General features: G+C 68.2%; 42 protein-coding genes and 1 tRNA gene (1 of these 43 running past the window's edge). 20 read left to right on the plus strand and 23 right to left on the minus strand.

Annotated elements, in window-relative coordinates:
* Positions 1–87 precede the first annotated feature (87 nt).
* The 6 genes from Q0654_RS22005 to Q0654_RS22030 all read left to right on the plus strand — a co-directional run bounded on the left by Q0654_RS22005 (position 88) and on the right by Q0654_RS22030 (position 10694).
* A complete protein-coding gene (locus tag Q0654_RS22005; protein WP_298857474.1) occupies positions 88–3300 on the plus strand; it encodes a type I restriction endonuclease subunit R in 3213 nt (1070 codons plus the stop codon).
* 97 nt (positions 3301–3397) lie between these two features.
* Positions 3398–3940, plus strand: a complete 543-nt coding sequence (locus Q0654_RS22010; protein WP_298857476.1) for a hypothetical protein — start codon at positions 3398–3400, stop codon at positions 3938–3940.
* 8 nt (positions 3941–3948) lie between these two features.
* Positions 3949–5430, plus strand: coding sequence for a DUF3375 domain-containing protein (locus Q0654_RS22015; RefSeq protein WP_298857478.1), 1482 nt, complete (start codon positions 3949–3951; stop codon positions 5428–5430).
* Positions 5431–5450: 20 nt separating this feature from the next.
* Entirely contained in the window at positions 5451–6128 is a 678-nt protein-coding gene (locus Q0654_RS22020) for a DUF4194 domain-containing protein (RefSeq protein ID WP_298857480.1), read from the plus strand.
* Positions 6121–9510 carry an ATP-binding protein gene (locus Q0654_RS22025; protein ID WP_298857482.1) on the plus strand — a complete coding sequence of 1130 codons (3390 nt, stop codon included), beginning with the start codon at positions 6121–6123 and terminating at the stop codon, positions 9508–9510. Before Q0654_RS22020 ends, Q0654_RS22025 begins: the two co-directional genes overlap by 8 nt.
* Positions 9507–10694 carry a Wadjet anti-phage system protein JetD domain-containing protein gene (locus Q0654_RS22030; protein ID WP_298857484.1) on the plus strand — a complete coding sequence of 396 codons (1188 nt, stop codon included), beginning with the start codon at positions 9507–9509 and terminating at the stop codon, positions 10692–10694. The genes Q0654_RS22025 and Q0654_RS22030 overlap by 4 nt, the downstream gene beginning before the upstream one ends.
* A 247-nt stretch (positions 10695–10941) precedes the next feature.
* Here the strand turns inward: Q0654_RS22030 and hutG are convergent, their stop codons facing one another.
* The 5 genes from hutG to mutL all read right to left on the minus strand — a co-directional run bounded on the left by hutG (position 10942) and on the right by mutL (position 17439).
* The gene (gene hutG, locus Q0654_RS22035; RefSeq protein ID WP_298857486.1) at positions 10942–11733 is read right to left on the minus strand and encodes an N-formylglutamate deformylase; all 792 of its coding nucleotides are present in this window, start codon (positions 11731–11733) and stop codon (positions 10942–10944) included.
* A gap of 176 nt (positions 11734–11909) precedes the next feature.
* On the minus strand, positions 11910–13169 hold the full coding sequence (locus Q0654_RS22040; RefSeq protein WP_298857488.1) for an FAD-dependent oxidoreductase: 1260 nt from the start codon (positions 13167–13169) through the stop codon (positions 11910–11912).
* Positions 13170–13490: 321 nt separating this feature from the next.
* Positions 13491–14375, minus strand: a complete 885-nt coding sequence (locus Q0654_RS22045; protein WP_298857490.1) for a TraB/GumN family protein — start codon at positions 14373–14375, stop codon at positions 13491–13493.
* A gap of 28 nt (positions 14376–14403) precedes the next feature.
* Positions 14404–15336, minus strand: coding sequence for a DUF1684 domain-containing protein (locus Q0654_RS22050; RefSeq protein ID WP_298857492.1), 933 nt, complete (start codon positions 15334–15336; stop codon positions 14404–14406).
* A gap of 240 nt (positions 15337–15576) precedes the next feature.
* Entirely contained in the window at positions 15577–17439 is a 1863-nt protein-coding gene (mutL, locus tag Q0654_RS22055) for a DNA mismatch repair endonuclease MutL (RefSeq protein ID WP_298857493.1), read from the minus strand.
* Between the two features lie 152 nt (positions 17440–17591).
* Between mutL and Q0654_RS22060 the strand changes: the two genes are divergently transcribed.
* The gene (locus Q0654_RS22060) at positions 17592–18566 is read left to right on the plus strand and encodes a glucokinase (RefSeq protein ID WP_298857494.1); all 975 of its coding nucleotides are present in this window, start codon (positions 17592–17594) and stop codon (positions 18564–18566) included.
* Positions 18567–18896: 330 nt separating this feature from the next.
* Here the strand turns inward: Q0654_RS22060 and Q0654_RS22065 are convergent, their stop codons facing one another.
* The 8 genes from Q0654_RS22065 to pilG form a co-directional block, all read right to left on the minus strand.
* Entirely contained in the window at positions 18897–19364 is a 468-nt protein-coding gene (locus Q0654_RS22065) for a chemotaxis protein CheW (protein ID WP_298857495.1), read from the minus strand.
* 20 nt (positions 19365–19384) lie between these two features.
* Positions 19385–22030, minus strand: a complete 2646-nt coding sequence (locus tag Q0654_RS22070) for a chemotaxis protein CheB (RefSeq protein ID WP_298857497.1) — start codon at positions 22028–22030, stop codon at positions 19385–19387.
* Positions 22014–29246 (minus strand): Hpt domain-containing protein, encoded by a 7233-nt coding sequence (locus Q0654_RS22075; RefSeq protein WP_298857500.1) that lies wholly within the window; start codon positions 29244–29246, stop codon positions 22014–22016. The genes Q0654_RS22070 and Q0654_RS22075 overlap by 17 nt, the downstream gene beginning before the upstream one ends.
* A 12-nt stretch (positions 29247–29258) precedes the next feature.
* Positions 29259–30080 carry a CheR family methyltransferase gene (locus Q0654_RS22080; RefSeq protein ID WP_298857503.1) on the minus strand — a complete coding sequence of 274 codons (822 nt, stop codon included), beginning with the start codon at positions 30078–30080 and terminating at the stop codon, positions 29259–29261.
* A 72-nt stretch (positions 30081–30152) separates the two neighbouring features.
* Entirely contained in the window at positions 30153–32198 is a 2046-nt protein-coding gene (locus Q0654_RS22085; RefSeq protein WP_298857505.1) for a methyl-accepting chemotaxis protein, read from the minus strand.
* 163 nt (positions 32199–32361) lie between these two features.
* Positions 32362–32913, minus strand: coding sequence for a chemotaxis protein CheW (locus tag Q0654_RS22090; RefSeq protein WP_298857507.1), 552 nt, complete (start codon positions 32911–32913; stop codon positions 32362–32364).
* Positions 32910–33293: a response regulator gene (locus Q0654_RS22095; protein WP_298857509.1), complete on the minus strand. Its 384-nt coding sequence runs from the start codon at positions 33291–33293 to the stop codon at positions 32910–32912. The genes Q0654_RS22090 and Q0654_RS22095 overlap by 4 nt, the downstream gene beginning before the upstream one ends.
* 40 nt (positions 33294–33333) lie before the next feature.
* Positions 33334–33735: a twitching motility response regulator PilG gene (pilG, locus tag Q0654_RS22100; RefSeq protein WP_298857511.1), complete on the minus strand. Its 402-nt coding sequence runs from the start codon at positions 33733–33735 to the stop codon at positions 33334–33336.
* A gap of 447 nt (positions 33736–34182) precedes the next feature.
* Here pilG and gshB point away from each other — a divergent pair, with 447 nt between their 5' ends.
* From gshB to Q0654_RS22135, 7 genes are all read left to right on the plus strand, one after another.
* A complete protein-coding gene (gene gshB, locus Q0654_RS22105; protein ID WP_298857513.1) occupies positions 34183–35124 on the plus strand; it encodes a glutathione synthase in 942 nt (313 codons plus the stop codon).
* Positions 35121–35999, plus strand: a complete 879-nt coding sequence (locus tag Q0654_RS22110; protein WP_298857515.1) for an energy transducer TonB — start codon at positions 35121–35123, stop codon at positions 35997–35999. Before gshB ends, Q0654_RS22110 begins: the two co-directional genes overlap by 4 nt.
* 54 nt (positions 36000–36053) lie before the next feature.
* Positions 36054–36623, plus strand: a complete 570-nt coding sequence (locus Q0654_RS22115; protein ID WP_298857517.1) for a YqgE/AlgH family protein — start codon at positions 36054–36056, stop codon at positions 36621–36623.
* On the plus strand, positions 36620–37066 hold the full coding sequence (gene ruvX, locus Q0654_RS22120) for a Holliday junction resolvase RuvX (protein WP_298857519.1): 447 nt from the start codon (positions 36620–36622) through the stop codon (positions 37064–37066). The genes Q0654_RS22115 and ruvX overlap by 4 nt, the downstream gene beginning before the upstream one ends.
* Before the next feature lie 28 nt (positions 37067–37094).
* Complete coding sequence (locus Q0654_RS22125; RefSeq protein ID WP_298857521.1) at positions 37095–38045, plus strand: aspartate carbamoyltransferase catalytic subunit; 951 nt, start codon at positions 37095–37097, stop codon at positions 38043–38045.
* Between the two features lie 90 nt (positions 38046–38135).
* Positions 38136–40025 carry a DNA topoisomerase IV subunit B gene (gene parE / locus Q0654_RS22130; RefSeq protein WP_298857524.1) on the plus strand — a complete coding sequence of 630 codons (1890 nt, stop codon included), beginning with the start codon at positions 38136–38138 and terminating at the stop codon, positions 40023–40025.
* 251 nt (positions 40026–40276) lie between these two features.
* Entirely contained in the window at positions 40277–40642 is a 366-nt protein-coding gene (locus tag Q0654_RS22135; protein WP_298857526.1) for a VOC family protein, read from the plus strand.
* A 317-nt stretch (positions 40643–40959) separates the two neighbouring features.
* On the opposite strand, the gene Q0654_RS22140 is transcribed toward Q0654_RS22135, so the two are convergent.
* Positions 40960–41583, minus strand: a complete 624-nt coding sequence (locus Q0654_RS22140) for a hypothetical protein (protein WP_298857528.1) — start codon at positions 41581–41583, stop codon at positions 40960–40962.
* A gap of 108 nt (positions 41584–41691) precedes the next feature.
* Positions 41692–42276: a hypothetical protein gene (locus tag Q0654_RS22145; protein ID WP_298857530.1), complete on the minus strand. Its 585-nt coding sequence runs from the start codon at positions 42274–42276 to the stop codon at positions 41692–41694.
* A 160-nt stretch (positions 42277–42436) separates the two neighbouring features.
* Between Q0654_RS22145 and Q0654_RS22150 the strand changes: the two genes are divergently transcribed.
* On the plus strand, positions 42437–43372 hold the full coding sequence (locus tag Q0654_RS22150; RefSeq protein ID WP_298857532.1) for a DMT family transporter: 936 nt from the start codon (positions 42437–42439) through the stop codon (positions 43370–43372).
* Positions 43373–43411: 39 nt separating this feature from the next.
* On the opposite strand, the gene Q0654_RS22155 is transcribed toward Q0654_RS22150, so the two are convergent.
* The 3 genes from Q0654_RS22155 to Q0654_RS22165 all read right to left on the minus strand — a co-directional run bounded on the left by Q0654_RS22155 (position 43412) and on the right by Q0654_RS22165 (position 47428).
* A complete protein-coding gene (locus Q0654_RS22155) occupies positions 43412–44053 on the minus strand; it encodes a response regulator transcription factor (protein ID WP_298857534.1) in 642 nt (213 codons plus the stop codon).
* Positions 44050–45198, minus strand: a complete 1149-nt coding sequence (locus Q0654_RS22160; RefSeq protein ID WP_298857535.1) for a sensor histidine kinase — start codon at positions 45196–45198, stop codon at positions 44050–44052. The genes Q0654_RS22155 and Q0654_RS22160 overlap by 4 nt, the downstream gene beginning before the upstream one ends.
* A gap of 235 nt (positions 45199–45433) precedes the next feature.
* Positions 45434–47428, minus strand: a complete 1995-nt coding sequence (locus Q0654_RS22165) for a M13 family metallopeptidase (protein WP_298857537.1) — start codon at positions 47426–47428, stop codon at positions 45434–45436.
* Between the two features lie 99 nt (positions 47429–47527).
* Here Q0654_RS22165 and Q0654_RS22170 point away from each other — a divergent pair, with 99 nt between their 5' ends.
* From Q0654_RS22170 to Q0654_RS22180, 3 genes are all read left to right on the plus strand, one after another.
* Entirely contained in the window at positions 47528–48919 is a 1392-nt protein-coding gene (locus tag Q0654_RS22170; RefSeq protein ID WP_298857539.1) for an MBL fold metallo-hydrolase, read from the plus strand.
* A 266-nt stretch (positions 48920–49185) separates the two neighbouring features.
* On the plus strand, positions 49186–49995 hold the full coding sequence (locus Q0654_RS22175) for an ion transporter (RefSeq protein WP_298857541.1): 810 nt from the start codon (positions 49186–49188) through the stop codon (positions 49993–49995).
* The gene (locus Q0654_RS22180) at positions 49992–51230 is read left to right on the plus strand and encodes a TIGR03862 family flavoprotein (RefSeq protein WP_298857543.1); all 1239 of its coding nucleotides are present in this window, start codon (positions 49992–49994) and stop codon (positions 51228–51230) included. The genes Q0654_RS22175 and Q0654_RS22180 overlap by 4 nt, the downstream gene beginning before the upstream one ends.
* On the opposite strand, the gene Q0654_RS22185 is transcribed toward Q0654_RS22180, so the two are convergent.
* From Q0654_RS22185 to Q0654_RS22205, 5 genes are all read right to left on the minus strand, one after another.
* Positions 51152–52075: an arginine deiminase-related protein gene (locus Q0654_RS22185; RefSeq protein WP_298857545.1), complete on the minus strand. Its 924-nt coding sequence runs from the start codon at positions 52073–52075 to the stop codon at positions 51152–51154. The two genes, Q0654_RS22180 and Q0654_RS22185, sit on opposite strands and share 79 nt — an antisense overlap.
* A 99-nt stretch (positions 52076–52174) precedes the next feature.
* Positions 52175–53071, minus strand: a complete 897-nt coding sequence (locus Q0654_RS22190; RefSeq protein WP_298857547.1) for an adenylate/guanylate cyclase domain-containing protein — start codon at positions 53069–53071, stop codon at positions 52175–52177.
* A 67-nt stretch (positions 53072–53138) separates the two neighbouring features.
* Entirely contained in the window at positions 53139–54767 is a 1629-nt protein-coding gene (locus Q0654_RS22195; RefSeq protein ID WP_298857551.1) for an FMN-binding glutamate synthase family protein, read from the minus strand.
* A gap of 51 nt (positions 54768–54818) precedes the next feature.
* Positions 54819–55043, minus strand: a complete 225-nt coding sequence (locus Q0654_RS22200; RefSeq protein ID WP_298857553.1) for a hypothetical protein — start codon at positions 55041–55043, stop codon at positions 54819–54821.
* A 310-nt stretch (positions 55044–55353) separates the two neighbouring features.
* Positions 55354–55440, minus strand: a tRNA-Leu gene (locus Q0654_RS22205).
* Positions 55441–55567: 127 nt separating this feature from the next.
* Between Q0654_RS22205 and cysD the strand changes: the two genes are divergently transcribed.
* Both cysD and cysC read left to right on the plus strand, forming a co-directional pair.
* Positions 55568–56467, plus strand: a complete 900-nt coding sequence (gene cysD / locus Q0654_RS22210; protein WP_298857555.1) for a sulfate adenylyltransferase subunit CysD — start codon at positions 55568–55570, stop codon at positions 56465–56467.
* Positions 56467–57671: the 5' portion of an adenylyl-sulfate kinase gene (gene cysC / locus Q0654_RS22215; protein WP_298857557.1), read on the plus strand. Its footprint extends 730 nt past the window's final position; 1205 of the gene's 1935 nt are visible here — the first part of the coding sequence; its start codon is at positions 56467–56469; its stop codon lies off the right edge, out of view. The genes cysD and cysC overlap by 1 nt, the downstream gene beginning before the upstream one ends.

Here is a 57671-nt window from a genome sequence, read left to right on the forward strand (position 1 = left end):
TCACCTGGCCCACTACGCTCCGTTGGGGTGTTGCGTTTCAGAGTTGAGACCGCCCTGCTCAACGAGCACGGCCAATAGGACACAGGCATGGCCTTTCTCTCCGAAGCCCAACTCGAAGCCGCGCTGCTACAGCAGCTCAGCGCACTGGGCTACGCCGTCGCTTCGGATGAGCTCATCGGTCCCGACGGCAAGCAGCCGGAGCGCGAGGCCTACGACGAAGTGCTGCTGAGCGCGCGCCTGCGTGCGGCGGTGGCGCGCTTGAACCCCAGCTTGCCGCCCGAGGCTCTTGCCGATGCCGTCCGGCAGCTGACGCAGTCGGAGTTCCCTGCCCTGCTGGAGGAAAACCGCCGCATCCATCGTCTGCTGACTGAAGGCGCAGACGTGGAGTACTACGCCGAGGACGGCACCTTGAGCGCCGGCAAGGTGCGGCTGATCGACTTCGAGCGCCCGGACAACAACGACTGGCTGGCGGTGCAGCAGCTGACCGTCGTGGCCGGGCCCAACAAGCGCCGGCCGGATGTGGTGGTGTTCGTCAACGGTCTGCCGCTGGCGGTGCTGGAGCTGAAGGCCCCTGGCGGCGAGAGCGCGACGCTTCTTGGCGCGTTCAACCAGCTGCAGACCTACAAGCAGCAAGTTCCTGCGCTGTTCCGCAGCAATGCGCTGCTGGTGACCTCCGACGGGCTGTCGGCGCGGGTGGGCTCGCTGTCGGCGGATTTCGAGCGCTTCATGCCCTGGCGCGCCACCGATGGCGCGCGCATCGAACCCAAGGGCAGCCCCGAGATGGCCACGCTGGTCGAGGGCGTGTTCGAGCGGGGGCGCTTTCTGGACCTGCTGCGCCACTTCACCGTGTTCGGCGAAGCCAGCAGCGGGCTGATCAAGATCATCGCCGGCTACCACCAGTTCCATGCGGTCAAGCGCGCGGTGGCCTCGACGCTGCGGGCCAGCCGGGCGAAATGGCAGGCCGAAGACCCGGCCCTGTACGGCCTGCCGAGCGTCAAGGACCAGCCCGCAGGCGACCGCAAGGCGGGCGTGATCTGGCACACCCAGGGCTCCGGCAAGAGCCTGCTGATGGCGTTCTATGCGGGGCTGCTGGTGCTGGAACCGCGCATGGAAAACCCCACCCTGGTGGTCTTGACCGACCGCAACGATCTCGACGACCAGCTCTTCGCCACCTTCGCGATGTGCCGCGATCTGCTGCGGCAGACGCCGGTGCAAGCGCAGGATCGCGAGCATCTGCGCAGCCTGCTTTCGCGTGCGTCGGGCGGGGTGATCTTTACCACGCTGCAGAAGTTCTCGCCGGCGGCGGATGAGGCGGACTTCCCGATGCTCACCAACCGCGCCAACGTCGTGGTGATCGCCGACGAGGCGCACCGCAGCCAGTACGGATTCAAGGCGAAGGTGGCCGGCAAGACCGGTGAGATCGCCTACGGCTTTGCCAAGTACCTGCGCGATGCCCTGCCCCAGGCTTCGTTCATCGGCTTCACCGGCACGCCGATCGAGGCCAGCGACGTCAACACGCCGGCGGTGTTCGGCCACTACATCGACATCTACGACATCAGCCGCGCAGTGGAAGACGGCGCCACCGTGCCGATCTACTACGAGTCGAGGCTGGCCCGCATCGAACTGGACGCCGACCAACGGCCGCACATCGATGCCGAGATCGAAGCCCTGCTGGAAGACGAGGACGAACCCAGGGCCGAGCGCGTCAAGCAGAAATGGAGCACGGTCGAAGCCCTAGTCGGCAGCGAGAAGCGACTGGCGCTGGTGGCTGCCGATCTGGTGCAGCACTTCGAGGATCGCGTAGCCGCGCTGCAGGGCAAGGCCATGGTGGTGTGCATGAGCCGACGCATCTGCGTGGCCCTGTACGAGGAGATCATCAAGCTGCGCCCCGACTGGCACAGCGATGACGACAAGGCCGGCAGCCTCAAGGTCGTGATGACGGGTGCGGCGTCCGACCCGGTTGAATGGCAGCAGCACATCGGCAACAAGGCGCGGCGCGATCTGTTGGCCAAGCGTGCGCGCGAGCCAAAGGACGCGCTCAAGCTGGTGATCGTGCGCGACATGTGGCTGACCGGCTTCGACGCACCCAGCATGCACACCATGTACATCGACAAGCCGATGCGCGGCCACGGCCTGATGCAGGCCATCGCCCGCGTCAACCGTGTGTTTCGCGACAAGCCGGCGGGCCTGATCGTGGACTACATCGGCATCGCCCAGAATCTGAAATCCGCGCTGGCCCAGTACTCGAAGCCCGACCAGGACAAGACCGGCATTGATGAGGCGCAAGCGGTGGCGGTGCTGCTGGAAAAGTACGAGATCGTGGGCGCCATGTTCCATGGCTTCGACTACCGCACGGGCTTGGGTGGCTCGCCCGGCGAACGGCTGGCCATGATGGCGGGCGCCATCGAATGGATACTCGACAAGCAGCAGCAGTGGGCGGCTGCCGAGCAGACGCCTGAGGGCAAAAAGCAGGCGCAGCGGCGCTTCGCCGATGGCGTGCTGGGCCTGTCGAAAGCCTTCGCCCTGGCTGCGAGCTCGGATGAGGCGCGCGGAATCCGCGAGGAAGTCGGTTTCTTCCAGGCGATTCGCGCGGCCCTCGTCAAGTCGTCGGCGGGCCCGGGCCTTGCCCGGCAGGATCGCGAGCTGGCCATCCAGCAGATCGTCAGCCGTGCGGTGGTGTCCACCGAGATCGTCGACATTCTTGCAGCGGCCGGCATCCAGACGCCCGACCTCTCGATCCTCTCCGACGAGTTTCTGCTGGAAGTGCAGCAGATGGAGAAGAAGAACCTGGCGCTCGAAGCGCTGCGCAAGCTGCTCAATGACAGCATCCGCTCGCGCACGCGCACCAATGTCGTCGAGACGCGCGCGTTCTCGCAGCGTCTGGAAGACGCCATCGCCCGTTACCACGCCAACGCCATCACCACCGCCGAGGTGCTGCAGGAATTGAACAGGCTGGCCCGAGACATTCGCGCGGCGCGCAGCCGCGGCGAGGAGCAGGGCTTGTCGGACGACGAGATCGCCTTCTACGACGCGTTGGCGGAAAACGCGTCCGCGGTGGAAGTGATGGGCGATGACAAGCTGCGGGTGATCGCCCATGAGCTGCTGGTCTCGCTGCGTGAGAATGTCGCCGTCGATTGGGCGCACCGCGAGTCGGCCCGCGCCCGGCTGCGCGTGCTGGTCAAGCGCATCCTGCGCAAGTACGGCTACCCGCCCGACCTGCAGGACGCCGCAGTGCAGACCGTGTTGCAGCAGGCCGAGGTGCTGTCGGCGTCTTGGCTGCCGGGGCATGCGGGCCGGTAAGTTGTCTGGCCGGGCATGCTCTTCGCCGACTCCAGTTAGCACGCTCTGACCAGCGGCGAACGACCCGCACATCATCACAAGAAGCGAGAACCTGACCGTGGCAACCAAACGCAGCACCCCCAGCTGGTCCGACCTCAAGGTCAAACTCGCAGACCTTGATCGCGCCGAACTCATCGGCCTGGTGCAGGCTCTGTATGCCGCCAATCGCGACAATCAGGCCTTCCTGCATGCTCGTTTCGCACTGGGCGAGGATGTGCTGAAGCCCTACAAGGCCACTATCGACCGATGGCTCTGGCCGGACTATCGCAAGAAGCAGGACACGTCGGTGGCCAAGGCGAAGAAGGCCATTACGGACTACAAGAGGGCCGTAGGCCAAGCAGAAGGGCTGGCTGAGCTGATGGTGTTCTATTGCGAGCGAGCGACCGGTTTCGCCAAGGAGGTGGGCCTGCAGGAGGAAGGCTATGCGGATGCTCTTGTGCGCATGTTTGCGCAGGCAAACAAGGCTGTTGAGGGCCTTCCGCAGCCGCCGCACTCCGATCTGTGGGACCGCCTCGATGCCGTCAGCCGCAGCAGTGGCGGCCTGGCCTTCGATCTCGGCAGCGAGTTGGGCTTTCTAATGGCTGAAAGCGCGAAGCGCTGAGCCTCGGGATGCACCACGCCACCCTCACCACCCTCCGCGACCGTCACCCCGCCTGGCGCCTGCTGGCCTCGAAGCATGCGCCGCTGGTGGCGAGCTTTCTGCACCGCGCGTTCGTGGCGCCGAATGTGCGGGTGATGAGCGAAGCCGATCTGGCCGAGTCGCTGGAGGACGAGCTGTTCGCCCTGCGCGAGCAGTACGGGCAGGATGCCTACCCCAAGGCCGCGCTGGAGTATCTGAACGACTGGGCGACGCCCGACAAGGCCTGGCTGCGCAAGTTCTACAAGCCGGGCACCGATGAGGCGCAGTTCGATTTGACGCCGGCCACCGAGAAGGCCATCGCCTGGCTGCAGTCGCTGACCGAGCGTGCGTTCGTCGGCACCGAGTCGCGACTGCTGACCCTGTTCGCGCTGCTGGAGCAGATCAGCGCGGGCACCGAGGTCGATCCGGACAAGCGCGTGGAAGAGCTGCGCCGCAAGCGCGCCGAGATCGATGCCGAGATCGCCCGCGTCGAAGCCGGCGATGTGGCGATGATGGACGACACCGCGGTGCGCGATCGCTTCCAGCAGTTTCAGCAGCTCGCGCGCGAGCTGCTGGCCGACTTTCGCGAGGTGGAGCACAACTTCCGCCTGCTCGATCGCAAGGTGCGCGAGAAGATCGCACTGTGGGAGGGCTCGAAGGGTGCCCTGCTGGACGAGATCATGGGCGAGCGCGATGCGATCGGTGACTCCGACCAGGGCCGCAGCTTCCGCGCCTTCTGGGATTTTCTGATGTCCAGCCGTCGCCAGGAGGAGCTGTCGCAGCGTCTGGATACCGTGCTGGCGCTGCCGGCGGTGAGCGAGCTGAAGCCCGAGCCGCGCACGCGTCGCGTGCATCACGACTGGCTGGAAGCCGGCGAGCACACCCAGCGCACGGTGGCCCAGCTCTCACAGCAACTGCGGCGCTTTCTGGACGACCGCGCCTTCCTGGAGAACCGCCGCATTCTCGATCTGCTGCACGGCATCGAGGGCAAAGCGCTCGGCCTGCGCGAGGCCGCGCTTACGGGCACGGTGATGCACATCGACGACATAGGCGCAGAGGTCGAGCTGCCGCTGGAGCGCCCGCTGTTCACGCCCAGCGTCAAGCCGCGTCTCGCCGCGCTGGCGCTGGAGCTGGGCGAGGACGAGGTCGACACCGGGCGTCTGTTCGATCAGATCGTGGTCGACAAGGCGCGCCTGCGCGCGACCCTGCAGCGCGCTCTGCGCCAGCAGTCGCAGATCAGCCTGCGCGAGCTGCTCGACAGCTCGCCCCTGCAGCAGGGTTTGGCGGAACTGGTGGCCTACCTGGAGCTGGCCCACGCCGACAGCAGCGGCGACACTCTCGATGGTCTGCGCGCGCTCGTCGACGAAAGCGTGGACGAGCCGATCCGCTGGCAGGCCACCAATGCAGCCGGCGAGGCAGTGACGCGCGAGGCGCTCCTGCCGCGCGTGATCTTTGCGCGCTCACCACAATGAGCAGCGCGAACGGGAACCCAATGAGCGAAGACCTGCAAGACATCGACACGACTGAGGCCGCGAATGCGCCGGCGCCTGCCGTCCCCGAGCTCTCGCAGCTGCTGGTGCACCTGCTGAAGGGCGTGCTCTACCGCGATGACGACGAGAAGCTCTGGGCCAGCCTGCTGCGCCTGCAGGCGCGCGTGCGCGAGCAGGCGGTGGTGCTGCTGCTGGACCTGGTGCTGGACGAGGCCGAGGGCTATGCCTATCTCAAGAGCCGGCCCGATCCGGACGAGTCCGATGCCGCGCCGCGCCTGCCGCGGCTGATCGCTCGACGCCCGCTGTCGTATCCGGTCAGCCTGATGCTGGCCCTGCTGCGCAAGCGTCTGGCCGAGTTCGACGCCGGTGGCGGCGATACGCGTCTGGTGCTGTCGCGCGAAGACATCGCCGAACTCATGCGGGTCTTCCTGCCCGATGGCAGCAACGAGGCGCGCCTGATCGACCAGGTGGACGCAACGATTTCCAAGGTGGTCGACCTGGGCTTTCTGCGCAAGCTGAAGCCCGCGGCCGGCAGCACCCAGGATCGCGGCCACTACGAGGTGCGGCGCATCCTGAAGGCCTTTGTCGACGCGCAGTGGCTGGCCGAGTTCGATGTCCGCCTTGAGGTCTACCGCACCGCCCTTTCGGCAGGCACAAGCAAGGGCGAGTCCGATGCTTGAGGCGCCGACGCTCGGCCTGAGCTTCGTCTCCGACGACAGCCGCGTCGGCTTTCGCCTGCAGACGCTCGAAGTGCTGAACTGGGGCACCTTCGACAAGCGCGTCTGGCGCTACGCGCTCGATGGCCGCAATGGCCTGCTCACCGGCGACATCGGTTCGGGCAAGTCGACCCTGGTCGATGCCCTCACCACCCTGCTGGTGCCGGCGCATCGCGTGGCCTACAACAAGGCGGCCGGCGCTGACGCGCGCGAGCGCTCGCTGCGCTCCTATGTGCTGGGCCATTACAAGAGCGAGCGCAACGAGGTCACCGGCAGCGCCAAGCCGGTGGCGCTGCGCGATGCGTCGAGCTACTCGGTCATCCTCGGCGTGTTCCGCAACGAGGGCTACGACCAGGCGGTAACCCTCGCCCAGGTGTTCTGGCTGAAGGATCCCGGCGGCCCGCCTGCGCGTCTGTTCGTGGCGGCCGAGCGTGCGCTCGGCATCGCCGAGGATTTCAGCGGCTTCGGCAGCGACATCAGCGGCCTGCGCAAGAAGCTGCGCGCCAGCGGCTGCGAACTGTTCGACGGCTTTCCGCCCTACGGCGCCTGGTTCCGGCGCCGCTTCGGCATCGAGCACGAACAGGCGCTGGAGCTGTTCCACCAGACGGTGTCGATGAAGTCGGTGGGCAACCTCACCGATTTCGTGCGCAGCCACATGCTGGAGCCCTTCGATGTCGGCAGCCGCATCGAGGCACTGATCCGCCACTTCGACGACCTGGACCGCGCGCATCAAGCGGTGCTCAAGGCCAAGCGTCAGGTCGATCTGCTGACGCCCTTGGTGGCCGACGGCGAGCGCCATCGCGCGCTGGTGGCCGAGGTGCAGGGATGGCGCGAGGCGCGCGACCAGCTGCGGCCCTATTTCGCGCGCCTGAAGGGCGAGCTGCTGGATCGACGCCTGGGCCTGCTGGCCGAAGACGCCACGCGTCTGGATGCGCAGATCGAGCGCATGGAGGCCCAGCGCGAAGCCGAGCGCGTCGAGGTCTCGCGCCTGGAGCGCGCCCTGCGCGACAAGGGCGGCGACCGTCTCGAAGAGTTGGCTGCAGAGATCCGCCGGCTGGAGCAGGAGAAGGAACAGCGCCAGCAGAAGGCGCAGCGCCACCAGAGCCTGCTGGCGCGCATCGACGAGCCGGCGCCAGCGGATGAGGCAGGCTTTCTGATCCAGCAGCAGGGCATCAGCCAGCGCGCCGAGGATCTGCGTGAGCGTCTGTCTCATCTCGACAACCGCGAGCGCGAGGAGGACTTCGCCTTCCGCAAGGGGCGCGAGGAGAACGCGGCGCTGACCGAGGAGATCGAGAGCCTGCAGCGGCGCCGCAGCAACATCGATACGGCGCAGGTGCGCATCCGCGATGCCCTGTGCGCGGCACTGGGCATCGCCGAAGACGAACTGCCCTTCGCTGGCGAACTGATCCAGGTGCGCGAGGACGAGCGCGACTGGGAAGGCGCGGCCGAGCGCCTGCTGCGCGGCTTCGGCCTCGCCCTGCTGGTGCCGGAGGCGCACTACAGGGCTGTGGCCGAGTGGGTGGATCAGCAGCATCTCGGCGCGCGTCTGGTCTACTTCCACGTGCGGGCGCGCAAGGCCACACAGGCGGCGAGCCTGCACCCGCAGTCGCTGGTGCGCAAACTGCTCATCAAGCCGGATTCGCCGCACTACGAATGGCTGGAGCAGGAGCTGCGCCAGCGCTTCGACGTGGCCTGCTGCGATAGCGCCGAGCAGTTCCGCCGCGAGGCCCGCGCCATCACCCGCTCAGGCCAGATCAAGGACCCCAGCGGACGCCACGAGAAGGACGACCGCAGCCGCATCGACGACCGCAGCCGCTATGTGCTGGGCTGGAGCAATGCCGACAAGCTGCGCGCACTGCGCGATCAGCGCCAGCAGCTGCAGGAGCGGCTGGCCGGCCTGGCCCAGCGCATCACCGAACTGCAGCAGGCGCGCAAGGGCTTGCAGGGCCAACTCGACGCGCTGAGCAAGCTGGAGGAGTTCACCCGCTATGCCGACATCGACTGGATGTCGCTGGCCCGCCAGATCGCCGCGCTGAGCGAGGAACGCGCGCGCCTGGAGGCGGCTTCGGATGCGCTGCAGGAGCTCACGCGCCAACTGCAGGCCGTGCAGGCGCGGCTTGCCGAGGTGGATCAGAAGCGCTCCGACGCGCTGGGCAAGCGCGGCGAACTGAAGAGCAAGCGCGAGGCCGCAGAGGCGCTGCGCGAACAGGCTGCGGCGCTGTGGAATGAAGCACCACTGTCGGAGGCGCAGTTCACACGCCTGGAAGCCTGGCGTGCGCAGGCGCTGGGCGAGCATCAGCTGTCGGTGGAGTCCTGCGACAACCGCGAGCAGGACCTGCGCCGCTGGCTGCAGGAGCGCATCGACGCCGAAGACCGGCGTCTGGCGCGGCTGACCGAGCGCATCGTCAACGCCATGCGCGGTTTCAAGGAGGAGTTCAAGGCCGAGACCGTCGACACCGATGTCAGCCTGGCCGCCCTGCTCGAGTACGAGCGCATGCTCGCCGGCCTGCGCGGCGACGACCTGCCGCGCTTCGAGGCACGCTTCAAGGAGCTGCTGAACGTCAACACGATCAACGAGATCGCGAACTTCAACGCACAGCTGGCGCGCGAGCGCGAGACGATCAAGGAGCGCGTCGACTTCATCAACCAGTCGCTGGAGGCGATCGACTACAACCCCGGGCGCTACATCAAGCTGGTGGCGCAGCCGAGCCCGGATGCCGAGATCCGCGACTTCCAGCAGGACCTGCGCGCCTGCACCGAGGGTGCGCTGACCGGCTCCGGCGACGAGCAGTATTCCGAGGCGAAGTTCCTGCAGGTCAAGGCGCTCATCGATCGCTTCCGCGGCCGCGAGGGCTTTGCCGATGCCGACCGCCGCTGGACCGCCAAGGTCACCGATGTGCGCAACGGCTTTCTGTTCTCCGCCAGCGAGCGCTGGCGCGCGGACGGCGTCGAGCATGAGCACTACTCCGACTCCGGCGGCAAGTCGGGCGGACAGAAAGAGAAGCTGGCCTACACCGTGCTCGCCGCCAGTCTGGCCTATCAGTTCGGGCTGGAATGGGGCGCGGTGCGCTCGCGCAGCTTCCGCTTCGTGGTGATCGACGAAGCCTTCGGCCGCGGCTCGGACGAATCCGCCCAGTACGGCCTGCGCCTGTTCCAGCAGCTCAACCTGCAGCTGTTGATCGTCACGCCGCTGCAGAAGATCCACATCATCGAGCCTTATGTGGCCAGCGTCGGCTTCGTCCACAACGAGGGCGGCCGCGACTCGCGGCTGCGCTGCCTGTCGATCGAGGACTACCGCACGCAGAAGGCCCAAGGCGGTGCGGCGGGAAGCGCCAGCGCCTCATGAGCTGGACCACGCCATCGGATCTGCGCGCGCAGGTGCAGCGGCTGTGGGAGCGCGGCGAGCTGCTGCGCGCGGCGGTATCGGATGTCATCGCCTGGCCGCTGCGCCTTAGCTTGAAGGCGCCCAGCGCGGCGGATTTGTCCGATCGCTTCGAGGCGGTTCGCGAGTGGGTTCACGCGCTGGCTGACACGCCGCAGATCCGCATCGAATGGCGGGACTGGAACCACCGCGTGCAGGGCGCGCAGCGCCTGCCTTCCGCTGTGTGGCTGGACGATCTGCAACACGCTCTGGCTTTCATTGGCAAGTCGCCCGAAGCACGGCGCTTCGTGTTGCTGTGGCAGCAGACCGAGCGTGCGCAGCCTGCACTCATGGCCTGGCTGCTGCGACGCCCACTGCAGGCGCTGGACCTGGCCGAGCGCTGGCCGCCAATGCTGGCGGTGGTCGGCTGGCTGCAGGTGCATCCGCGCCCGGGCATCTACCTGCGCCAGGTCGATGTGCCTGGAGTCGACAGCAAGTTCATCGAGGCCCATCGCAGTGTGCTGATCGAACTGCTCGATCTTGCGCTCCCGGCCGAGGCTGTCGAACTTTCGGCGACCGGTGTCCCGCAGTTCGCACGCCGCTATGGCTTTCTCGACAAGCCCGTGCGCATTCGCTTCCGGCTGCTGGATGCGCGAATTCCGGCGCTGTCGGGCTGCACGGGACTGTCAGACATCACGCTGGACGCCGCCAGCTTCGCGACGCTGCAGCTGCCCATCGAGCGCGTCTTCATCACCGAGAACGAGACCAACTTCCTCGCGTTCCCGGGGGTCGCGCGCGCCATCGTTGTGTTCGGAGCCGGTTACGGCTGGGAGGCTCTGGCGCGCGCCGATTGGCTGCAGCGCTGCGCCCTGCACTACTGGGGCGACATCGACACCCACGGCTTCGCCATTCTCGATCAGCTGCGGGCCCACCATGCGCAGGTCGCGTCGTTCCTGATGGATCGCGAAACCCTGCTTGCCCATCGGGAACACTGGGGCGAGGAGCCCGCACCGGTTCGCCACGTGCTGACAAGGCTGATGCCTTCAGAGCGCGCCCTGTACGACGACCTTCGCTTCGACCACTACCAGCCAAGGCTGCGGCTGGAACAGGAGCGGATCGGGTTCAGTTCAGTGGCAGAGCGACTGGCGCGACTCTCATCCTCCGTCTGACTCACCGAGTGGCAAGCCGGAGCTCGAAAGGCACTCAAGAAACAGCCCCCTCAACGGCCTCTGCGGCTATCGCTGTCTACCCGAAAGCCGGCTGTGGTAAGCGCGAGCTTGCTCGCGACCCGCAGAGGTGGTGCACGGCGAAGGCTGCGGTCGCCTGCGAACAGGCTCCTACGAATAGCAGAGAGCCAGAGGGACGAATCCATGTCGCCTCATGAACTCCTGGCCCGCCACGCGGGCTGGGAAGCTCTCAAACCAGAGCCGCAAGCAGCATCTTCCGGAGCAGCCCCTGCAGCCGCCCCGCCCTGACCGCGTCGTAGCGCTGGCTGCGTTCATCCATGTAGGTGAGCTGGGCGAGTTCGAGCTGGATGGCATCAATACCCTCGGCCGGGCGGCCATAGTGGCGGGTGATGTAGCCGCCCTTGAAGCGGCCGTTGGCGACCCAGCTGTAGTCGCTCTGCTGGGCGAGCAAGGCGGTGACGCGGTCGAGCCGTGTGTTGCCGCAGCTGGCGCCGTCGGCGGTGCCTAGGTTCAAGTCCGGGAGGCGGCCTTCGAACAGCATCGGCACTTCGCTGCGGATGCTGTGGCCTTCCCAGAGCAGAGCGCGGCCGTGGGCGGACTTCAGGCGCGTGAGCTCTCCAGCCAGGGCTGAGTGGTAGGGCTGCCAGTAGAGCAGGCGACGGCGTTCCACCTCGGCGGCATCCGGCGCGTGACCCTCGCGATAGATCGCCTCGCCGCTGAAGGCGATGGTCGGACACAGGCCGGTTTCAGCGCGGCCGGGATACAGAGCAACGCCGTCGGGCGGGCGGTTCAGATCGATGACGTAGCGCGAGTAGCGCGGTACGAGGATGGAGGCGCCGAGCTCGCGGGCGAAGTCATACAGCGTGGCGACGTGCCAGTCGGTATCCGGCACGCGGCGCGCAGCATCGTGCAGGTGTGGCGCGATGTCGTCGGGAATCGCGGTGCCGTCGTGCGGCAGGCTGATGAGCAGCGGAGCGCTGCCCTGATGCAGCTCGTAGACGTCGCTGGCGGTGTGGTTCACGCGGGGCGGCGGACTTTGGCGAGGGTAGGCACAGCCTAGCGGGTTGCGGGGCGGAATGAATACCTTCGCGGGGGAATGGAGGTGCGCTCCACTGACCGTGTCGATGCTGTGGGAGCGCTTGATGAGCGCACCGAAGCGAGCGGTCTGGCCCAGGTCATGGTGGGCCAGGGCCCACCCTATGCGCGTGTCGGGCTGACGATGGCGGGATCGATGATCGGCTCGCGGCCGCAGATCAGGTCGGCGACGAGATGGCCGCTGACGGCCGACATGCTGACCCCCATCATGCCGTGGCCGGCAGCGATCACGAGGTTCCGCGCGCGCGGGGCTCGGCCGATGAAGGGCAGGTCGTCCCAGGTCATGGGGCGCCAGCCGAACCACTCCTCCTGCTTCGTACCGCCCACCGGCTCGTGCAGGAACTCGGCGGCGCCACGCTCCAGAGCCCCCAGACGCACACGGTTCAGGCTCTCGTCGTAGCCACTGAACTCCATGGTGCTGCCCAGGCGATAACCGTCCGACCAGGCGGTCACGCAGACCGAGCGCTCCTTCAACACCATGGGCCGCTTCGGCGCGAGACCAGGGCGGGTGTAGGTGATCGAGTAGCCCTTGCCCGGCTGGATCGGCAGCTTGAGTCCAAGTTGGTTGGCGAACGCGGGGCTCCAGGCGCCCAGCGCGAACACGAGCTCGCGCGGGTGCAGCACGCCACGGCTGGTGTGGACGGCCTCCACCCTGCCCTGCGCGGTGACGATGCGCTCCACGCTGACGCCCTCTTCGATCTCACCGCCCAGCTCGCGAACCCGTCGCGCCAGCGCAGAGAGATAGCGATCAGGCCGCAGGTGGCCATCATCGGGGAAGTGGATGCCGCCAGCGACCCCGGGCTTCAGCGCGGGCTCGTCGCGCTCGACGCGTGCGCCCTCCTGCACTTCGGCGCGGATACCAAACTCGGACAGCGCCGGCAGATCCGCTGCGATCTCATCGAACAGCTGCTGCGTGCGGAAGACGTAGGTGAGGCCGGTATCGCTGTGCTCGCAGTCGAGACCGTGGCGCACGACCGCTTCGGCCAGCAGCTGCCGCGAAGCGTTCAGCAGCACCGCGCGTTTGGCCGTGGAGTCACGCCAGTCGCGGCGATTGCAGCGCGCCGCAAAGCGCAGCAGCCAGCGCCACAGCGCGGGATCGATGCGCGGCTTGATGTACAGCGGCGCATCGGGCGTAAGCATCCAGCGCAGGCCCTTTGCGATGACCCCGGGCGCGGCCAGCGGCGGCGCATGGCTGGGGGTCAGCGTGCCGCAGTTGCCGTGCGAGGCGCCCGCGCCGACGTGCCGGCGCTCCAGCACCCGCACGCGGCGACCGGCTTCCAGCAGATACAGCGCACTACACAGGCCGATCACGCCGCCACCGAGAATCAGCACTTCGTCTTGATCGGAGCCGGGCTGCGACACGGGGCAGTATTCCTTGCTGGTGGAAGAGCGGATGCCACTCTAGCGCCGTGGCTGCGGCGAATGCGTCGACGCGATCCAGCAGCTCTCAATCCGCATAGGGTGGGCCCTGGCTCACCGCTGCCTCACGGATGCCGAGGACATTGCACCCACCAGGCACTACGCCGTTGAGCGCACGGGTCTGCGCGTCCTGCCGCGAGGTTCATTGGCATGGTGGGCCAGGGCCCACCCTATGGTCGTGTCGTGGTGTAGAGGTCACGGTGGGCCAAGGCCCGCCCTATGTTCGCTTGCTAGCGTGGAGCGAGCGGCGGATCGACAGTCAGCTCACGGCGTCGGGTCGACGCGCTCCACGCTGTAGCCGCGGGCGCGCAGCAGCTCGACCAGACCGATATCACCCACCAGATGCAAGGCGCCGACGATGACCAGAGTGTCCTTGTCACCGGCGAGGATGGCCTCGATCTGCGGCAGCCAGCGGCGGTTGCGGTCTTCGTTGAGCAGCTTGGCTGTGACCGGCGTCTTGTCGACCAGTTCCTCGACCATCAGGCGTTCGATGGCGTCGACATCACCCGCGCGCCAGAAGCCGTGCAGTTCGTCGAAGCGCTGCAGCATCTCCTCGCGCGGGCGCAGGGCTTCTTCAAGGCCGAGGACCTGCTCATCCATCGGCGCGCCGGACAGGGCGGCGATCTGGTCCGCCACGGTTTCCAGCCCGCGGGTGGGCTTGGCGTCGGCTTCCGCGCGCTGCATGAAGTGGACGTCCATGCCCAGCGCCGGGTTGAAGCCTGCCTGGAGAATCATCGACACCGTCATGTTCAAGGTGATGAACCAGGGCTTCATACCGTCCGAGCCGAGCACCGCGGCCTCGCCCATGAAGGCTTCGAGCTTCTTGCGGGTGGCCTCGGACAGCACGGCGCGCAGGCTGCCGCCGTCTTCGAAGCGCGCCGCCTGCATGAGGCCGCGCGAGAGATCGGGCGACTTCATCTCGGCCGGTGCGATCTCGAATACCAGCGCTTCGGCGTTGGCATAAGCCAGCTCGATACTCGGATCCATCGGATAGTCGCCCTCCTTCAGCATGTGGAAGCTGCCGAGCAGGTGGACTTCGGTCTCGCCCTTCTTGGCGACCCACAGCAGGGGCATCGGGCGTGCCAGCGCAGTGGCGGCGAACAGCAGGCCGACGGCGGTCAGGGCAAGACGAGCGAACAGGCGATTCATCGAGCAGGCTCCAGGCAAGGGTGGCGCATCAGGAAGCGGGAACATCGACCGTGTGACCGTAGCGCGCTTCGCCAGCGGTGATCGTCGCGCGCAGGCGGTTCTCCGGTGGAGGCAGCGGGCAGGTGCTGTAGTCGGTGTACGCACAGGGCGGGTTGATGGCCCGATTGAAGTCGAGCCGCACGCGCCCCTCCACGACCTTGCCGGTGTAGAGGAAGCGGCCGGCGCCATAGCTTTCACGGCGGTTGCTGCGGTCGGCGAAGATCAGGAACAGCGAATCCTCGGGATCGCCCAGCGCTTCGAGCGTATGGGTTGTGCCATCGAGCTCGAAGACCAGCCGCCCCGGATTTGGCGTGGGCTCGATCTGGCCGAGCACGTTCACGATCGGAATCGTCTGGCCCGGCGGATGCGGCTCGAAGCGGGCTTCGGTGACGAAGCCTGGGTCGGGCGCAAACCAGTTGAGGCCCTTGAAGGCCAGCAGCGATGGCGCCTGCGGGCTGCGCACGCGCAGGGCGTAGCGACCGCCGCGTTCGATCAGGCCAAGGCTTCCGCCGTCGAAGTCGATGCGCGTGGGCGCTTCGGACTTGTCGGCGTGGATCAGGATCTCGCCTTGTGTCACCTCGGCGCCGTCGCGGCGGACGCGCACGCCATCGGTGAGGATGAGACGCAGGGCCATCGCCTCCGGAAGCAGCTCGAACGCTCCGAGCCGGGCGGGGCCGACTGCAAGCCGGACGGCATTGCCGCTGTCGCTGCCGAGGCTGTGCGCGCCGGCTTCCAGCCAGTGCAAACCAACCAAGGCCATCCATCCTTCCGGACTGCGCAGGGCGTGCTCGCGCTCGGCTCGAAAGACCTGCAGCTCGGCGAGCCAGGCGTCATTGCCCGCAGCGGCCGCACCTGCCGTCGATTGCTCGGCCACAGCCGCATCGGTGCTGGCGATGGGCGCAACATCGGAATCGGTTTGCACCCCGCAGGCAACGATCAAGAGTGTCGCCAGCGCGAGCGCTGCGATTCCAGAAACCCTCCTCCACCGCGTCGCGGGTTGGATGTTGTCGATGGAGCCTGGGTCCGCGGTCGCCGCGAAGGTGCGAATCCCGCCCCCCGACCGCAGCGGCAAGTCTCCTCTGGGCCCCCGCCTGCGCGGGGGCGACGGCGGGTGTTGATCGCCGAATTGCTGCTTCTCGGACGGTTTCTTCAGGTGCATGGCTCAGCGGCCCCGCAGAAACAGTTTGTCGAGCTCGGCCAGGCTCAGCTGCGTCCAGGTTGGGCGCCCGTGGTTGCACTGGCCGCTGCGCTCGGTGGCCTCCATGTCGCGCAGCAGCGCGTTCATCTCGGCCACGGTGAGCTGCCGGTTGGCACGCACCGAGGTGTGGCAGGCGAGCGTGGAAAGCAATGCATTGCCGGCCTCTTCGATGCGCCGCGTGCGTCCGTGTTCGGCCAGGTCCGAGAGCACGTCCAGCACCAGCTGCCTGGCATCGGCACCGGCCAGCAGCACCGGCACGCTGCGGATGCTGAGCGACTGTGGGCCGATGCGCTGCAGTTCAATGCCGAGTGCGGCCAGGGCATCGGCTTCGCCCTCGGCGAGATCGGCTTCGCGCTCGCTGACCGCGAGCTCGATTGGCACCAGCAGCGGCTGCGAGCGGATGCCCTCGCCTTCGCGCTGGCCTTTCAGTCGTTCGTAAGTGATGCGCTCGTGCGCCGCGTGCATGTCGACCAGCACCAGGCCCTGCGCGTTCTGGGCGAGCACATAGACCCCGTGCAGTTGGGCCAGCGCATAGCCCAGCGGCGGCGCCTCGCTGGGGTCCTGCTGCGGGAGCGGATTCGCTGCGGCGGACGGTGTGCCATACAGCGCGCCATAGGCAGCCATCTGCTCGCGCAGCGGCATCCCCACCTGCTGCGGACGCTGGCCGAAGCCGGCCGACTGCAGGCCGTAGCCAACGTGTCCGACACCCGCGGCCTGAGCGGAACGCGCGGCAAAGGCCTCGTCCGTGGTCGTCGCTTGGGACCCGACCGAAAGCCCGTTCACAGCGCTGGCACCGGGCACGCTGCCCTGCCCTACAGCCACTGCGCCCGCGCGCGTTCCTGCCAGCGCTTCGTGCAGGCTGCGGAAGATGAACTCGTGCACCAGCCGGCCGTCGCGGAAGCGCACCTCGTGCTTGGCCGGATGCACGTTGACATCGACCTTGCGCGGATCGATCTCCAGAAACAGCACGAAGGCTGGATGGCGCCCGTGATAGAGCACGTCGGCATAGGCCTGCTTGACCGCGTGCGCGACCAGACGGTCCTTGACGTGGCGGCCGTTGACGAAGAAGAACTGCTGGTCGGCCTGGCTGCGCGAGGCCGTGGGCAGGCCCACCCAGCCGTGCAGGCGCAGGCCCGCGGCCTCGTGCTCGATGCGCAGCGCGCCGCGGGCGAAGTCTTCGCCCAGGGCTTCCGACAGGCGCTTGCCGAGGCTGGCTTCGTCCTCCACGGGGCGGTAGTGCTTGCTGATGCGGCCGTTGTGCTTGAGCTTCAGCTCCACCTGCATGCGTGCCAGCGCCAGTGTGCGCACCAGATCCTCGGCATGGCCGTACTCGGTGCGCTCGGCGCGCAGGAACTTGCGCCGCGCCGGCACGCTGTAGAACAGATCGCGCACTTCGATGGTCGTGCCGGGCGGATGCGCGGCGGGCTCCGGCGCGCGCAGGCGGCCGCCCTCAACCTCGACGCGCGTCGCAGTGGCCTGCTGGGCGGGTCGCGACGTAATGCTGAACTTCGATACCGCGGCGATCGAGGGCAAGGCCTCGCCGCGGAAACCCAGCGTGCCGACCTGTTCGAGATCCTCCAGCGAGGCGATCTTGCTGGTGGCGTGCCGCGACAGCGCCAGCGGCAGCTCCTCGGCGGGAATGCCGCAGCCGTCGTCGCGGATGCGGATCAGGCGGATGCCGCCCTCTTCCAGATCGATCTCGACGCGCGTGGATCCCGCATCGATGGCGTTCTCCAGCAGCTCCTTGATCACCGAGGCCGGGCGTTCAACCACCTCGCCGGCGGCGATCTGGTTGATCAGGGTGTCAGGCAGAAGCTGGATGGGCACGTGTGCGAGCAGACTGCGGGTAGGCCGCTGATGATACGGCCTCGACCATCAGCGCCGGTGCATACGTATGCTCCACGCTCAGGTGGAACACGATGCCGCGGGCCGGCACGCGAGCCGCTACTCTCTGTGGCCCCGAACCGTGGACGTTCACGATGTCGCTGATGCACGCGCTGGCCGCCGATGTGGGCGGCACCAATGCCCGCCTGGCCTGGGTCGAGGTGGACCGCCGCGGCGGCAGCGCCCCGATGGTCCTGTCCGCACAGACCTATCGCTGCGCCGAGTATCCGGGGCTGGCCGACATCGTCCGCCGGTTCTTGACCGAGCATCGGGGGCGCCCCGAGGCGCTGGCGCTGGCCTGCGCAGGCCTGCGCCACGGCCGCGAGATCGTCAACGGCAATCTGCCCTGGCGCGTGCATCTGGACGCGCTCGAAGCCGTGGCGGGCGAGGTGCCGCTGGTGCTGAGCAACGATTTCGAGGCGTTGGCGCGAGCCACACGCTGGCTGTCCCCCGAAGCGGGTACCTTGCTGCATTCAGGCACGCCCAGCACCACAGCGCCCGTCGTTGTCATCGGTCCCGGCACCGGCTTGGGCGCTGCCTTGCGCATTCGTCTGGGCGACCGGGAACACGTTCTGCCCACCGAAGCCGGCCGGCCCGGATTCGCGCCGGTCACCCCGGAGGAATCGGCCCTGCTCGAATGGATGCGCCCCCTGCTTGGCACGGATGGCCACGTGGACACCGAAGCCCTGCTGTCGGGCCCCGGCCTGTTGCGCATCTATCGCGGACTCGCCCACCTGCGCGGCCTAGCTGCCGTCGCCGAGACGCCCGAAGGCGTCAGCCGCAGCTCGGACTCAGGCGATCCGCTTGCGCGCAGCGCCGTCGAGCTGTTCTGGGGCGCGCTGGCCAGCACCTGCGGCAATCTGGTGCTGGCGCTTGGCGCCTACGGCGGCGTGCTGCTGGCCGGCGGGATCCTGCCGCGGCTGATGCACGGTTTCGATGCCGATGCCTTCGGTGCCCGATTCGCCTCGAAGGGCGTCATGCGCCCGGTGCTGGAGCAGGTTCCGATACACCTGATCGAGCACGGTCAGCTCGGCATCGTCGGCGCCGCGATGGCGCTCTGCGAGGGCTGAGACCCAAGGTAACGCCAAAGGATTCAGCGTTGCGGCACGCCACGGAGGGCGCGCCAAGGGGGCGAGCGCGCACGTGCTGGTTCCAACGGGAGCGAGTCCGCACACGTGCCGCACTCGCGGCCACTGTTCAAAGCCAATAAGGGCTTGACCCGTGTTTGGTCAAGCGCGCATGGAGATGGCGCGTGCCGGCGGCTGCGCAGTCCGTGTGGGCCAGAGGTCTACCGATTTGGCAGAGCCACACGCTCGCAGGCCACAAGGATATCCGGCGGTGCGTGTCGGATGGCGCCAGCGGTTGAAGTGAACCCGGATCCAGGCCTGCGCGGAGGACGCTCAGGCTGCAATCTGCAGCACGTCCAGCAGTCGATGCTCGATGTCGATGAGGTCCGGGATGTAGGAATACTCGTCGCGCAGCAGGACACGCATCTGCGCGCCGGCCGGCAGCTCTCCTTCATCGGCGGTGATCAGCGCGTCCGAGGACACCGTGGTCAGACGTGGGAAGCCCTGCGTGAGCAGGCAGAAGTACGGCAGTCGCGGGTTGCCGCCGAGCGCGCGCAGCACCGCCACCTTGGCGCCGAGTTCGCCCTCGTCGGTGGCCAGACCCGCCAGCCGCGAAAAGGACACCAGCGGCAGACGCCAACCGCGCCAGCGCAGGCGCCCGAGCACCCAGGTGGGCGCGCCGGGGACCGGTTCAGGCTCGGCGAAGGTAATGATTTCGGCGATGTTGGCGTTCGGCAGCAGCAGGCGGCCACCGGTGACGGTGATGGTGACGCCACGGATGTCTTTGCGTTCGTTGCTCATGGGCTGCCTTGCAATAAGACTCAGGCGTTGGCGCCGATCTGGCGCACGCAATGTTCGGCCAGCTCGCGCGGGCTGCCGATGAACTCGACCACGCCGCGGCTGCGGGCACCATCGACCATCGAGCTGACCACGCAGGTTTCGGGATCCTGGGCCCAGACTTCGCCCCCCCGCCGAGTCAGGTAGACCGCGCCCTCGACGGCGTCGGCAGCCATGCCGCTGAAAATGATCGCGTGGGCATGCGGGCCGAAGGTGTCGGCGACATCGCGCAGGACGTCATCGATGCAGGGGCGATAGCGCGAGGCTTCGATGGGCTCACCCAGCTCGACCTGGCCGTCAACGGCAAGCTGGAAGCGCGAGCCGGAAGCCACCACCAGCACTTCGCCGTCGCGCGCCGCAAGGCCCGCCATCGGCACGCGCACCGGCAATGGGCTGGCCTTCTGCAGCTGCTGGGCGAGGCGCTCGAAGTAACCGTTCTCCAGGTGCTGCACAACCAGGAACAGCGCCGGAAAGCCCGCCGGGATGCCGGCAAGGAAGCCGCGCAGGGCATCCGGGCCGCCGATCGACGCGCACAGCACCACCACTCGGCTGATGCCTTGCGTCAGCGGTGTGAGCGCCCGTGTGGCCGGCCCCTTGCCGCCGGCGCCAAGGGCGGGTGATGGCAGCGGTGGCGGCGTGGCGACTGTTCCGGTGAATTCGTAGCCCAGCTCACCCGGGCCCGAGTCCGCCACGGGCTCTTTCTGCCCGGCGGCCTCGGGTGGGTTTGCCGTCGCAACGGGCTCGGGCTGTGGGCCCTCTCCGATATCGCGCAGCCAGGCACCATCGCGCATGGTCGCCACCTGCACGCCGTCGGGGTCAAGCGTTGACGGCGCTGGAACGTCGGCCTCGATCGGCTCCAGGCTCAGCGTGAGGTGGCTGAAGTCGAAATCCCTGGCGGGTGACTCGGCAGCCTTGACAACGCCCGGATCGATGAACCCATCGGTCAGCGGCTGCAGCGAAAGCTCTCCGAAACCGGTCTTGGCCTGCTTGGCCGCAGCTGCGGGTGCCTCCGCTCGCGCAGCGGGTGCGGGTGCGGGTGCAGACGGCGGCGCGGCGTTCCGAATCCTGTCGTCGGGTGCAGGCTCGACCTCTGCAGGTCGCGCGAAATCGAACTCCAGGGGCGGCAGCTCCGCCGCCGATGGCAGCGACGGCGCCTCGTCGAGGGCGGCCGCCATGCGCGCGATCTCCTCGTCATCGACGCCAGCGTCGAGAGTCAGCGTTCCCCCCAAGGCTGCGTCTTCGGCATCGTAGCGGGGCCCTTCCGGACGCGCTGCAGCGCTTGGCGTCTCCACTGCAGCGTCGAAGGCGCCGAAATCGAACTCGGCAAGATCCTCATCGCTCTCGATGGCGTCGAGCTCAAGTGCATCGAGCGGCTCGGCGGGCGCGCGCCCCGAGCGGTCGTCGCCCTCTGCGTCGAACGCCAGCGGATCGAAACTGAAGCCAGGATCCAATACCGCCTCGGCATCCCGCTCGCGAATCTCCGCCATCGGCCGCTCAGCCCGATGCGACGAGGCATCGATAGGTGGCGACCCAGGGCTGTGTCCCCCCGTCGGGAGGCTCTCCAGCGCATCGGACGCAAAGTCGAATTCGAGCACAGTCGCATCGCTCGCCGGCGGCTGGACAATCGTGGTCTCGGTTTCGACCGCCGCGTCTGCGCTTGGGGCGGGTTCCCAGCTGAAATCCAGCGGTGCATCCCCTGCTTCGACGCTCATCCCGGCGATCCCGGCAACGCCAACGTCATCGCTGGCTGGCGGAGGGCCGTCCACGTCAGCGAGGGCCATCGGCGTCGCGTCGGCCAGTACGGGTTTCGCGGCTTCGGAGGCGCGGGGCTCAGCCCTTGGCTCTGCCGAGTTCGCGGGCTCCGTGCGGGTGGGTTCCAGTCCCATGGCCTGCTGCAGCTTGAGCAGCATGTCCTCGGGCGTGACCTCGCCCAGGTCCTGTTCGAACAGGGTGGACAGGTCCATGGACTCCAGCAGGTCCGGGTGATCTTCATCCGCTGGAAGCGGCGCGGAAGCCGCAGTCTCGACAGGCTCCGCCGCTTCGATCGGGCTGAAATCGAAGTCCAGCGTACCGAGGTCCGGTGCTGCTGCGTCCGAGCGCTCGGGCTCCAACTCCAGACGCAGGCTGGCGGGTACATCGCCGGAATGGCCCAGCGCCTCTTCGGCGTAATCGTCGAACTTCAGATGGTCCTGCTGCTGCGAGGGTGATGCAGGACGACCGGGCTCCGGCAGCAGCGTCAGCTCGGGGAGGCGCTCGGCGCCTGAGGGCGGCGGCGGCAGGGTGTCGCGCACACCGAGCACCTTGGCCGCGAGGTGGCGGGCCCAGCGCGCCAGGTCCCAGCCGGTGAGCTGGCTGGAGACTTCGCCCTCGTTGAACACGACCGCGGTGGCGGGATTGTCGAGCAGGTCCTGGAGGGCGTCGAGGTCGTCCTCGACGCCGGGCTCCAGGTTCACGATCAGCACCGCCGGCGCAGGCTTGCCTGCCAGGCGGATGCCGTCGCGGACCTCCCCTTCAAAGGTCACGTCCGCGCCCAGAGCGACCAGCGCCTGGCGCAACTGCTCGCGCGCGGCATCGGCCGGTCCGAGCAGGACCACCGACACGGCCACCCTCGCCTCAGCGACCGCGTTCACGCTGGACCTGCAGGATTTCCTGGACGTTGCGCATCAGATCGGCCTCCTGGTAGGGCTTGCCGAGGTAGCGGTCGACGCCGATCTCGAAGGCGCGCTGGCGGTGTTTGTCGCCGGTGCGCGAGGTGATCATGATGATCGGCACCGACTTCAGACGCGGATCGTTGCGCATGTGCGTCGCCAGCTCGTAGCCGTCCATGCGCGGCATCTCGATGTCGAGCAGCATGACGTCGGGCACCCGCTCCGCCAGCTTCTCGATCGCGTCCACGCCGTCCTTCGCAGTGAGCACTTCGAAGTTGTGGCGTTCGAGCACTCGGCCGGTGACCTTGCGCATCGTGATCGAGTCGTCGACCACCATGACCAGGGGCACGACACGCTGATCTTGCAGCGCGGTGGCGACGGGCGCGTGCTCGATGGCGGCCGCGCGGCGGACCAGCGGCGCGACGTCGAGGATCACCACGACACGACCGTCACCCATGATGGTCGCGCCGAAGATGCCGGGAATCGAGCTGACCTGCGGGCCCGTGGGCTTGACCACGATCTCGCGGCTGCCGAGCACGTTGTCGACGCAGATCGCGGCGCGCTGGTCGCCTGAACGTGCCAGCAGCACCGGCACCTGCAGACTGTCGGCGGCCTTGGCAGCAGGCTGACCGAGCAGCAGACCCAGGTCGTGGATGGCGTAATCCTCGCCTGCGTAACTGAAGACGGGCGAACCACTGGCGAGCTGCTTGTCGAGTTCTTCGCGATCGATGCGCGAGACGCCCTGTACCGAAGTGATCGGCACCGCGAACGAGGTTTCGCCCTGTTTGACGAAGACCGCCTGGGTCACCGCCAGAGTGAACGGCAGGCGGATCACGAACTCGGTGCCGCGGCCGCGCTCGGACTCGATGTGCAGCGAGCCGCCGAGCTGGCGGATTTCGCTGTACACCACGTCCATGCCGACGCCGCGTCCGGCGATCTTGCTCACCGACGAGGCCGTGGAGAAGCCGCTCTCCAGGATGAATCCGTACAGATCGCGGTCGCCAAGCTGGGCGTCGGCCTTCATCAGGCCGCGCTCGATCGCCTTGCGGCGGATCGCATCGCGATCGAGGCCGCGACCATCGTCGCTGACCCGGATCAGCACTTCGGAGGCTTCACGCGCGACCTGGATGCGGATGTTGCCTTCCGCAGGTTTACCTGCCGCAATGCGATCAGCCGGCGTCTCAAGGCCATGCGCGAGCGCGTTGCGAAGCATGTGCTCCAGTGGCGCGGTCATGCGATCGAGGACGTTGCGGTCCATTTCGCCCTGCGCGCCTTCGACCTTGAGCTGGGCCTGCTTGCCGAGCTCTCCCGCCGTCTGGCGCAGGATGCGGCGCAGCCGCGGAACCAGCGAATCGAAGGGCACCATGCGCGTGCGCATGAGGCCTTCCTGCAGATCGGAGCTGACGCGCGACTGCTGCAGCAGCAGGGTTTCGTACTGGCGGGTCAGGTCTTCCAGCGTGCCCTGCAGGTTGACGATGTCGGACGCGGACTCCGACAGCGCGCGCGAGAGCTGCTGCAGGGTCGAGAAGCGGTCGAGCTCCAGCGGATCGAAGTCGGCATCGCCCTCATCCTGATGGCGCTGGTAGCGCGACAGGATCTGCGCTTCGGTTTCGATCTCCAGCTTGCGCAGCTGTTCGCGCAGGCGCGTGGTGGTCTGGTCGAGTTCGCCCAGGTTTCCGCGGAACGCGCCCAGCTGCTGCTCCAGGCGTGCGCGATAGATCGCGACCTCGCCAGCGTAGTTGACCAGGCGATCGAGCAGGTCGGCGCGGATGCGGATCTGCTCCTGCGGCGCGCGGCTGACGGTCTCCTCTTCGTCAAGCGCCGTTTCGGTCGGCACCATGCGGATCGGCGGTGGCGCCTGCCGCGTGGGTGCTGGCTCGACCGGAATCGCGGCGTCGGTGCTTGCCACCGGCTCGACTGCAAGCTCGACTGTCGGCAGGGCTTCGCCGCGCAGCAGGGTTTCCACGGCCGCGAGCAGATGGACGGGCGTGGCGATTGCGCGGCGCTCTCCCACACGCGAAACCAGGCTGTGCAAACGGTCGAAGGCACGTTCAAGGACTTCGACGCCGGAGCTGCCGAGGTCGCGGCCGCCGGCAGCCACCACTTCCAGCAGGGATTCGGTGACGTGGGCGAGATCGCCAATCGGGTTGAGACCGGCCATGCGCGCACCACCCTTCAGGGTGTGCAGGTCTCGCTGCAGGCCGACCACGAGCTCCTGCTCCTGCGGTGCTTCGCGCAGGCGACTCATCAGTCCGTCCGAGTGGTCGAGAATGTCGACGCCCTCCTCCAGGAAGACGTCCAGAAGGTCCTCGTCGACATCGGTCAGGTCCAGCGGACCCTCGGGATCGACATCGGCGGGGATGGCGAGTTTCGGCGCCTGCGTCTCAGGCAAGACAGCGCTCGGCGCGGCGACGTCCGCCACGGGCGCCTCGACACTCGCGGGCGAAGGCGGCGGCGTGTCTTCCTCAGCAAGCTCAAGTTCCGCGAACGCCTCCGTCAGGCTGGCTTCGACTTCGCTCGCAGGCTCGAATGCTGCTTCCCCAGGCGCTGCCTCGGCTGCAGCATCGATGCTCGCAGGCTCGGATGTGTCCAGCCGCGCGTCGAGCGCCTCGGCAACCACTCCCGTCGCTTCAAGCTCGGGGAAGCCCTCGGCTTCGAAGCCCTGCTCCTCCAGGCGTGCGTCAAGGTCTTCGCCATCGGCCACGAGCTCGATCGATTCGAGCTCCACGGCGAGGGCGTCGGTATCCGCGGGCGGGGACGGCGTGGCGGACGCGAGCTCCACCTGCGGTTCGCCGAGTGCGGCATCGGCGGCGCGGGGCTCGTCCCCCACCTCGACGATGGGCGTGTCGAGCGCCTCGACCGCGACGTGCTCGCTGCCCTGGGCATCCAGCGACACCGGCTCGACAGTCTCAGTCCCGTGCTCGTCGGCGCGCGCATTCCAATCGGTCAGCTCGACCGTTTCGACGGTGATCGTGGGCTCCGCTGCCATGTCCACTGGGGCCTCGTCGGCGAGCAGCGACTCCAGCAGGGCATCGGCCGCCAACTCGGACGGCGGCGCAGCCGCGACTGCGGGGGCGCTGGGCTCCAGCGCCTCTTCTTCCGACAGCATGCTGTGGATGAGCAGCGCATCCTCGCTGTCGGATTGCGCGATCAGAGACTCCTCGCTCGCGGTGTCTAGCGGCAAGGCAGGCTTGGCGCCCTCGCCGCTGACTTCCGCCTCGAAGGCCGCCAGCCAGGCGTCAGCCGCCTCGGCCTCACCGAGCTCGTCCAGGGTCAGGCCGGACTCCACCGCAGGCTGCAGCGAGGCCGACTCCGTATCCGTCCAGTACGGCGACTGGGCGCCACCTTCGGTTTCGATGATCTCGAAATCCGCGGACTGCGCCTGTTCCTCGGGGCGGATCGGCTCCGCCGACTCGAACTCGGAAGCGAAGGAGAGCTCGCCGCTGCCAGCCAGTGCATCAAGCTCGCCGGCCGGCGGCAGTTCACCGAGCAGAGCAGCAGACAGCTCGTCCTTCGCAGGCTCGACTTCGGATGCCGCCGCGCTTTCGCCCGCGGCCTCCTGCCGTGTGTCGGCGAGCGCGACCGGCGCGGTCACGCTGGCGGCGAGCGCAAAGGTATCCGCAGACACCGGATAGACGGGCGAATCCCCGGTCTGGTCGTCGTCCAGTCCGGTATCGACCACCGGTCGCGTCGGTTCTGGCAGGGCATCGCGCAGCGCTGAAATGCGCTGGGCGAGGCGCGTGTGGCGCTGCGGTCGCGGCATCGGCTGGTCGAGCTCGATCATCAGCGCGCGCAGGGCCTGCGCGGCTTCTTCGATGCACTCGAAACCGACGATCGATGGCGCCGCTGCCTGCGCAAGCAGGCGCTTGATGTAGCCCTCGAGCGGCCAAGCCAGCTCGGTGCCGACCTCCACCTCGGTCATCGCAAACGCGCCGCTGATCGTGTGCACGGCGCGCAGCAGGCGCTCTTCCACCGGCTGCGGGCCACCGACGCTTCGCTGCAGATACGCCTCGACTGTATCCAGATGACCCGCGACTTCGCCCTTCAGGATCTCGAACAGATCGGGATCGATCAGCACCAGATCGGCGCTGTCCTCTGCCTGCTCCGATTCGAGCCCGAATCCACTCTCAAGCAGATCCGAGGGCAGATGCGCTTCGCCCAGCTCCAGCGTTTCGAGCTCAAGACCCGCCATCCCGACCGGCTCGGAGAGGTCGGTGAGTCCAGCCGCCAATTCGGTGTCCGCAGTTTCAGGCACTTCGGAATCCAGCGGGAGCAGGCTGTCATCCCCATCGGCCGTTACCGCCTCCTCGGAGAGCGGATGTTCCAGTGTCGACGACTGCTCGGAATCCGCATTCGCTGCGGACGCGGTCTCGCCGCTCGACTCACTGTCGAGCGCCCACTCCGGAGCGTCGAAGGAGGTGGACGCCGTGTCGGCGACAGCCTCGTCTTCCGCTGCCGTCTCGGCCCGCGCCGAACTCGCGGACGCCGCGCCAGCCAGCAAGGCGTCGATGGCCGCACTCTCATCGGCAGACAACTCGATGGACTCTTCGTCCTCCAGCACGATGCCGGTGTCGGAGGCCTCGACAGGCTCGCCAGTTGCCTCGGCCTCGAGCGTGAGCGTGGGCTCGGAAGCCTGCTCGTAGGCGGCTTCGAGAGTGGCCTGCGCGTCTGCCTGAGCTTCAGTATCGGAACCGGCATCCGCAGTTTCGGCCTGCGCGCGGTATTCGACGACCTGACCCGCGGCCAGTGCGTCCGCCACCTGCTCGATGCCGGCCAGATCAGCGTAGCGCCCGGATTCGCCACGCAGTGCCGCCAGCAGGCTGGGCAGGGCATCGCGCGCAGCGGCTACCAGCGAGAGGACTTCCGGGCGCGGCGGAATGCTGTTGTCGAGAACGCGATTCAGCATGTTCTCGATCTTCCAGGCGAATTCGCCCAGCACCATGGCACCGACCAGCCGACCACTGCCCTTAAGGGTGTGGAAGACGCGACGGATCGGCTTGATCACCTCGACATCGTCCGGCTTGGCCTGCCAGGCCGGCAGCAGCTGCCGCAGGTTGTCGATTTCTTCCTGGACTTCTTCGACGAAGACCTCGCGGATCTCCTCATCGATGTCTTCGGCACCGATCTGGAACCCGACCAGTTCCTTGCCGGCGGGAACCGGCGGACGCGTGGCCTCGGTCTGCGCCGGCTTGAAGCCGCCCAGCTCGTGCACTTCGCGCGCCGAATTCACGGGCTCGGCCGCGGACTCGCCGACGATCAGGTCAGTCAGATCCTCGCCCGGGGCGACGTCCACCGCACCGAGGCTGGCCAGATCGGGGACGGCCGGATGCTCGGGAACACCCGAATCCAGCACCAGACCAGCGTCAGCCTGGCGATCGTGATCGCTTTCCGCGGTGCCCGGAACGGCCGCCCGGGCGGCAACTGCGGTGGCCTCGTCGATCACTGAGGCCTCAGCCGGCGCGACCGGAATCTCCGTTTCGGGCGAGGCCAGGGCGTGATCCGGCACCGGCCAGTAGCCGAGCTGGTTCAGGCGATCCCGCGCCAGCTCCAGAATCTTGCCGCGATCGCTGCGCTGGTCGCGGACCGATTCGATGAAGTACTCGAGGCTGGCGAGCGCGTCCGCCAGCGTGTCCATCTGCTGTCCATTGGGCACGCGACGGTGCTGCACCAACTCGACCGCGGTGAAGCGCGCGACTGCGTTCAGCAGTTCGGCTGCGTCGGGCAGGTCGAGGATTCGCATCGCCCCGCCGACCTCACCGAGCAGGCGCTGCACGTCGGCCAGCTGCAGGTGGTCCCAGTTGCTCTCGACGAACGCGACGAAGCACTGCTTGGCCTGGGCGAAGTTGCTCTGGGCCTCCTTGATGACGGCTTCCAGCACCTTGCGTGCTTCCGCGCGCGGCAGGGTATCGCTCGCTGTGGTCGGCGCCTGCTGGCTGCCCAGCTGCTGCACCTGGTCCTCGAGGGTGGCCTCGACGTAGAGCAGTGCACCTGCGATGTCGAGCAGGGTCGACTCGTCGGCAGGGCGCTGGCCCTGGGCGACCAGAGCGACCACGTCGCGCTGCTCCATCACCACCCGGCGCGGCACGCCGAGCCCCAGCATGCCGAGGGTATCGCCCACGCGGTCGAGCACATCGACCTGGCCGGACAGCTCTGCAGGCTGTGAATCGGACTTGCGCAGGTAGAGGTCGAGCGCGTCCTTGACCCGCAGCAGGTCCTCACGGATCGCGCCGGCGACGGTATCGAGCAGGGCGCGATTGTGGCCGCTGATGCCCTTGACCGCATCCGCCAGCTCGTCCTGCGTCGGCACGAAGCGTTCGAGTCGGAAAGCGTTTCGCACCTCGGCCAAACGATCGCTGTTGGCGCGGCCGTGGGCGATGAAATACAGGAGGTTGCGGGTCAGTTCGCGCGGTGGATCGACGCGGAAACCGGTATCGCCGGCGTCGGCGAGGTGCTTGATCTCGCGCTCGACGCGGCCGACGGTCTGCTTCAGTTGGGGCGTGGCCTCGATCTCGCCGCTGCGCACGCCGAAGATCAGCGAGCCTGCGACCCAGAACAGGCGGCGACCCTCTTCCTGGGAGATGGTGCTGACCAGCCGATCGCAGACTTCGATCATCCTGGCCAGGTTGGCGTCTTCGTCCTGGCCCTTGAACCAGCGCAGCAGGGCGATCTGGAACTGGCTGCGCGCGACCGCACCCAGCTGGCGCAGCTCAAGTTCAGGCAGCGGGATTGCGGGTCCCGCGGCGGACACCGGCAGCGGCTGCGAAAGATCCGGCGCAAACAGCGCACTCTCCGGCAGCCCTTTCTCGCCGCGCGCCGCGCGCAGGTCGTTCAGCAGCGGCAGCAGGACGATGGGGATGTCCTTGTGGCCGCTCTGCAGGCGCTCGAGGTAGTCCGGCAGCTGGACGATGCCCCGCATCAGCACGCCGTAGGCTTCGTCAAGCGCGCTGACCTGGCGGTTCTGCAAGGCCGAAGCGAGGTGCTCCATTTCCTCGGTCACCATGGCCGCGCCGTACAGCTCGACCATGCGCAAGGTGCCTTGGACCTGATGCAGGTAGGTCGCGCAGAAGCGCATCTGGGAGGCGTCGTCCGGGTCCTCGACGAAGGCCTCCAGCGCAAGCCGTGCCTGCTTGAGGGTCTCGTCGAGCTCGCCCTTGACCCAGGTGAGCGTGGTGAAATCGATGTCGTCTTGCAGCCTCATGCCGGGCTCTCGTTACGAATTGCGCAGGAACGCCAGTGTCTGGCGTCCACTGGTGCGGGTGAGCTGCGGGTGGTTCCATCCCAGGACTTCGCCGGCGCCGAGCACCAGGAGTCCGTTCGGACGCAGCAGGCGGGCAAGCCCGTCCAGTAGCTCGCCCCGGCGTTCCCGGGCGAAATAGATCAGGACGTTCTGGCAATAGATGAGATCAAGTTGGCGAAGCGGAGCGCGCGTGGCGTGCAGCAGGTTGACGCAGGCGAAACCGATCCTCCGCTGCAGGCGCTCGATGATCCTGAAGCCGCCGTCGGCCTCTTCGATCGAACGTGCACGATAGGGCTCCGGGATTTCCTCGATCCTCGCCTTGGGATACCAGCCGGCGCGAGCCACGCCGAGCGCGGCCTGGCTGACATCGGTGGCGGTGATACCGAAACGGCGCGGCTGTGCGAGACCGGACAGCGCTTCGTCGAGCAACATGGCCAGCGTGTACGCCTCCTCGCCGGTCGAGCATCCCACGCTGAGTGCGTGCAGGGACTGGTCGGCAGGGGCCTGGGCCAGCCAGGTCGGCAACCACTGGTCGCGGATCAGTGCGAGCGACGGCGGGTGGCGGAAGAAGCGCGTCTCGTGGACCGTGAGGTGATCCACCAGCGCGACCCATTCCACCTGCCCTCGCGGCCCCGCCATCAGCTCGTCGTAGTAGCTTCGGTAATCGCTGAAACCCGCCGCACGCATCCGCCGCCGCAAGCCGGTGACCAGAAAGGGCTTGCGCTCCGGCGGCACCGTGACGCCAGTGCGCGTCTCCAGCAGGCGGACCCACAGCTGGAACTCGGCGTCGTCCATGCGGCCGGGTTCCAACTCGTAGATCGCCTTGCTGGTTGCGAGTGCCATGGCGGTAGCGGACCTTGCCTGCCCTTAGCCCGGCAGCTTGAAGTCGGCGACCGAGCGACGCAGGTCGGCGGCGAGCTGCGCGAGGTTTCCGATCGACTCGGCGGTCTGGCTGGCGCCCATCGAGGTCTGCGTGGTGATCTCCTGAATGACGTTCATCGTGGCCGAGATGTTGGTCGCCGCAGCGGACTGCTGGCGGGCCGCCTCGGAGATGTTCTGAATCAGGTCCGCAAGGTCGTTCGAGACCTTTTCAATCTCACCCAGCGCAAGGCCGGCGTCTTCCGCCAGGCGTGCACCGGCGACCACTTCCGCGGTGGTCTGCTCCATCGAGCTCACGGCTTCGTTGGTGTCGGACTGAATCGTCTGCACCAGGGTCTCGATGCGCTTGGTCGCGTTCGAGGCGCGTTCCGCGAGGCGCTGCACTTCGTCGGCCACGACCGCGAAACCGCGGCCTGCTTCACCGGCGGAGGCCGCCTGGATCGCCGCATTCAGCGCCAGGATGTTGGTCTGTTCGGCGATGTCGTTGATCAGTTCGACGATCGATCCGATTTCCTGCGAGCTTTCACCCAGGCGCTTGATTCGCTTGGAGGTTTCCTGGATCTGGTCACGGATCGAGTCCATGCCCTGGATCGTCTGGCGCACGACTTCGGCGCCCTTGGCGGCGATCTGCACCGAGCGCTGCGCAACGTCCGCGGATTCGGCGGAGTTCTTCGAGACCTCGTCGATCGACACCGCGATCTCGTTGATCGCAGCCGAGGCGGAGGTGATCTGCTGCGCCTGGTGTTCGGCGGCCTCGGCGAGGTGCATCGCGGTGGCCTGGGTCTCCTGGGCAGCGGCAGCCACCTGCACGGCGGTCTCGTTGATCGTGGTGACCAGTGAGCGCAGCGCCTCGACCGCGAAGTTGATCGAGTCCGCGATCGCGCCTGTGATGTCCTCGGTCACCGTCGCGCGGACGGTCAGGTCGCCTTCCGCGAGCGATCCCATTTCGTCCAGCAAGCGCAGAATCGCTTCCTGGTTACGCTGGTTCAGTTCCTGCGTGACCGAGAAACGACGCGTCTGGTCGCGGTAGATGGTGAGCAGCAGGCCGATCAGCGCGACCACGGCCAGGGCCGCGGCGATGATGCCGATCAGCAGGCTGGGGAAGGTGCGCTCGCCGGCCATGGCGCTGATGCGGGCGCCGAGCTTGCGGGCACGGTCAAGCAGTTCCTCGGACTCGCGGAAGATGGTGTCCGAGGCTTCCTTGACCTCGAACAGGTCGGTGGCGCCCTGCAGGATGTATTCGACGTCCTGACGCACGCCGCCGAAGGCTTCCGCCACGCGCCCCAGGGCCACGCGGCCGGCCGGCGTTTCGATCCGCCGGATGCCCTGCTCGGCGCTGCCGGCGTCGAGGCCGGTGAGCACGTTGCCGAACATCGCGTAGTCACGCGAGAAGCGGTCGGCGGCGGATGTCGCCGCGGCACCACCCTGGAGGATCTGGGTGACGTAGCGCAGCATGCGGTCGGCGAGCACGATCTGGCGGTTGGCGATGGTGATCTGGGTCGAGGCGGCACCGCTGTCGGTCATCGCGCGGACCACCTCGTCCATCTGGCCCTGCAGCTGCGGGACATTGGCCGAGAAGGCGGTTGCCGAGTCCGCGAGGTTCACGATCAGCTCGCGGCGATCGAGGATTCGCGCGGCGTTCTCGTTGATCGCGCTCCACGCACCCTGCAACGCGGTGAGTTCGGTCGCTGCACTGACGCCACCGAGCGGCTCGGCGAAGGAAGGCAGGCCCGTAGTGGCGTCACCCTGGGCCAGCTTGTCGAGGTTGGCCTGGATGGAATTCCGGGTGCCCTCGAGCTCGGAGAAGGATTCGAGGCCGCCGGCCGCCGCTTCCTGCGCGAACTTCGCGATCTGCTGGGACTGCACCTGGATATTGGCGACGAGGTCGCGCGCATCCGCCTCCTGCTGCGCGTAGCGCGTCGAGAAGTAGAAGTTGATACCCAGCAGGAGGATCGCGATCGTGAGGATCAGGATCCAGAAGTTCAGGATGCCGCGTCGTTCCTTGCCGCCGATCGCGCCGATGGTCGTACTCATATGGTCCTCGCCCCAGAAAACCCGGCCGGCGACGCATCCAGCATCCCCCGACCACTCCCCCGGCGCGACGCGTGTCGCGTCCGGAGACATGCCAGCCGCGCACTGGGCGCAGAGGGCAATGACCGCGCGATCCGTGCGCGGCCCCTGTTGAATCTACCTGCCATCAGGCCACTGCGGCCTGGCGGAACTCTGCAGTTCGGACAAGGCGCGCCATGTCGAACACATGCCAGACGGTGTCACCCAGCGCATAGGCGTCGGTGACAAAGGCGGCGTAGCGGCTGTCGGGATCCTGGTGGAGCTCGACGCGCTGCGCCTCGGAAAAGTTGCGCTGGCCGAACAGCTCGTCGATCAGGACCGCCACGTTGCCGCCCGGCTGCTTGATCACCAGCGCGCGGGTGTTTTCGTGCACGACGGTGCGCTCGCCCTCGAGGAACTGCTTCAGGTCCACCACCGGAAACAAGGTGCCGCGCACATTGGAAACGCCAAGCAGCCAGGGCTGGGAGCCGGGCACGGGCGTCGGCGGCGGCAGGGTGAGAAGCTCGGCGATGTCGGCGATCGCCGACACCAGCAGATGCTGTCCCAGCCGGTAACCGAGGCCGCGCCAGGCCCCGGCGGAGTCGAGCTGCTCGGGCACGCCGGCGACGTGCGAGAGGCTGCGCGCCTCGTAGTCGGCGAGGATCGCAAAGGGATCGAATGGCGATGCCCCTGTGCTCATGCGCTGCCCCTGGCTCCGGCCTTGACCAGCGCGTTGATGCGACCCAGCAGGTCGGCCTCGGCTGGCGGCTTGACGACATAGTCCTTTGCGCCCTGGCGCAGGCCCCAGACGCGATCGGTTTCCATGCCCTTGGTGCTGACGATGATGATCGGGATGTGCTGGGTCTTCGGCGAGCGCGACAAGGAGCGCGTGGCCTGGAAGCCACTCATGCCGGGCAGGATGACGTCCATGAGGATGAGGTCGGGCAGCTCGGCCTCGGCCACCGCGATGCCGTCCTCCGCGCTCGCGGCGGCGCTCACGGTATGCCCGCCCCGTTCCAGCATCTGGCTGAAAACGCGGGTATCGGTGGGTGAGTCTTCGATGATCAGAATGCGTGCCATTGCAGAGCGCCCCCCTGAAGGCGTTGCGGGTTCAACGGATTCAGCCGCGAATGACGTGCCGGCGGATCGCCGACAGCAGTTCGTCGCGGGTGAAAGGCTTGGTGAGATATTCCTCCGAACCCACGATGCGACCCTTCGCCTTGTCGAACAGGCCGTCCTTGGAGGACAGCATGATCACCGGCGTCGAGCGGAACACCTGGTTGTTCTTGATCAGCGCGCAGGTCTGGTAGCCATCCAGGCGCGGCATCATGATGTCGACGAAGATCACCTGCGGGTGGTGGTCCGCGATCTTCGCCAAGGCTTCAAATCCATCCGTGGCGGTGACCACGTCGCAGCCTTCCTTCTTGAGCAGGGTCTCAGCCGTCCGGCGGATCGTCTTCGAGTCGTCGATGACCATCACCTTCAGGCCTTCCAGGCTGGCCGAACCTTGGTTCTCTTCCATTCGCATTCCCCACAGGGCGCCAGCCAACCGTCGGCCGCGCAAACCGAAGCTATATCCCAGCCGTCGCCGGAACTGTCAAGCAAAGCCTGTTCCACGGCATCGACACGCCCCCTGTTGCGCGCGATCCCCGGCACGCCGCTGCATCGGATCGGTCCGCCCTCGGACCTCTTCGGTTGCAGCAGCAAGGTGGCGTCGAGCGTCACCAAGCCGCTGCTAGTATAGCCAGCGTTCACGTGGCTTCGGCGCAGGCTCCGGGGGCTTTTCGAGCGTTCCGGGCAAAGAGTCGATCGGCGCACGCTTTGCGTGCGGCCCGGATCGATGGCGTGACCGCGCGGGTCAATTGACGTCCGCCCGCCGTCGTTTGCGGCTGGGCTCGTCACGCGACCTCCCCCCCAACCACAGGGACGGTGCCCAGCGGCGCCCGCCCGCAGGACAAGCACACACGACATGGACATCGCGATGGTGATGGACCCCATCGAGGGGATCAGGATCAAGAAGGATTCGAGCTTCGCCATGCTGCTGGAGGCCCAGCGGCGCGGACATCGGCTGCACTACGCCACGTCGGGCGACCTCGCCATCGAAGGCGAAGTGGCCATGGCCCGGCTTGCGCCCTTGACCGTTCGCGACGCCCCCTCGGACTGGTTCGAGAAGGGTCCGGCGCGCTGGCAGCCGCTGGGCGGCATGGACGCCATCCTGATGCGTCGCGACCCGCCTTTCGACAGCCAGTACCTGTACGACACGCAGGTGCTGACGCTGGCGCAGCGGCAGGGTGCGCTGGTCGTCAACGACCCGCAGGGGCTGCGCGACATGAACGAGAAGCTGTTCGCCCTGCACTTCCCGCAGTGCATTCCACCGTCGCGGGTGTCGCGCGACGCCAGCCACCTGCGGGACTTCGTCGAACAGGAGCGCGACTGCGTGCTCAAGCCCCTCGATGGTATGGGCGGGCGCTCGATCTTCCGCGCCCGCGCCGACGACGACAACCTCAAGGTCATCCTTGAAACCCTGACCCAGGGCGGTCGGCAGCTGGCGCTGGCGCAGCGCTACCTGCCGGAAATCCGGCAGGGCGACAAGCGCATCCTGCTGGTCGACGGCGAACCCGTGCCCTACGCGCTGGCGCGCATCCCGGCGGCCGACGACTTCCGCGGCAACCTGGCGGCAGGCGGACGCGGCGAAGGCCGCCCATTGACCGAGCGTGACCGCTGGATCGCCGCCCAGGTCGGGCCCGAGCTGAAGCGTCGCGGCATGCTCTTCGTCGGGCTCGACGTGATCGGCGACTGGCTGACGGAGGTGAACGTCACCAGTCCGACCTGCATCCGCGAACTGGACGCGCAGTTCGGCATCAACATCGCCGGCCAGCTCTTCGACGCGATCGAGGCCCGCCTGCAGTGAGTTCGGAGCTGTCGACCCCGGCCGTCGTGGTTGGCGACGGCGACCGCCTGGGCGCCACCCTGGTGTTCTCGCTCATCGCCCATGGCGTGCTGGCGCTGGGCATCGGGTTCACGGTGGAGAACCCCGCGCCGCTGCGCCCCACCCTCGACATCATCCTGACCCAGACCCGCAGCGAGCAGCGTCCGGACGATCCCGACTTCCTTGCCCAGGCCAGCCAGCAGGGCGGTGGCGACGCAGAGAAAGCCGAACGCCCGAGCGAGCCGGTGTCTTCGCCCGTGCCCAAGACCCAGCCCGGCATTGCGCCCGTGCCGGTCAGCCCGGCCGCGCCGCCGCCGCAGCCCGAGCGCACCCAGCAGGTGCTCAGCACGCGCGCCGACAGTGCGCAGCAGGTGCCCGACGCCGAGCGCGTGCCGACGCCAGACACCCAGCTGCCCAGCGCCCGGCATCTGATGGAACAGAGCATGGAAATGGCACGGCTCGCCGCCGAGATCGAGCGCGACAGCCAGGCCTACGCCAAGCGGCCCAAGCGCAAGTTCATTTCGGCCAATACCGCGGAGTACGAGTTCGCGTCGTACATGCGCGGCTGGGTGGCCCGGGTCGAACGCATCGGAAACCTCAACTACCCCGACGAGGCGCGCCGCCGCAATCTCGTCGGCCAGCTGCTGATGACCGTGGCGGTGCGTCGCGACGGCAGCGTCGAGCGCATCGACATCATCCGCTCCAGCGGCTATCCGGTGCTGGACGAGGCTGCGCTGCGCATCGTCCGCCTGGGCGAACCCTACCCGCCGCTGCCCGAGACGGCGGAGAACATCGAGATCCTGCACATCACCCGCACCTGGGAATTCCAGCCGGGCAACGTGCTGCGCAACCGCTGACTGGACCCTTACGCGTGACGGGCAGCGCCGCGCGCGACTGCTAGAATCGCGCCCATGCCCTCGCCTGCCAGTCCACTGAGCAACCAGCTCCTGATCGCCCTGCCCCAGCTGGACGACCCCAACTTCGCGCGCACCGTCACCCTGATCTGCAGACACGACGAGGAAGGCGCGATGGGCATCACGCTCAATCGCCCGTCGGACTACCACATGGCCGAGGTGCTTTCGCAGCTGGGCCTCGACGACCGCACCGGCCTGCTGGGCCAGCGCGAAGTCCTGACCGGCGGCCCGGTGCATCCGGAGCGCGGCTTCGTGCTGCATGCCGATGACGGCCGCGACTGGGACTCGACCTACCGGGTCTCGCCGCAGATCAAGCTGACCACCTCGCGCGACATCCTCGCCGCGATGGCGGCGGGCAGCGGCCCCGCCAAGGCCCTGCTCGCCCTGGGCTGCGCGGGCTGGGGGCCGGGCCAGCTGGAGGAAGAACTGGCCGCCAATGCCTGGCTCACCGTGCCGGCCGATGACTCGATCCTGTTCGACCTGCCGCTGGAGCAGCGCTGGAACAGCGCGGCCGCTCTGCTCGGCGTCGACCTGCGCCTGCTGACCGACTACGCGGGTCGCGCATGAGTGCTGCCGACAGCGCCACCCCGGTCTGCGTGCTGGGGTTCGATGTCGGTGCCCGACGCACCGGGGTGGCGGTCGGCAACACGCTGTCGATGAGCGCGCGCGCGATCGCGGTCCTGCCGGTGAACGAGGGCGAGCCCGACTGGATCGCCTGCGACCGTCTGCTCCGCGAGTGGTCGCCGCAGCAGCTGATCGTCGGCGAGCCGCTCACCCTCGAGGGCGAGGCGCAGCCCGCCACCCATCGCGCCCGTCGCTTCGCCCGCGCCCTGCAGCAGCGCTACGGCCTGCCGGTCGCGCTGGTCGACGAGCGCTCCAGCTCGCGCGAGGCCGACCGTCGGTTCGCAAAGGCGCGCAGCGAAGGCCGCGCCAGGCGCTCGCATGCAGAGCTGCTCGACGCGCTGGCGGCACAGATCATCCTCGAACGCTGGCTCGGCCAGCTCGATTGAATCCCCAACTCCCTGCATATCCCCGACCATGAGCAGCCTGCAGCACCACCCCGATGGACGCCTTCGCCATCTGCTGAGCCTGGATGGCCTCGGCCGCGGCGAGATCGAAGGCCTGCTGGACCGCGCCGAGGCCCTGCGCCCGCAGGCACTGGACGGTCGCGCCAACCTGCAGGCGCTGGCCGGGCGGACGATCGTCAACCTGTTCTTCGAACCCTCCACCCGCACCCGCAGCTCGTTCCAGCTGGCGGCGCGGCGCCAGGGTGCCGAGGTGCTGAACTTCGACGTCGCGCACTCGTCTTCGCGCAAGGGCGAAACCCTGCTCGACACCTTCCGCAACCTTGAAGCCATGGGCGCCGACGCCTTCGTGATCCGCGTCGCCGAGTCCGGCGTGCTGGCCGAGCTGGCCGCGGCGGCCCGGCCGCATGTGCACCTGGTCAATGCAGGCGACGGCCGCGCGGCCCATCCCACCCAGGGCCTTCTGGACATGCTGACCGTGCGCCAGCGCAAGGGCCGCGACTTCTCGCGGCTCAAGTTCGTGCTGGTCGGCGACATCCTGCATTCGCGGGTCGCGCGCTCCGACCTGCATGCCCTGCGCGCCCTGGGCGCCGGAGAGATCCGCGTCTGCGGCCCGGCCTCACTGCTGCCGCAGGACGGCACGCTTGAAGGCTGCAGGGTGTTCGACCGCTTCGACGAAGCCATCGAAGGCGTCGACGTGGTGATGATGCTGCGCCTGCAGCGCGAGCGCATGGAGGAAGGCCTGGTCAGCTCGCTGGCTGACTACCACCGCGATTTTGGTCTTGATGGCGCCCGCCTGCTGCGCGCCGAGCCGGATGCCATCGTTACCCATCCGGGCCCGATGAACCGCGGGGTGGAGATCACCGATGCCGTTGCCGACGGCCCGCAGTCGGTGATCCTCGAACAGGTCAGCAATGGCGTGGCCGTGCGCATGGCCGTGCTGGCCGAGCTTCTCTCCGACTGATCTGCCGCAGACAGCGCTACGCACGCGCTACCCTTGCAGCCTTTTCGATTCCCCGTGCCGCAGCAGCGGCACCCGTACAAGCGAAAACCCATGAGCAGCCGCTACAACGCCGCCGATATCGAAGTCCTCTCCGGCCTTGACCCCGTCAAGCGCCGACCTGGCATGTACACCGACACCACCCGCCCGAACCATCTGGCGCAGGAAGTCATCGACAACGCCGTCGACGAGGCCTTGGCAGGTCACGCCAGGAGCATCGAAGTGACGATGTATGCCGACGGCAGCTGCGAAGTCGCCGACGATGGCCGCGGCATGCCAGTCGACATCCACCCCGAGGAAGGCATTCCCGGCGTCGAACTGATCCTCACGCGCCTGCACGCCGGCGGCAAATTCAGCGGCAAGAACTACACCTTCTCCGGCGGACTGCACGGCGTTGGCGTCAGCGTGGTCAATGCGCTGTCGAAGAAGGTCGATGTCACCATCCGCCGCGACGGCAACGAGTACCGGATGAGCTTCGCCGACGGCGACCGCGTGAGCCCGCTGGAGATCATCGGCACGGTCGGCAAGCGCAACACCGGCACCAGGGTGCGTTTCTGGGCGGATCCGAAGTACTTCGACACGCCGAAGTTCTCGCTGCGCGCCCTTCGCCACCTGCTGCGCGCCAAGGCCGTGCTGTGCCCGGGGCTCAAGGTCACGCTGGTCGATGAGGCCAGCGGCGAGAAGGACGTCTGGTACTACGAGGACGGCCTGCGCGACTACCTGAAGAGCCAGCTGGCCGATCGCGAGTACCTGCCGCCGGAAGTCTTTGTCGGCGCGCTCAAGCGCGACACCGAAGCGGTCGACTGGGCGCTGTGCTGGGCCGCCGATGGCGAGCTGGTGCAGGAGAGCTACGTCAACCTGATTCCCACCGCGCAGGGCGGCACCCACGTCAACGGCCTGCGCTCGGGGCTGACCGAAGCGCTGCGCGAGTTCTGCGATTTCCGCAACCTGCTGCCGCGCGGCGTCAAGCTCGCCCCCGAGGACGTCTGGGACCGCGTCTGCTGCGTGCTGAGCCTGAAGCTCACCGACCCGCAGTTCTCGGGCCAGACCAAGGAGCGCCTGTCCTCGCGCCAGGCTGCAGCCTTTGTCGAGAACGCGGTGCACGATGCGTTCTCGCTGTTCCTGAATCAGCACGTCGAGATGGGTGAGCGCATCGCCCAGCTGGCGATCGAACGTGCCTCCGCGCGGCTCAAGACCGAGAAGCAGATCGTCCGCAAGAAGATCACCCAGGGCCCTGCCCTGCCCGGCAAGCTGGCCGACTGCTCCAGCCAGGACCTGTCGCGCACCGAGCTGTTCCTGGTCGAGGGCGACTCCGCCGGCGGCAGCGCCAAGCAGGCCCGCGACAAGGACTTCCAGGCGATCCTGCCGCTGCGCGGCAAGATCCTCAACACCTGGGAAGTCGAAAGCGGCGCGGTGCTGGGCTCGCAGGAAGTGCACGACCTTGCGGTCGCCATCGGCTGCGATCCGGGCAGCCATGACATCAGCGGCCTGCGCTACGGCAAGATCATCGTGCTGGCCGATGCCGACTCCGACGGCCTGCACATCGCCACCCTGCTGTCGGCCCTGTTCCTGCAACACTTCCCTGCGCTGGTCGCCGCCGGCCACGTGTTCGTGGCGATGCCGCCGCTGTTCCGCGTCGATGTCGGCAAACAGGTGTTCTACGCGCTCGATGAAGAGGAAAAGCGCCTGCTGCTCGACAAGATCGAGCGCGAGAAGATCCGCGGCCAGGTCAACGTCACCCGCTTCAAGGGCCTGGGCGAGATGAACCCCTCGCAGCTGCGCGAATCGGCCGTGCATCCGGATACCCGTCGACTCGTCCAGCTGACCGTCGAAGCGCCCGAGGAAACCCGCGCGCTGATGGACATGCTGCTGTCGAAGAAGCGCGCCTCCGACCGCAAGGCCTGGCTGGAGACCAAGGGCGATCTCGCCACCATCGAGATCTGATGCGGCCGCGACGCCGGGTCGCAGCGGCTTCCGCAGGCGGTCTTCGCGAGGACGATGACAAACGTCAGGGCGGGGGCTCTGTTGTCTGCGGGCGCAGAGACTTGCTGCGAAAGGCTGGCGGAATCCGCCCGCTCTGCGGCCGACATCGCGCTTCCACGCCCTTCGCGCTTCCACCATGCTGCCGAGCCGCAGACTTGCGGCTCTTTCCCACCCGGCGTCGCCCAGCACGACGCCCCCATCCGGAGTGCTCCATGATCGGCTACGTCACCCTCGGCACCAACGACCTCGACCGCGCAGCGGCCTACTACGACGCGCTGTTCGCCACCATCGGCGCCAAGCGCGGCATGCAGGGGCCGCGATTCATTTCCTGGGGCACCGGTCGTGGCCCCGCGGTCGGCGTGATCAAGCCCTTCGACGGCCAGCCGGCCACGCCGGGCAACGGCAACATGACCTCGCTGGTCATGGACAGCCGCGAAAAGGTCGACGCCTTCCACGCCAAGGCGCTGGAGCTCGGCGGCACCGACGAGGGCGCCTGCGGCGAGCGTTTCCCCGGCTTCTACGCCGGCTACTTCCGCGACCTCGACGGCAACAAGCTCTGCGTCTTCAAGATGGGTTGAGCGCAGCGTCCGCAGACCCTGCTGCGCGCCAGTCCGCAGACACAGGCGGCGCGCTCTTCTCCCCTCTCCCCTCGTGGGAGAGGGGTCGGGGGAGAGGGGGCAAGCCACGCGAGATCCGGTGTGCCCCACGCGCTTGCGCGTCCCCTCAGGGGTGGAGAGCCGGCAGGCACCGGGTTCGATCACTCAGCCCAGCGTCAAATCGATACACGCGGCCGCCGACTGCAGGCACCGCCTCGCGAGCCTCGGGCCCCAATCAATCGCGTCGCATGCGGCACCGCCGCCTGCGGCAGCAGGGTCGGCCACCACTTCGACCAGCACTATCGCCGAAGCCGGAACACACCCAGTAGAAGCAGGAGCAGCGACGCAAGCGCCAAGCTCCACGTCGACGCCGCTGGAATCGCAATGGCGGACACGCCCAGGCCGAAGACCACGGAACGCGTCTGCGTCACCGACTGCGCCCCCCGCGACGCCTGGAAGTTGAAGGTCTGAACAAACGGCCCGGCCGTCTCGGGCGAGACGCGCAGCGCGGCGACGCAGCGGCGCGTTCCGCCCGGCTCGATGGGCAGCGGCGCGAACTCGATGGTCTTCTCCAGGAAGGGCGGAACTGGCGACCACTTGGCCGGGCTTTCCAGTGCGCCCGGCGCCTCGAAGGGCCCGGGCAGCGCCCTCAGTCGATACAGGCAGGGCGGCGTGGCCGCAGTCCGGAACGGCAGCACGGTGCTCAGCGGGCCCGAGCTGCGATAGGGAAAGCCCACCGTCGCAAGCTCGATGGGCTCGTCGCCGGTGTTGGTGAGGGTGTAGATGACCGTCGCCTCCTGCCCGCGCACCAGGGTCGAGGGGTGAGGCTCGACCACCACCGTGCCGCTGATCGACAGGGCCGCCACCGCCGGCCCGCCCAATGCAAGCAGAGCCGACATCGCCAGTGCTTGTAGGTGCTTCACCGTTTCACCCTCCTGAGTTGAAGCGGACACAACGCGTTGCGAGCTGACCGGGTTTTGCCAGGCCGAAACACGAGCTCAGATCGCGCCAAGTCAGCTGCGCACCAACCATCATCGCGGGAAGCAATACAGCCCAGCCAAGAGCACGGCCAACGATGCGAAGGCAAAGCTCCAGATCGTGAGCGCAGGAATGGCAAGAGGCGGCTCTCCAAGCGTAAAGACGACGAGCTGCTGCGACGACACGCTTCGCCCATCGCGCGAGCCGCTGAAGGCGAATCTCTGTACGAAAGGCCCCGCTGTCTCGGCCGAAATTCGTAGGCCGGTAGTGCATTGCCGAGTCTCGCCCGGCTGAATGGGTACCCGCGAAAAGTCGACGGTGTTTGCGACGAAGCCCGGCACCCCAGGTGGCGTACTCAGATCCAACAGGCGAAAGCCGCAGGGCGGTGTCCCCTCGGTTGGAAATGGAAACAGAGTACTCAGGGGCCCGAACGTGCGGTAGGTGAAGCCCGCACCGGCGTAGTCCAAAGGCTCATCACCGGTGTTGGTGATCATATAGGTGACCCTCGCCTGCTGACCGCGAGTCATGGTCAAGGGGTGAGGCTCGACCACCACCGTGCCGCTGATCGACAGCGCCGCCACCGCCGGCGCGCCCCAAACGAGGAGAGCTGACACAGCCAAGGCTTGAATCCGGGTCATCGCCAGCCTCTCCCGCGTCGAATGGGGCCGAGCCGCTCTCAAGCCGGTGCAATGATATCCACAGCCCGGCACCTTCCTGCCTATTGCGCTCCCTGCCGCGCTTGCCCAGCCTACGCGCCTTCGCCGCAACAGCGGCTCTGGATCGCCCCATGCCGTGGCAATGACGCCTGCAACCCGCGCCCAGCTGCAGATCCATTTCTGCGTGATGCTCTGGGGCTTCACCGCCATTCTCGGCAAGCTGATCACGCTGACCGCGCTGCCGCTGGTGTGGTGGCGGATGCTGCTGGTGACGGCCGCGCTGGCATTGGTGCCGGCGGTCTGGCGCAGCCTGCGCCGGATGCGCGCTCGGCAGGTGTGGATCTATGCCGGCATTGGTGCGCTGGTCGCCCTGCACTGGCTGACCTTCTACGGCTCGATCAAGCTCTCGAATGCCTCGGTCGGCGCGACCTGCATGGCGCTGGGGCCGGTGTTCCTGGCCTTCATCGAGCCCTGGATCGCCAAGCGGCCGTTCTCGCGCGGCGAGCTGGCGCTGGGTGTGGCCGTGCTGCCGGGCGTGGCGCTGGTGGTTGGCGGCGTACCGGTGGAGATGCGTGCGGGCATCGCGATGGGCGCGCTGTCGGCCTTCATCGTGGCCTTCTTCTCGGCGCTCAACAAACGCTATGTCGAGGACGGCGAGCCGCTGACGGTCACGGCCATCGAGCTGGGCGCCGGCACCCTGACCCTCACCCTGCTGGCGCCGCTGCTGCTGCTCGCGTTTCCGCTGCCGGCCGAGGGCGGACTGATTCCCGGCGGCAAGGACTTCGCCTTCCTGCTGGCGCTGTCGCTGGGCTGCACCCTGCTGCCCTTCACCCTGAGCCTGGTGGCACTGCGCCAAATGAGCGCCTTCTCGGCGCAGATGGCGATCAATCTGGAGCCGGTCTACGCGATCCTGCTGGCGATGCTGCTGTTCAACGAGCAGCGCGAGCTGGATGCGAGCTTCTACGCCGGCGTGGCGATCCTGCTGCTCGCGGTGTTCGCGCAGCCGCTGCTGCGCCGTCCTCGCCAGCCGACACATGCCGAGAACGCCGGCGTGGGCGAGGCCAAGGACATCGGCTGAGCGCGGCGCACCAACCTCGGCCCACGCGCAGCACAATGTCTATACGAGCTTGAGCTCGAAGGCCTTCAACACCGCACGGGTGCGATCGCGCACGCCGAGCTTGCTGAGGATGTTGGACACGTGGTTCTTGACCGTGCCCTCGGCCACGCCCAGCGAGTTGGCGATTTCCTTGTTGCTGTAGCCGCCCGCCATGAGCCGCAGGATCTCGGTTTCGCGGTCGGTCAGCGGGTCGGGGCGGTCGAGGCTGGTGAAGTCGTTCTGCATGCGCTCAAGGCCCGACAGCAGGCGCTGGGTCACCACCGGCTGCACAAGCGAGCCACCGGCGGCGACGGTCTGCACCGCGTCGACCAGCTGCTCCAGCGAGACGTCCTTTAGCAGGTAACCGCGGGCGCCGAGCTTGATGCCCTGCAGGACCAGCTGGTCGTCGTCGAAGGTGGTCAGGATGATCGTCGCCGGCATCGAGCCGCGCTCGCTCAGGTGCTGAAGGGTCTCGATGCCGGTCATCACCGGCATGCGCATGTCGAGCAGGACCACGTCCGGCTTGACCTCGTCGATCTTCTCCAGGCCCTGCTTGCCGTCGCTGGCCTCGGCGACGACGCGGATGTTGTCGGAAAGCTCAAGCAGGGAACGGATGCCCTGGCGCACCAGGGTTTGGTCATCGACCAGGCAGACGCGGATCATGCGGGTGTCTCCACGGGAAGGTGCAGGCGCAGGGCAAAGCCCTGGCCCGGCGAGGTGTCGATCTCAAGTGTGCCGGCGAATTCGGCAACGCGCTCGCGCATGCCGCGCAGGCCGTTGCCGGCCTGTACCGCGTCCGCGCCACGGCCATCATCGCGCGCCTCCAGCAGCACCCCGCCGGCATCACTGGCGATGCGCAGATCGAGACGCGCGGCGCCGGAATGACGGGCGGCGTTGGTGATGATTTCCTGGGTCGCGCGCAGCAGCATCTGCGCGCGATGGGGATCGCTGATGCGGAAGTCGGGCGGCACGTCCAGACGCACTTCGAGCGAGGGCACGCCATCGACCAGGGTGAACAGGGCCTCGCGCAGGTCGATGGCGTCGTCCTGGCGCAGCTGGCTGACCGCCTCGCGCACGTCGGAGAGCAGCAGCTTGGCCAGGGACTGCGCCTGCTTGATGTGCTCGCGCGCCTTGCCATCGGACAGGTGGGTGGCGACCTCAAGGTTCAGGCTGAGCGCAGTGAGGTGGTGGCCCAGCAGGTCATGCAGCTCACGCGAGATGCGCGAGCGCTCGTTGAGGCGAGAGCTTTCGGCCAGCAGGGCGCGGGTGGCGCGCAGCTCCGAGTTCAGGCGGCGCTGCTCCTCGCGGGCGTCCATCTGCCGGCGCGCGACCAGGCTGGTGAGGAACACGAAGCTGGAGTAACCGAACAGCAGCATGGCCTGCAGCGGCGCGCTGATCCAGTCGAAGCCCTCGATCTGCAGGAACACCGGAATCAGCGCGCTGTGCTGCGCGATCAGCCAGACCAGCCCCCAGCCCAGCGACAGGAACCAGGGCAGCAGACCGGCGATGACGATCAGGAAGGCACCGGACAGACCGGTGCCGGTGAAGTGCCCAATGCCGATCGCCGACAGCGTGAGCACGCCCAGCAGCGGCAGATGCAGCCAGCGCGTGCGGGGTCCGGCACCGGGGGGGCGCGTCAGCAGCCAGTAGCAGACGCCGAAGGTGAGATAGCAGACCCGCCACCAGATCAGATCGCTGCCGCTGATGTCCTGCTGGAACAGATCGATCAGCAGCGGCACGCCCATGCAGCCCCAGGTGAAGAGGCCTGCGAAGCGCAGCAGCTGCATCGGATTCAGGCGGGCGAGCATCGCCGCATCATAGGCGGGGTGAAGACGGCGGCACCCTGCCTGTGGTCACGAGCCGGGATTCGGGATTGGGGATTGGGGATTGGGGATTCGTGTAACCGCCGCCGCGAGCATCGGAGCCCTGGCAGCAGCGGGCCCAGCGGAGGCGGGTAAGATTCCGAGATCAGAGACGCCCCGCGGCGCATCGACCTTCGGTCGAATCCCGAATCCCCAATCCCCAATCCCCAATCCCAGCTCTTCAGAACCCCCGCGCCCGCGCCGGCTCCGGCAGGAACATGGGCTGACCGTCCTTGCACTCGAAGGCGGCCTGGAAACTCGACAGGTGCGGCAGCGGGCCGTTGACGCGGAAACGTGCAGGCGCACGGGTGTCGGCGGCCAGCAGCAGGCGCAGGGCTTCGTCCTGGTAGTTGCGGCGCATCAGCCGGGCCCAGCCGTGGAAGAAGCGCTGCGCGGGCGTCAGCCCGTCGCGGGTCTCGCCACGCTCGCCGCCAGCAGCGAGAAAGGCGGTGTAGGCCAGCTGCAGCGCCGCCAGATCGAGCACGTTCTCGTTCCAGGTGGCCGCACCATCGACCTTCAGCGGGCCCAGCGCGGCGAAGGCCGAGTACTGGCTCACCAACCCGCGCGAGCGCTCGGCATAGGCCGCGCGATCCGCTTCGCTGAGCAGGCCGCGACGCGCGCCCGAGGCGGGATCGAACACGCCCATCAGACCGCGCGCGACGAGTGCGCCGGCGACGCCGTGATTCAGCGCGGCATCGCCTGCGGGCTCGAACAGCGGCGACGACAGCAGGGCCGCCGGCAGGTACAGGGTATGGGTCGCCGCCTGGTAGCTGACCTGCAGGCTGGAGGACGGCACCGGCCAGAGCGCGCGCGGCGGCTTGCCGAGCGCAGCCAGCTCGCGCTGGTGGCGGGTGCGCGACAGCGCCAGCGCGGCCTCGGGCCAGTTCGTGGCCTTCAGTTCAAAGCCCTCCCAAACCGTCTCGGCCGGGCCGCCCAGCGCGATCGCCAGGCCGTCGATGTCGGCCAGCACGGCGTTGCGCCCGGCCTCGCTCAACCAATTGGCGCCCTCGACCAGCGCGCGCAGCTGGGCGCGAACGCCTTCGCTCAGCGCCAGCGCGGCCTCGCGACGCGCCGGCTCGAAGTGGGCACGGGCATAGCGCTGGCTCAGGGCCTCGCCCAGGCTGGCCTGCAGGAACTGCAGCACCCGCGCCTCGCGCGAAGGCGCGGGCTGGCCCGACAGGGTCTCAAGGAACAGGCGGTCGTGGGCCTCGGTGTAGGGCTGGCCGAGGAAAGGCGCGGCGGCATGCAGCACATGGAAACGCAGGTAGGACTGCCAGTCGGCCAAGGGCTGCGACGCGAAGCGCGCGTTCAGCGCGCTGAAGAAGCTGGCGTGCGCCTGCGAGATGCGATCCAGCCCGCGCAGGCCCTGCCCGCGCAGATAGTCGCGCCAGCGCAGGTTGGGCTGCGCGCGCTCAAGCTCGCGCACGCCGACCAGCCGGTAGCTGTTGCGCGGGTCGCGCAGCTGCTCCAGTGACAGCGAGGCGCGGGCGAGCTCCAGCTCCAGCGCGAGCACGCGCTGCGACTCGGCCGAGGCCTCAGGCCGGCCGGCGAGCACCAGCAGACGCTCGACATAGGCGCGATAGGCCTCGCGCAGCTCGACCGCGGGAGCGTCCTCGCGCAGGTAGTAGTCGCGATCCGGCAGGCCCAGGCCACCCTGGTTGGCGTAGGCGATGAGCTGCTCGGGCCGCTCCAGATCGGGCGCGGCGGAGAAGGCGAACAGGATCGGCGCGCCCCAGCCGTGCAGCTCGGCGATCAGCGCAGGCAGATCGCGCGGCTTGCTCAGCGCATCGATCCTGGAAAGAAAGGGGGCTGCCGGGCCGACGCCCAGCGCATCGATCGCGGCGCCGTCCATGCCCAGCGCATAGGCGCGGGCGATGCTGGTGTCCAGCGGATTCGCAGGCGCCTCGGCGAAGCCGCGCAGCAGGTCGCGCTGACGCATCGCGTGCAGGCTGCGCACTTCATCGGTATAGCCGATGCTGGCCTGCCCCGATGGCACCGGCGTTGCACCCAGCCAGCCGCCGTTCGCGTGCTGGTAGAAATCCATGCAGGCGGCAGTACTGGCGTCGCGCTGGCGCGGGTCGAGCGCGGCATCGGCGCGACTGATGACAGGGGCGAACAGGCCGAGCAGGCCGATCGCGGCAACGCGGAGCAGCAGTGCGGAATCTCCAGGGAACATGTGCAGCCTTGCGAACTTCGGGGGGCGCACAGTGTAGCGGTGCGGGCCACGAAGTCGGCGGCGCTATGATCGTGCCAGCCCCCACGCTGCGAGGTTCGAATGCGCATCACCATCCACGGCGCCGCCGGCGAAGTCACAGGCTCCTGCCATCTGCTCGAATTCGGCCGCCAGCAGGTGCTGCTGGACGTGGGCATGATCCAGGGCGGGCATGAGGAAACGCAGCGCAATCGCGATGCCTTCCCGTTCGACCTGAAGCGCCTGGATGCCGTGGTGATCAGCCATGCCCATATCGATCACCTCGGCCGACTGCCGCTGCTGGTGAAGCGCGGCTACTCCGGGCCTGTCTATACACATCGCGCCACCGCCGATCTTGCGCGGATCATGCTGGAAGACTCCGCCAGCCTGGCCGCCGCCGATGCCGAACGCGACAACCGCCGCAAGCTGCGCGCCGGCGAGGAGCCCGACGCCGAGCCCCTGTACTCGCTGGGCGACGTCGCCGATGCCCTGCGCCTGCTGCGCGCACTGGACTACGACGAGCCCACCGAGATCCTGCCGGGCCTGACCCTGACCCTGCGCGACGCCGGCCACATCCTCGGTTCGGCCTCGGTCAGCCTGACCGGCGAGACGCCGAAGGGCCCACGCACCCTGGTGTTCTCGGGCGACATCGGCCCGCGCGGCACACCGATCATGCGCGACCCTGCACCCGTACCCAAGGCCGACCTGGTGCTGCTTGAGAGCACCTATGGCGACCGCCTGCACCGCACGCGCGACTCCACCATCGACGAACTGGGTGAAGTCTTCGACATCGCTGCCCACGAGCGCGGCAACGTGCTGATCCCGGCCTTCGCCGTGGGCCGCAGCCAGGAGCTGCTGTACTGGATGGCCGAGAACTACGAGCGCTGGCACCTCGACCGCTGGCAGGTCTATCTCGACTCACCGATGGCGCTCAAAGTCACTGAAACCTATGCGCGCCACAAGGCACTGCTGGACTCACCGGCCCGCGCCGCCTGGAACGGCAGCGGCAACCCCTTCGGCCTGCCCAACCTGCGTCTCGTCAGCAGCGTGCAGGACTCGCAGGCGCTCAACCAGCGCGGCGGCGGCTGCGTGATCATTGCCGGCAGCGGCATGTGCAACGGCGGCCGCATCCGCCACCACCTGCGCCACAACCTCTGGCGCGAGAACGCCCACGTCGTCTTCGTCGGCTACCAGGCCCGCGGCACCCTGGGCCGGCGCCTGGTCGACGGCGCCGACTTCGTCGACATCTTCGGCGAGCGCATCCGCGTCAAGGCGCGCCGCCACACCATCGGCGGCCTGTCGGCCCACGCCGACCAGAACGGCCTGAGCCAGTGGTACGGGCAGATCCCCCTGCATCCGCGGGTGCTGCTGGTGCACGGCGAAGACGAAGCCCGTGAAGGCCTGCGGGTGCGCCTTGGCGAGCAGTACGGCTGCGATGTGCGGGTGCCGGAGGCGGGCGAGCAGTTTGATGTGTGAGAGCCGGGATTGGGGATTCGGGATTCGGGATTCGACCGAAGGTCGATGCGGCTGGGCACGCATCTGGGACGAGGACACTCGCCGCCTCTCTGCATGCTGAAGGGGGCGGCAGCTTGGAAGCTCGCGACCACCTCCTCACGAATCCCGAATCCCGAATCCCCAATCCCGGCTTCAAACGAATCCCCAATCCCGAATCCCGCGCGCGCAGCGCGCAGCGCGCAGCGCAGCCCTAGAATGCGCTCCCCTCCCCGACCCTGCCCCTCGCCATGAAGGCCCTGCTCGAACGCGCGCTTGCCCACCCCTTCACCGAACGCTTCGTGCTGGCGGTGATCCTGATCAACGCCATCACTCTCGGGCTGGAGACCGATGCGCGGGTGATGGCGCGCTTTGGCGACTGGCTGCTGATGCTGGACAAGGCGGCGCTGGCGATCTTCTGCATGGAGCTTGCCGCCAAACTCTACGTCCGCGGGCTGCGCTTTTTCCGCGACCCCTGGAACGTGTTCGACTTCGTGGTCGTGGCGATCGCCCTGCTGCCAGCCTCCGGCCCGCTGTCGGTGCTGCGCGCGCTGCGCATCCTGCGCGTGCTGCGCCTGATCACCATCGTGCCCTCGCTGAAGCGCGTGGTCGGTGCGCTGCTGGGTGCCATGCCCGGCATGGCTTCGATCGTCCTGCTGCTGATGCTGATCTTCTACGTCGGCGCGGTGATGTCGACCAAGCTGTTCGGCGAGGCCTTCCCCGAGTGGTTCGGCAGCGTGGCCGCCTCGTTCTACACCCTGTTCCAGGTGATGACGCTGGAAAGCTGGTCGATGGGCATCGTGCGGCCGGTGATGGAGGTTTACCCCTACTCCTGGCTGTTCTTCATCCCCTTCATCCTCGCCACCAGCTTCACCGCCCTGAACCTGTTCATCGGCGTTGTGGTGTCGGCCATGCAGGCGGAGATCGACGCCGATCGTGAGCGCGTCGTCGAGGAAGCCGTGGCCAAGGGCGAGGAACCCCTGGTCGAGGAAGTGCGCGCGCTGCGCGCCGAGATCGCGCGCCTGTCGCAGCGGCTTGAGGCCTCGGACGGCAAGGCGTGAGTGAACGACGTGCCGCGCGCGTGGCCGTGGTCGGCGGCGGCCCCGCCGGGCTGATCGCCGCCGAGCACCTGCGCGCCGCCGGTGCCGAGGTCGATCTGTACGAGCGCATGGGCTCGGTCGGCCGCAAGATCCTGATCGCCGGGAAGGGCGGCCTGAACCTCACCCACTCGGAGTCCTTCGCGCCCTTTGTCGCGCGCTATCGCGAGGCCGCCGCCTGGGTGCAGCCCTGGCTTGAACGCTTCGACGCGAATGCCCTGCGCGAGTGGGCGCGCGGGCTCGGCGTCGAGACCTTCGTCGGCAGCTCGGGCCGGGTGTTTCCAAACGACTTGAAAGCTGCGCCCCTGCTGCGCGGCTGGGTGCGGCGGCTGCGCGAGCAGGGCGTGCGCTTCCATGTGCAGCATCGACTGATCGCGATCGAGGCCACGCGCCTGCACTTCGACACCGCCGCAGGAACCGTCGAAGTGATGGCCGACGCCGTGGTGCTGGCGCTGGGCGGCGGCTCCTGGGCCAAGCTCGGCAGCGATGGCGCCTGGGTGGAGCTGCTGCGCGCGCGCGGCGTCGAAGTGCGCGATCTCGCGCCCAGCAACTGCGGCTTCGAATGCGATTGGTCGGCGGATTTTCGCGCCCGCTGCGCAGGCCTGCCGGTGAAGCCCGTGGCGGCGGCATGGATCGACGCCGCGGGCGAGCGCCAGTATCGCCAGGGCGAGTTCGTGCTGACCGAGCGCGGCATCGAGGGCAGCCTGATCTACGCGCTGTCGGCCGACCTGCGCGGCCAGATCGAGCGCGACGGTCGCACCGAGCTGTGGCTCGACCTGTTTCCGGAGCGCTCGCTCGAGCAGCTGCGCCGCGCCTGGCAGCGCGCCCGCAGCGGCGAAAGCACCGGCTCCAAGCTGCGCAAGCGCCTTGGCCTGGAGGGCGCCCGCCTGGCGCTGGTCTACGAACGCCTGCCGAAATCGGCGATGGCCGATGCGGAGGTTCTGCTCCCCGCACTGAAGGCCTTGCCCCTGCAGCTCGCTGCGACGCGCCCGCTGGATGAAGCCATCAGCAGCGCGGGCGGCGTGCGCCGCGAGGCGCTGGATGCGCGCCTGATGCTGCGCGACCTGCCCGGCGTGTTCTGCGCCGGCGAGATGCTGGACTGGGAGGCGCCGACCGGTGGCTACCTGCTGACCGCCTGCTTCGCCAGCGGCGCGCGCGCTGCAGATGGCGCGCTGGACTGGCTGGCGGCGCGTCCCTGACGCCGGGTCGCAACTGGCCCTGCACCGCTCGGCACATCGAGCCGCAGCGTGAGGCATTTGGCCGAGCCGCCGGACTTCTGGAATTCGTCCAGCTGCACTCGCACCACGTCGAGACCCAGATGCGCGAGCCGCGCCTCGGTGGCGTCACCGAGGCCATCGCCGAACACCGTGTCGTCAAGGCAGACCGCATTGCAGGCGAAGCGCGCGGCCTCGCTCTCGACCACGGCCACCCGACGCTCGGCCGGAAACGCCGCTTCGATGCGCAGACGCGACTCCTCGTCGAAGGCCGGCGGGAACCACAGCAGGCCACCGCGCGGTAGCGGGCAGAAGCACGTATCGAGGTGATAGAAGCGCGGATCGATCAACCGCAGCGGCTCGACTTCGATGCCCAGCGTGCTCGCCAGCCAGGGCGCGGCGCGCGCATCCGAACGCGGCCCGGTCCCCAGCCAGAGTCTCGTCGTTTCGCATTCGAACAGTGCGTCACCCGTGCCCTCGAAGTGCAGGTCCGGCGGCGGCAGCTGCAGCTCGAAGCCGGCGCTGCGCAGCCAGCGCTCAGCCAGGGGCTGCTCCGGCTGACGTTCGCCATGACGGAAGCGCGCCGGCACCGCGCACCGGCCATGGATCAGGGCCGCGTTGGCGGTGAACACCTGGTCCGCGAGGCCCGGCGCTGGCGGCAATACACTCACCTCGGCCTGCCGGCTCAAGGCCCGATGCAGGGCCTGCCATTGCGTCCGCGCGCGCGCCGGGTCGACCCGCCCCAGCCCGGCCCGCATCCAGGGATTGATGCAGTAGCGCACTTCGAAGTGCCGGGGATCGCACATCAACAGCTGCGGCTGGGAACGCATGGCGGGCTCCGCTGCGGGACTGCCGCCTACGCTGATCGCCGCTGATGACAGCTGCGCGTCAGGCGCGTGTCGAAGCGCTTGCAGAGCTCGCGGTGGGCCTCAGCCGACCTCGAACACCAGCAGATCCGAACTGGCCGCAGCGATGCTCTGCCCCAGGCTGATGCAGCCGCTGCGGCGCAGCGGCAGATCGTTGCGGTGCACGCGCAACTCGTCCTCGTCGCCGATCCGCACGAAGCTGCCGTTGGTGCTGCGATCGGTCAGCACCCACAGCCCGCGCCGGCATTCGAGGCTGGCATGGTTGCGGCTGACCCACTCGGCCTCGATCGACAGCCCGCAGCCGGGGTCACGGCCCATGCTGAAAGGCGGCGCGTCCTCGCGCAGCTCGATCACCCGGCCGCGGTGGCGCAGGGTCAGGCGCGCGCCGGCCTGGGTGGTGTCGTCGACCTTGATCGCGCGCTGGATGGTGGTGAGGTTCGAGGTGTCGTCCTGCCAGATCAGGTCGACGATCTCGATCGCCAGCAGCTTGCCGGCGACCCTCGCGCGGCCCAGCGCGCGCGAGCGGATACCGCCGACGATGGTCAGGTCCTTGACGGTGCCGGCAGTAGTCACGATCTGCTCGCGCTTGGCCAGCGCCGCCATGCGGGCCGCCACGTTGACCGCGTCGCCATAGACATCGCCATTCTCGAGCAGGGCTTCGCCGTGATGGAAGCCGATGCGGATGCCCAGATTCTCGGCAGTGAACTCGGCATCGGTGCTGACCCGGCGCTGCATGTCGCAGGCCGCCAGCGCCGCCTGCACCGCCGCTGGAAAAGTGCACATGATTTCGTCGCCGATGGTCTTGACCAGGCGCCCGCCGTGCGCCCCGGCAATCCGGGTCAGGGCTTCCAGCACACTGGCGATGATCCGGCGTGCCTCGACATCACCCAGGGTCTCGAACAGCCGGGTGCTGCCGCTGACATCGGCGAACAGGATCGAGATGGGCTGGGTCGCGCTCATGGCCACGCATCATAGGCAATGGCGGCGACGTCGTCATGGCGCGACACGGCCCCGCCACGGCCACGCTTCAGGCAGCGGGCTTCTCATAGGCCTTGACGGCCGCAGGCGCGGCGAAGCTGTCGGGGCGCGCCAGCGGCCAGAACAGCTCAAACACCGGATGCTTCGGCACGGCTTCCAGCAGCTCGCCGGGCTTGACGAAGAAGTGCAGATTGGCCAGCGAGCGGATCTCGTTGCCCGAAACGCGGCGGATGATGTGCTCGGGCCCCAGCTGGTCGGGATGCTGCAGACCGGCCGCCGCCAGCAGGTCCCGCAGGGCCTTCAACGTGTTGCGATGGAAGTGGTAGACCCGCTCGGCCTTGTCCGGCACCACCAGCGCACGCTGCCGCAAGGGGTCCTGGGTGGCCACGCCGGTCGGGCACTTGTCGGTATGGCAGCTCTGCGACTGGATGCAGCCCAGCGCGAACATGAAGCCGCGCGCCGAATTGCACCAGTCCGCGCCGATCGCCAGCGTGCGCGCCATGTCGAAGGCGGTGATGATCTTGCCGGCCGCGCCGATCTTGATGCGCCCGCGCAGATTGAGGCCCACCAGGGTGTTGTGGACGAGGATCAGGGCCTCGGTCAGCGGCGCGCCGACATGGTTGGTGAACTCCAGCGGCGCCGCTCCGGTGCCCCCCTCGCCGCCGTCGACCACGATGAAGTCGGGCGTGATGCCGGTGGCTACCATCGCCCGCGCGATCGCGAACCACTCCCACGGGTGGCCAATCGCGAGCTTGAAGCCGGTGGGCTTGCCGCCCGACAGCTCACGCAGGCGCGCAATGAACTTGAGCAGGCCGATCGGTGAATCGAAGGCGCTGTGGCGCGCGGGCGAGACGCAATCGGTGCCCACCGGCACGCCGCGCGCTTCCGCGATCTCGGGCGTCACCTTCGCCCCCGGCAGAATGCCGCCCTGCCCCGGCTTGGCGCCCTGGCTCAGCTTCAGCTCGACCATCCGCACCTGCGGGTCGCGGGCGTTCTCGATGAAGCGCTCCTCGCTGAAGCTGCCGTCGTCGTTGCGGCAGCCGAAGTAGCCCGAACCGATCTCCCAGACCAGGTCGCCACCGTGCTCGCGGTGGTAGCGCGAGATCGAGCCCTCGCCGGTGTCGTGATAGAAGCCGCCGCGCTTGGCGCCTGAGTTCAGCGCACGGATGGCCGCCGCCGACAGCGAACCGAAGCTCATCGCCGAGATGTTGAAGACGCTGGCCGAGTAGGGCTGGCTGCAGTCCGGGCCGCCGATGCGGATGCGGAAGTCGTGATCGGGCAGGTCGACCGGCTGCAAGCTGTGGTTGATCCACTCGTACTGCGGCCGGTAGACGTCGAGCTGGGTGCCGAAGGGGCGCTTGTCGAGGGTGTTCTTGGCGCGCTGGTAGACGATCGAGCGCTGCGCGCGCGAGAACGGCGTCTGCTCTTCATCGCCTTCCAGCAGGTACTGGCGAATCTCCGGCCGGATCGCTTCGACGAGATAGCGCACATGCGCCAGCAGCGGGTAGTTGCGCAGCAGGGCCCGCGGCGTTTGCAGGACATCGCGCAGGCCCAGCAGGCTGAGCAGCAGCGCAGTCGCAAACAGCCACCACCAGCCGTTGCCGTGCGCCAGCGCGAGCGCGGCGCCGACCGGAACCAGGACGATGCAGGCCAGCCAGGCCAGGTAGCGGATGAGCATCGCGAAGGGACTCCTGCAGGGACATCGGCCCCCATGATGCCCGCAGCCGCCTCAGCGGTGGCGGATCGCCAGCACCTGGCCCGGCCGCAGGTTCGCTGCCGCCTGCTCCAGCTCGGCCAGGCTCTCTTCCTCGAAGTCCATCGAGGTGAGCCCGTGGAAGTGGGCATAGACATCGCCCTCGAAGCCGTCACCGGCGCTCAGCGCGAAGCTGCCCTCGGGCACGGCGCCCAGCGAGGCGACAGGTTCGAACTCAAGGCGAACGGGATTGCAGGACATGGGCACTCACCAGAAGCGCGGGCGACAGGGCTCCCCGCCCACCAGAACGTTCATAGGGTGGGCCCTGGCCCACCATGAGCTCAACGCTCGCCCCGATCTGCATGCGTGCAGAGCCACGCTCGCTCCGCTCTGCATCCTTGCGGCGCCGAGGCAGCGGCCCGAACGCTCATCCCCTCGCACAACGCCCGGCGCAGCATCGGCAGACCGCACCATCGGTGTGATGCACGGACCGCGGCGGGGTGTTAGCTATGGTGGGCCAGGGCCCACCCTATCGCGTGCCCAGCAAGCGGTACCGAACCACCGTGGTCCGTGGTGCCCGGAGCGGGATTCGAACCCGCACACCCTTGCAGGTAGCGGATTTTAAGTCCGCTGCGTCTACCGGTTTCGCCATCCGGGCGGCGGCGCGCAGTGTAGCGGTGCCGTGCGCGCTTGGGAGGATTTGCGACTATGCCTGCCACCAATCGGGCTGCGTGTGGGCCAGCGCGGTCGGCTAACCTGCGCGCCAGTTCCCCATGCGCGCCCCCATGTCCCTCACCCATCTCGACCGGCTGGAAGCCGAAAGCCTGCACATCTTCCGCGAGGCCGCGGCGGCTGCGCGCAAGCCGGTGCTGCTCTATTCCATCGGCAAGGACAGCAGCGTGCTGCTGCATCTGGCGCGCAAGGCCTTCGCGCCGGGTCGCCTGCCGTTTCCGCTTCTGCACATCGACACCGGCTGGAAGTTCCGCGAGATGATCGCCTTCCGCGATGCGCTGGCCGCGCGTCTCGGGCTCGACCTGATCGTCCATACCAACCCCGAGGGCAAGGCGGCCGGCGTCAATCCGATCACCCACGGCAGCGCCACGCATACCGACGTCATGAAGACCCAGGCCCTGCGGCAGGCGCTGGATGCCCATGGCTTCGATGCGGCCTTCGGCGGTGCCCGTCGCGACGAAGAGTCCTCGCGGGCCAAGGAGCGCATCGCCAGCCACCGCAGCCCCGGCCACCGCTGGGAGCCCAAGCGCCAGCGGCCCGAGCTGTGGCAGCAGTTCAACCTGCGCCATGCGCCCGGTGAGACCTTCCGCGTGTTCCCGCTCTCGAACTGGACCGAGGCCGACATCTGGCGCTACATCGAGCGCGAGCACATCGAGGTAGTGCCGCTGTACTTCGCCAAGCCGCGCCCGGTGGTGCGGCGTTCGGGCACCTGGATCATGGTCGACGACCAGCGCCTGCCGCTGGAGCCCGGCGAGCAGCCGCAGATGCTCAGCGTGCGCTTCCGCACCCTGGGCTGCTATCCGCTGACCGGCGCGGTCGAGAGCGAGGCCGCGGATCTGCCGGCCGTGCTGGCCGAAATGGCGGCCTCTCGCGCATCGGAACGCCAGGGCCGCCTGATCGACGGCGATGGCGCGGCATCGATGGAACGCAAGAAGCAGGAGGGCTACTTCTGATGAACGCCCTGCCCCAGAGCCAAGACTTTTCGCAGCACGAGACCGCCGCCATCGCCCTGCCCGCGCCCGAACACCGGCCGCACCTGCGCCTGCTCACCTGCGGCAGCGTCGATGACGGCAAGAGCACTCTCATCGGCCGCCTGCTGTTCGAGACCGACAGCGTGCCCGACGACCAGCTCGCCACTCTCGAACTCCTCTCGCGTCGCCACGGCACGCGCGGCGAGCAGGTCGACTACGCCCTGCTGCTCGATGGACTCTCGGCCGAGCGCGAACAGGGCATCACCATCGACGTCGCCTGGCGCTACTTCGGCACGGCACGCACCGCCTTCATCGTCGCCGATTCGCCCGGCCACGCCGAATACACCCGCAACATGGTGACCGCGGCCAGCCATTGTGACCTCGCCGTGCTGCTGGTGGACGCGCGGCAGGGCCTGCTGCCGCAGACCCTGCGCCACGCCTGCATCGCCGCCCTGCTGGGCATCCAGCGGGTGGTGTTGGCGGTGAACAAGATGGACCGCATAGGCTTCGATGCCGAGGCGTTCGAGCGCATCGTCGAACGCTTCGCCGACTTTGCCGCGCGCGTGGGCCTGGAGCACGTGCAGCCGATCCCGCTGTGCGCTGTGGATGGCGACAATCTCGTGCAGCGCAGTTCGCGCATGCCCTGGTATGCCGGCCCGGCCCTGCTGGAGCATCTGGAATCGATGGCCGCCGAGCTGGCGTCCGCGCCGCCGCGACCACGGCATGCGCCGCGCCTGCCGGTCAGCTGGGTGGTGCGGCCCGATGCCGACTTCCGCGGCTTCGCCGGCCAGCTGCAGGGCGGTGTGCTGCGGGTCGGCGACAGTCTGCGCAGCGTGCCCTCGGGCCAGACCTCGAGGGTGCGCGGGCTGTGGCTCGGGGACGAGGCACTGGACGTCGCCCATCCGGGCCAATCCATCGTGCTGGCGCTGGAGGACGAGATCGATTCCAGCCGCGGCGATGTGCTGTGCGCAGCGACCGATCCAGTCGAGGCCAGCGACCAGTTCGAGGTCGACATCGTGTGGCTGGGCGAGCAGCCCATGCTGCCGGGTCGGCCCTATCGCCTGCAGATCGGCACCGCCAGCGCGCTGGCGACGCCGGCCACGCCGAAGTACCGGCTCAACGTCGAGACGCTGGAGCACCTTGCCGCGCGCACCCTGGCGGTGAACGAAATCGGCCGCGTCAATCT

Source organism: uncultured Aquimonas sp. (assembly GCF_937888285.1).
In the GTDB taxonomy this organism is placed as follows: Bacteria; Pseudomonadota; Gammaproteobacteria; order Xanthomonadales; family Xanthomonadaceae; genus Aquimonas.

Coding starts and splice junctions, on each gene's coding strand:
- Q0654_RS22005 (WP_298857474.1), top strand. CDS start 88: ATGGCCTTTCTCTCCGAAGCCCAACTCGAAGCCGCGCTGCTACAGCAG.
- Q0654_RS22015 (WP_298857478.1), top strand. CDS start 3,949: ATGCACCACGCCACCCTCACCACCCTCCGCGACCGTCACCCCGCCTGG.
- Q0654_RS22020 (WP_298857480.1), top strand. CDS start 5,451: ATGAGCGAAGACCTGCAAGACATCGACACGACTGAGGCCGCGAATGCG.
- Q0654_RS22025 (WP_298857482.1), top strand. CDS start 6,121: ATGCTTGAGGCGCCGACGCTCGGCCTGAGCTTCGTCTCCGACGACAGC.
- Q0654_RS22030 (WP_298857484.1), top strand. CDS start 9,507: ATGAGCTGGACCACGCCATCGGATCTGCGCGCGCAGGTGCAGCGGCTG.
- Q0654_RS22045 (WP_298857490.1), bottom strand. CDS start 14,375: ATGAATCGCCTGTTCGCTCGTCTTGCCCTGACCGCCGTCGGCCTGCTG.
- Q0654_RS22060 (WP_298857494.1), top strand. CDS start 17,592: ATGTCGCTGATGCACGCGCTGGCCGCCGATGTGGGCGGCACCAATGCC.
- Q0654_RS22065 (WP_298857495.1), bottom strand. CDS start 19,364: ATGAGCAACGAACGCAAAGACATCCGTGGCGTCACCATCACCGTCACC.
- Q0654_RS22075 (WP_298857500.1), bottom strand. CDS start 29,246: ATGAGGCTGCAAGACGACATCGATTTCACCACGCTCACCTGGGTCAAG.
- Q0654_RS22080 (WP_298857503.1), bottom strand. CDS start 30,080: ATGGACGACGCCGAGTTCCAGCTGTGGGTCCGCCTGCTGGAGACGCGC.
- Q0654_RS22085 (WP_298857505.1), bottom strand. CDS start 32,198: ATGAGTACGACCATCGGCGCGATCGGCGGCAAGGAACGACGCGGCATC.
- Q0654_RS22090 (WP_298857507.1), bottom strand. CDS start 32,913: ATGAGCACAGGGGCATCGCCATTCGATCCCTTTGCGATCCTCGCCGAC.
- Q0654_RS22095 (WP_298857509.1), bottom strand. CDS start 33,293: ATGGCACGCATTCTGATCATCGAAGACTCACCCACCGATACCCGCGTT.
- pilG (WP_298857511.1), bottom strand. CDS start 33,735: ATGGAAGAGAACCAAGGTTCGGCCAGCCTGGAAGGCCTGAAGGTGATG.
- gshB (WP_298857513.1), top strand. CDS start 34,183: ATGGACATCGCGATGGTGATGGACCCCATCGAGGGGATCAGGATCAAG.
- Q0654_RS22115 (WP_298857517.1), top strand. CDS start 36,054: ATGCCCTCGCCTGCCAGTCCACTGAGCAACCAGCTCCTGATCGCCCTG.
- ruvX (WP_298857519.1), top strand. CDS start 36,620: ATGAGTGCTGCCGACAGCGCCACCCCGGTCTGCGTGCTGGGGTTCGAT.
- Q0654_RS22125 (WP_298857521.1), top strand. CDS start 37,095: ATGAGCAGCCTGCAGCACCACCCCGATGGACGCCTTCGCCATCTGCTG.
- parE (WP_298857524.1), top strand. CDS start 38,136: ATGAGCAGCCGCTACAACGCCGCCGATATCGAAGTCCTCTCCGGCCTT.
- Q0654_RS22135 (WP_298857526.1), top strand. CDS start 40,277: ATGATCGGCTACGTCACCCTCGGCACCAACGACCTCGACCGCGCAGCG.
- Q0654_RS22145 (WP_298857530.1), bottom strand. CDS start 42,276: ATGACCCGGATTCAAGCCTTGGCTGTGTCAGCTCTCCTCGTTTGGGGC.
- Q0654_RS22150 (WP_298857532.1), top strand. CDS start 42,437: ATGACGCCTGCAACCCGCGCCCAGCTGCAGATCCATTTCTGCGTGATG.
- Q0654_RS22155 (WP_298857534.1), bottom strand. CDS start 44,053: ATGATCCGCGTCTGCCTGGTCGATGACCAAACCCTGGTGCGCCAGGGC.
- Q0654_RS22160 (WP_298857535.1), bottom strand. CDS start 45,198: ATGCTCGCCCGCCTGAATCCGATGCAGCTGCTGCGCTTCGCAGGCCTC.
- Q0654_RS22165 (WP_298857537.1), bottom strand. CDS start 47,428: ATGTTCCCTGGAGATTCCGCACTGCTGCTCCGCGTTGCCGCGATCGGC.
- Q0654_RS22170 (WP_298857539.1), top strand. CDS start 47,528: ATGCGCATCACCATCCACGGCGCCGCCGGCGAAGTCACAGGCTCCTGC.
- Q0654_RS22175 (WP_298857541.1), top strand. CDS start 49,186: ATGAAGGCCCTGCTCGAACGCGCGCTTGCCCACCCCTTCACCGAACGC.
- Q0654_RS22185 (WP_298857545.1), bottom strand. CDS start 52,075: ATGCGTTCCCAGCCGCAGCTGTTGATGTGCGATCCCCGGCACTTCGAA.
- Q0654_RS22190 (WP_298857547.1), bottom strand. CDS start 53,071: ATGAGCGCGACCCAGCCCATCTCGATCCTGTTCGCCGATGTCAGCGGC.
- Q0654_RS22195 (WP_298857551.1), bottom strand. CDS start 54,767: ATGCTCATCCGCTACCTGGCCTGGCTGGCCTGCATCGTCCTGGTTCCG.
- Q0654_RS22200 (WP_298857553.1), bottom strand. CDS start 55,043: ATGTCCTGCAATCCCGTTCGCCTTGAGTTCGAACCTGTCGCCTCGCTG.
- cysD (WP_298857555.1), top strand. CDS start 55,568: ATGTCCCTCACCCATCTCGACCGGCTGGAAGCCGAAAGCCTGCACATC.